At 69.7% G+C, this 56,447-nt stretch carries 37 protein-coding genes, 1 tRNA gene, 4 pseudogenes and 1 riboswitch; of the genes and pseudogenes, 13 read left to right on the top strand and 29 right to left on the bottom strand.

Annotated elements, in window-relative coordinates:
* The 4 genes from ABZ914_RS04765 to ABZ914_RS04750 form a co-directional block, all read right to left on the bottom strand.
* On the bottom strand, nucleotides 1–1,643 hold a 1,643-nt coding region (locus tag ABZ914_RS04765), incomplete at its 3' end, for a glycosyltransferase family 2 protein (protein WP_500191670.1).
* 195 nt (nucleotides 1,644–1,838) lie between these two features.
* Nucleotides 1,839–2,636 (bottom strand): CHAP domain-containing protein, encoded by a 798-nt coding sequence (locus ABZ914_RS04760; RefSeq protein WP_500191669.1) that lies wholly within the window; start codon nucleotides 2,634–2,636, stop codon nucleotides 1,839–1,841.
* 12 nt (nucleotides 2,637–2,648) lie between these two features.
* A riboswitch (cyclic di-AMP (ydaO/yuaA leader) is annotated at nucleotides 2,649–2,804 on the bottom strand.
* Nucleotides 2,805–3,284: 480 nt separating this feature from the next.
* Complete coding sequence (locus tag ABZ914_RS04755; RefSeq protein WP_500191668.1) at nucleotides 3,285–5,177, bottom strand: PP2C family protein-serine/threonine phosphatase; 1,893 nt, start codon at nucleotides 5,175–5,177, stop codon at nucleotides 3,285–3,287.
* Nucleotides 5,178–5,313: 136 nt separating this feature from the next.
* The gene (locus tag ABZ914_RS04750) at nucleotides 5,314–6,060 is read right to left on the bottom strand and encodes a serine hydrolase (protein WP_500191667.1); all 747 of its coding nucleotides are present in this window, start codon (nucleotides 6,058–6,060) and stop codon (nucleotides 5,314–5,316) included.
* 47 nt (nucleotides 6,061–6,107) lie between these two features.
* Here ABZ914_RS04750 and ABZ914_RS04745 point away from each other — a divergent pair.
* Nucleotides 6,108–6,181: transfer RNA gene (locus ABZ914_RS04745), tRNA-Pro, on the top strand.
* Nucleotides 6,182–6,719: 538 nt separating this feature from the next.
* Nucleotides 6,720–7,229: a DinB family protein gene (locus ABZ914_RS04740; RefSeq protein WP_500191665.1), complete on the top strand. Its 510-nt coding sequence runs from the start codon at nucleotides 6,720–6,722 to the stop codon at nucleotides 7,227–7,229.
* A 31-nt stretch (nucleotides 7,230–7,260) separates the two neighbouring features.
* Here the strand turns inward: ABZ914_RS04740 and ABZ914_RS04735 are convergent.
* From ABZ914_RS04735 to ABZ914_RS04725, 3 genes and pseudogenes are all read right to left on the bottom strand, one after another.
* Nucleotides 7,261–7,972 (bottom strand): annotated as a pseudogene (locus tag ABZ914_RS04735) (helix-turn-helix domain-containing protein).
* Between the two features lie 152 nt (nucleotides 7,973–8,124).
* Nucleotides 8,125–8,298 carry a DUF397 domain-containing protein gene (locus tag ABZ914_RS04730; protein ID WP_500191663.1) on the bottom strand — a complete coding sequence of 58 codons (174 nt, stop codon included), beginning with the start codon at nucleotides 8,296–8,298 and terminating at the stop codon, nucleotides 8,125–8,127.
* A complete protein-coding gene (locus ABZ914_RS04725; protein WP_500191662.1) occupies nucleotides 8,289–9,071 on the bottom strand; it encodes a helix-turn-helix domain-containing protein in 783 nt (260 codons plus the stop codon). Before ABZ914_RS04725 ends, ABZ914_RS04730 begins: the two co-directional genes overlap by 10 nt.
* Nucleotides 9,072–9,225: 154 nt before the next feature.
* Between ABZ914_RS04725 and ABZ914_RS04720 the strand changes: the two genes are divergently transcribed.
* Nucleotides 9,226–9,618, top strand: a complete 393-nt coding sequence (locus ABZ914_RS04720) for an ATP-binding protein (protein WP_500191661.1) — start codon at nucleotides 9,226–9,228, stop codon at nucleotides 9,616–9,618.
* A gap of 311 nt (nucleotides 9,619–9,929) precedes the next feature.
* On the opposite strand, the gene ABZ914_RS04715 is transcribed toward ABZ914_RS04720, so the two are convergent.
* From ABZ914_RS04715 to ABZ914_RS04675, 9 genes and pseudogenes are all read right to left on the bottom strand, one after another.
* Nucleotides 9,930–11,192, bottom strand: coding sequence for a hypothetical protein (locus tag ABZ914_RS04715; protein WP_500191674.1), 1,263 nt, complete (start codon nucleotides 11,190–11,192; stop codon nucleotides 9,930–9,932).
* 114 nt (nucleotides 11,193–11,306) lie between these two features.
* Nucleotides 11,307–11,474, bottom strand: a pseudogene (locus ABZ914_RS04710) (hypothetical protein); the annotation flags it as partial.
* Nucleotides 11,440–11,949, bottom strand: coding sequence for a hypothetical protein (locus ABZ914_RS04705; protein ID WP_500191673.1), 510 nt, complete (start codon nucleotides 11,947–11,949; stop codon nucleotides 11,440–11,442). The gene ABZ914_RS04705 and the pseudogene ABZ914_RS04710, both read right to left, overlap by 35 nt.
* Nucleotides 11,950–12,323: 374 nt before the next feature.
* On the bottom strand, nucleotides 12,324–12,650 hold the full coding sequence (locus ABZ914_RS04700) for a hypothetical protein (RefSeq protein ID WP_500191660.1): 327 nt from the start codon (nucleotides 12,648–12,650) through the stop codon (nucleotides 12,324–12,326).
* A 325-nt stretch (nucleotides 12,651–12,975) separates the two neighbouring features.
* Nucleotides 12,976–14,220 carry a TIGR02679 family protein gene (locus ABZ914_RS04695; RefSeq protein WP_500191658.1) on the bottom strand — a complete coding sequence of 415 codons (1,245 nt, stop codon included), beginning with the start codon at nucleotides 14,218–14,220 and terminating at the stop codon, nucleotides 12,976–12,978.
* Nucleotides 14,207–18,325: a TIGR02680 family protein gene (locus ABZ914_RS04690; RefSeq protein ID WP_500191656.1), complete on the bottom strand. Its 4,119-nt coding sequence runs from the start codon at nucleotides 18,323–18,325 to the stop codon at nucleotides 14,207–14,209. Before ABZ914_RS04690 ends, ABZ914_RS04695 begins: the two co-directional genes overlap by 14 nt.
* Nucleotides 18,322–19,551, bottom strand: a complete 1,230-nt coding sequence (locus ABZ914_RS04685) for a TIGR02678 family protein (RefSeq protein WP_500191654.1) — start codon at nucleotides 19,549–19,551, stop codon at nucleotides 18,322–18,324. The genes ABZ914_RS04690 and ABZ914_RS04685 overlap by 4 nt, the downstream gene beginning before the upstream one ends.
* Nucleotides 19,548–21,110 (bottom strand): TIGR02677 family protein, encoded by a 1,563-nt coding sequence (locus tag ABZ914_RS04680; protein WP_500191652.1) that lies wholly within the window; start codon nucleotides 21,108–21,110, stop codon nucleotides 19,548–19,550. Before ABZ914_RS04680 ends, ABZ914_RS04685 begins: the two co-directional genes overlap by 4 nt.
* 101 nt (nucleotides 21,111–21,211) lie before the next feature.
* Nucleotides 21,212–23,875, bottom strand: a complete 2,664-nt coding sequence (locus tag ABZ914_RS04675; RefSeq protein ID WP_500191651.1) for a DEAD/DEAH box helicase — start codon at nucleotides 23,873–23,875, stop codon at nucleotides 21,212–21,214.
* A gap of 120 nt (nucleotides 23,876–23,995) precedes the next feature.
* Between ABZ914_RS04675 and ABZ914_RS04670 the strand changes: the two genes are divergently transcribed.
* The gene (locus ABZ914_RS04670; protein ID WP_500191649.1) at nucleotides 23,996–26,983 is read left to right on the top strand and encodes a DEAD/DEAH box helicase; all 2,988 of its coding nucleotides are present in this window, start codon (nucleotides 23,996–23,998) and stop codon (nucleotides 26,981–26,983) included.
* A 27-nt stretch (nucleotides 26,984–27,010) separates the two neighbouring features.
* Here the strand turns inward: ABZ914_RS04670 and ABZ914_RS04665 are convergent, their stop codons facing one another.
* The 6 genes and pseudogenes from ABZ914_RS04665 to ABZ914_RS04640 form a co-directional block, all read right to left on the bottom strand.
* On the bottom strand, nucleotides 27,011–28,306 hold the full coding sequence (locus tag ABZ914_RS04665) for an McrC family protein (RefSeq protein ID WP_500191647.1): 1,296 nt from the start codon (nucleotides 28,304–28,306) through the stop codon (nucleotides 27,011–27,013).
* The gene (locus tag ABZ914_RS04660; RefSeq protein ID WP_500191672.1) at nucleotides 28,303–30,759 is read right to left on the bottom strand and encodes a DUF8426 domain-containing protein; all 2,457 of its coding nucleotides are present in this window, start codon (nucleotides 30,757–30,759) and stop codon (nucleotides 28,303–28,305) included. The genes ABZ914_RS04665 and ABZ914_RS04660 overlap by 4 nt, the downstream gene beginning before the upstream one ends.
* A gap of 498 nt (nucleotides 30,760–31,257) precedes the next feature.
* Nucleotides 31,258–31,446: a tyrosine-type recombinase/integrase gene (locus ABZ914_RS04655; protein WP_360581817.1), complete on the bottom strand. Its 189-nt coding sequence runs from the start codon at nucleotides 31,444–31,446 to the stop codon at nucleotides 31,258–31,260.
* A gap of 407 nt (nucleotides 31,447–31,853) precedes the next feature.
* Nucleotides 31,854–31,901 (bottom strand): annotated as a pseudogene (locus ABZ914_RS04650) (hypothetical protein); the annotation flags it as partial.
* A gap of 1,081 nt (nucleotides 31,902–32,982) precedes the next feature.
* Entirely contained in the window at nucleotides 32,983–33,138 is a 156-nt protein-coding gene (locus ABZ914_RS04645) for a hypothetical protein (RefSeq protein ID WP_500191646.1), read from the bottom strand.
* 94 nt (nucleotides 33,139–33,232) lie between these two features.
* Complete coding sequence (locus tag ABZ914_RS04640; protein WP_500191645.1) at nucleotides 33,233–33,823, bottom strand: TetR/AcrR family transcriptional regulator; 591 nt, start codon at nucleotides 33,821–33,823, stop codon at nucleotides 33,233–33,235.
* Nucleotides 33,824–33,913: 90 nt separating this feature from the next.
* Here ABZ914_RS04640 and ABZ914_RS04635 point away from each other — a divergent pair, with 90 nt between their 5' ends.
* A complete protein-coding gene (locus ABZ914_RS04635) occupies nucleotides 33,914–34,591 on the top strand; it encodes an SDR family oxidoreductase (protein WP_500191643.1) in 678 nt (225 codons plus the stop codon).
* A gap of 288 nt (nucleotides 34,592–34,879) precedes the next feature.
* Entirely contained in the window at nucleotides 34,880–35,701 is an 822-nt protein-coding gene (locus ABZ914_RS04630; RefSeq protein ID WP_500191641.1) for an enoyl-CoA hydratase/isomerase family protein, read from the top strand.
* 229 nt (nucleotides 35,702–35,930) lie between these two features.
* Here ABZ914_RS04630 and ABZ914_RS04625 read toward each other — a convergent pair whose 3' ends face one another.
* From ABZ914_RS04625 to ABZ914_RS04615, 3 genes are all read right to left on the bottom strand, one after another.
* On the bottom strand, nucleotides 35,931–38,720 hold the full coding sequence (locus ABZ914_RS04625) for an ATP-binding protein (protein ID WP_500191640.1): 2,790 nt from the start codon (nucleotides 38,718–38,720) through the stop codon (nucleotides 35,931–35,933).
* Nucleotides 38,721–39,078: 358 nt separating this feature from the next.
* Nucleotides 39,079–41,856: a helix-turn-helix transcriptional regulator gene (locus ABZ914_RS04620; RefSeq protein ID WP_500191639.1), complete on the bottom strand. Its 2,778-nt coding sequence runs from the start codon at nucleotides 41,854–41,856 to the stop codon at nucleotides 39,079–39,081.
* A gap of 53 nt (nucleotides 41,857–41,909) precedes the next feature.
* Nucleotides 41,910–44,723: an AAA family ATPase gene (locus tag ABZ914_RS04615; RefSeq protein WP_500191637.1), complete on the bottom strand. Its 2,814-nt coding sequence runs from the start codon at nucleotides 44,721–44,723 to the stop codon at nucleotides 41,910–41,912.
* A gap of 349 nt (nucleotides 44,724–45,072) precedes the next feature.
* Between ABZ914_RS04615 and ABZ914_RS04610 the strand changes: the two genes are divergently transcribed.
* A complete protein-coding gene (locus ABZ914_RS04610; protein WP_500191636.1) occupies nucleotides 45,073–47,019 on the top strand; it encodes an AfsR/SARP family transcriptional regulator in 1,947 nt (648 codons plus the stop codon).
* A gap of 441 nt (nucleotides 47,020–47,460) precedes the next feature.
* Here the strand turns inward: ABZ914_RS04610 and ABZ914_RS04605 are convergent, their stop codons facing one another.
* Nucleotides 47,461–48,303, bottom strand: coding sequence for an alpha/beta fold hydrolase (locus ABZ914_RS04605; protein WP_500191635.1), 843 nt, complete (start codon nucleotides 48,301–48,303; stop codon nucleotides 47,461–47,463).
* A 543-nt stretch (nucleotides 48,304–48,846) separates the two neighbouring features.
* On the opposite strand from ABZ914_RS04605, the gene ABZ914_RS04600 reads away from it, so the two are divergent.
* The 3 genes from ABZ914_RS04600 (at nucleotide 48,847) to ABZ914_RS04590 (ending at nucleotide 51,901) form a co-directional block, all read left to right on the top strand.
* Complete coding sequence (locus ABZ914_RS04600) at nucleotides 48,847–49,821, top strand: SLAC1 family transporter (RefSeq protein ID WP_500191633.1); 975 nt, start codon at nucleotides 48,847–48,849, stop codon at nucleotides 49,819–49,821.
* A 110-nt stretch (nucleotides 49,822–49,931) separates the two neighbouring features.
* A complete protein-coding gene (locus ABZ914_RS04595; RefSeq protein ID WP_500191632.1) occupies nucleotides 49,932–50,753 on the top strand; it encodes an alpha/beta fold hydrolase in 822 nt (273 codons plus the stop codon).
* A 116-nt stretch (nucleotides 50,754–50,869) separates the two neighbouring features.
* Nucleotides 50,870–51,901, top strand: coding sequence for a zinc-binding alcohol dehydrogenase family protein (locus ABZ914_RS04590; RefSeq protein WP_500191630.1), 1,032 nt, complete (start codon nucleotides 50,870–50,872; stop codon nucleotides 51,899–51,901).
* Between the two features lie 166 nt (nucleotides 51,902–52,067).
* Here ABZ914_RS04590 and ABZ914_RS04585 read toward each other — a convergent pair.
* Nucleotides 52,068–52,241, bottom strand: a pseudogene (locus tag ABZ914_RS04585) (IS481 family transposase); the annotation flags it as partial.
* A 31-nt stretch (nucleotides 52,242–52,272) separates the two neighbouring features.
* Nucleotides 52,273–52,935 carry an NADPH-dependent F420 reductase gene (locus tag ABZ914_RS04580; RefSeq protein WP_500191628.1) on the bottom strand — a complete coding sequence of 221 codons (663 nt, stop codon included), beginning with the start codon at nucleotides 52,933–52,935 and terminating at the stop codon, nucleotides 52,273–52,275.
* 89 nt (nucleotides 52,936–53,024) lie between these two features.
* Here ABZ914_RS04580 and ABZ914_RS04575 point away from each other — a divergent pair, with 89 nt between their 5' ends.
* Nucleotides 53,025–53,372 carry a winged helix-turn-helix transcriptional regulator gene (locus tag ABZ914_RS04575; protein WP_500191627.1) on the top strand — a complete coding sequence of 116 codons (348 nt, stop codon included), beginning with the start codon at nucleotides 53,025–53,027 and terminating at the stop codon, nucleotides 53,370–53,372.
* A gap of 256 nt (nucleotides 53,373–53,628) precedes the next feature.
* Here the strand turns inward: ABZ914_RS04575 and ABZ914_RS04570 are convergent, their stop codons facing one another.
* Entirely contained in the window at nucleotides 53,629–54,072 is a 444-nt protein-coding gene (locus ABZ914_RS04570) for an STAS domain-containing protein (RefSeq protein WP_500191671.1), read from the bottom strand.
* Nucleotides 54,073–54,750: 678 nt separating this feature from the next.
* Between ABZ914_RS04570 and ABZ914_RS04565 the strand changes: the two genes are divergently transcribed.
* Both ABZ914_RS04565 and ABZ914_RS04560 read left to right on the top strand, forming a co-directional pair.
* Nucleotides 54,751–55,593 (top strand): alpha/beta fold hydrolase, encoded by an 843-nt coding sequence (locus ABZ914_RS04565; RefSeq protein ID WP_500191626.1) that lies wholly within the window; start codon nucleotides 54,751–54,753, stop codon nucleotides 55,591–55,593.
* 26 nt (nucleotides 55,594–55,619) lie between these two features.
* Nucleotides 55,620–56,339: a hypothetical protein gene (locus tag ABZ914_RS04560; protein WP_500191624.1), complete on the top strand. Its 720-nt coding sequence runs from the start codon at nucleotides 55,620–55,622 to the stop codon at nucleotides 56,337–56,339.
* Nucleotides 56,340–56,447 lie beyond the last annotated feature (108 nt).

Here is a 56,447-nt window from a genome sequence, read left to right as displayed (position 1 = left end):
GTCCGCGGGTGGCCGGCCTCCAGCCTGCCGGTCTCCAGCCTGAACGCCAGGTGCCCGTCCTCGGTGACGAACGACCGGAGCACGTCGCCCGCCAGGCGCGTCAGGCGCGGCCGCACGGGCAGCTCGACGCCGCGCAGGACCGGCGCCTTCCCGGCGGCGGTTCCCGCGGACCCGCCCGGCCGGGTGACCATCACCTCGCCGTCGACCTCCACGCGGAGCCGGACGTCCCAGACCGGGTCGACGAACCCGATCGGCCGGATCCGGGCGGCCGGGTCGAACTCGGCGCGCCAGGCCAGCCGGTCGCCCTCGTGGACGATCTCGGCGGGCACCCGCGCCCCGCGCGCGTCACGCCGGTCGCGGAACTCCAGCGAGGCCGACAGCGCCGCGCCGCGCGGGATCCGGTCCAGCGGGTTCAGCACGTGCCCGTCCAGGCGGGCGCGGCCGCCGCGCGTCTCCAGCCGGGTCACGACGGCGGCGGGCCGCAGTTCCCCGAGCGGGTACAGGTGGAAGCCGAGGTCGGTGACGTCGAGGACGCGGCGGCCGAGGTCCCCGCGCGGCGGGCTCCCGCCCCAGAAGACCCGGCCGTCCCGCTCCACCAGCCGGGCGTGCAGGTCGGACCGCCGGCCGGGCAGGTACTCGGCCGCCGCCAGCGCCCCCGCCCGGTCGCCCTCCCTGATCAGGAACGCGGCGATCGCGGCGAGCGGGTTGGCCGTCTCGAACACCACCGGGTCCAGCCCGGCCAGGTAGCCGGCCGCGAGGTCCAGGAACCTGGCCCGGTACACCGGGTCGCGGTCCCGCAGCTCGCGCAGGTAGAGCAGCAGGTCGTGGTTGACGAACTTGGCGTCCTTGGCGCGCTTCAGCCCGTCCGCGCCGCGCAGCTCGAACAGCATGTCGATGCGCCGGTGGATCTCCAGCCGGTCGGCGAAGTTGGCCAGCTCGTCCCGGCGGTTGGAGATCGACGGCTTCGCCCGCCGGTCCTGGACCAGCCAGTTGTAGACCCGGTGCGGGATCAGGGCCATGCGCGCGGCGGCCGTGTACGCCTCCGCGCTGAACAGCAGGTCCTCGTAGTGGAGCCGTTCGACGAAGCGCAGCGCGCCGTCCTCCAGGAAGCCCCGGCGGTAGAGCTTGTTCGTCGACAGGGTGTCGTAGAGCAGGTCGGGGTTCTCCTCCAGCGACCCGTACACGGCGCTGCGCTCGTAGAGCCACGGGTACCAGGGCCGGACCCGGTCCTTCGAGCCCTTCGGCACGTCCAGGAAGACCCGGTCGCAGAGCCCGGAGACCAGGTCGGCGCCGGTCTCCTGCGCGGCGGAGAGCAGGTTGAGGCAGGCGTGCCGGTCCAGCAGGTCGTCGCTGTCGAGGAACATCACGTACCGGCCGTCCGACCGCTCGACGCCGACGTTGCGCGGGCGGCCGCAGCCTCCGGAGTTGACGGGCAGGTGCACCGCCCCGACCCGGCCGGGGTGCGCCGCGGCGAGCCGGTCCGCGGCCTCGCCGGTGCCGTCGGTGCTCGCGTCGTCGACGATCACCGTCTCGACGCCGCCCAGCGACTGCCCGAGCGACGAGGCGACCGCCCGCGGGAGCCGGGCGGCGTCGTTGTAGGCGATCACCACCACGCTCACATCCGGGCGCACCCGCATGGGCATCCCCCTCCGCTCCTCCGGCGTGTCAGGGGTTCCTTTCCAGCAAGGAGGCGTCAAGGGCCAACTCAGATCAAAAGCTGTCAATGCTTAGCATTACCCGACAGGTCGCGGCAGACCACCTGGGAACGCCAAAGGCGCCCGGTCGAGGACCGGGCGCCTTCCTTCCGCACGAATCAGATCATTCGCCTGCGGGACGGATCATCGGGACTTGGCGTAGTCGGGGTATCCGTAGCCGACGACTTCGGACTTGTCGCGGATCTTTTCCTTGACGGCGTTGTCGGTGTTGCCCTCGATCGTGGTGATCGTTCCGTTGCCGTTGTCCTTGACGACGAGGCCGACGTGGTCGATGTCGTCGATCCCGCCGCGGGACCCGTTCTGCCAGTCGAAGAACACGACCGCGCCGGGCCTGGCGGTGTCGCCCCAGCGGTGGGCCTTCTCGAACCAGGAGGCGTGCTGGACGGTGTAGGCGTCCCAGCCCATGTTCTTCACGCCCGTCTGCGCGCTGAGCCACGACACGAACATGTCGCACCACTCGGCGCCCCGGTAGTCGCCGACGCTGCCGCCGTCGCGCCGGGCGGTCACCGCGGCGTGCGGGGTGGAGGCGTACCAGTCCGCGTACTTGGTCGAGCCGTTGCGGCTTTCGCTCTCGCCGACCTGCGACTTCGCCAGCTTGATCACGGTGGACGCGGCGACCGTGCGGGACGCGGACCGGGTCGCCTTGCGGGGCGCGTGCTCGGTCCCGGAGCGCTCGGACACCACGCTCTCGCGGTGCTGAGCGGCGGCCTGGGCGGGCGTCTCGGCGGACGCCGTGCCCCCGGCCAGGGGGTTGAAGATCGCCAGTCCGACCGCGCCGGCCATCACACCCGCCACGGCGACGCCCACGGCCCGGTCCTCGGGGCTCATGCGGGCGAGCGCGGCGCGGGAGGCGGCGCCGGTGAGGCGCCCGCTCAGCCGGGGGGCGAAGTTCTTGGTAAAACGATCGAAACGACCGGTCATGCAGGGAATCTCCTTGTCTCCCATGACGCCTACCGGGTTAGCTGACGGATTCGGGCATGGAAGAGCCCTACGGCGCGGCCTGACGGACGCGCCGATTCACCCCTGGAACCTTGGGTCCCCGGCTCCGTCCGGTCGGGTGGACCTGGACGGACTCGGCCTCGCACCGCGGGACGCGGTGCCGGATATTCGGATGTATCTCAGCGACTGATCTCGAGGGGGCGCGCATATGCGGCGCGCGTCGCGTGCGGATTCCGCTCAGCGACCCTCGGCCGCGCATGGAAGCGGCCGGCGTGCAACGCATGGAACGCGCTGCTTGATTCGTGCAAGAAGGTACCAACACTCACAAGAAAAGCAAACCGGCCGCAAAAGGATCTTTTGCCTGCTCAACGCCGTTGCGCCCCCGCTTCAACGACCGCCCCCGGCCGGACCTTGCCGATCTTTCTCCGGACGGCCCGGAACCCTTACGGCATAGGGGATTCCCGCCACCGCCCCCCGGCCCGGGAAAGGTAAAATGATCAAAAGGCGCGGGACGCTTCCGCCCTTCACGGCCCGCCCGCGAGCCGCGGCGCAGATCACACGGACCGCGCCGCTCCCCCGCCGATGTGGCCTACGTCACCCCGGTTCGCGGTGGGCCTGACCTGCCGAAGATCACTCCACGTACAGGGCGAATATCGTGGTGTCGTCGGCCGCCCGGTCGTGCTCCATCCGCGCGAGCACCTCGTCCAGCGCCAGTTCCGGCCCCGACGAGGAATCCCGCAGAATGCCGGTGAGCCGATCGATCCGCTCATCGAGATCGGTGTCCCGGCGCTCCACGAGGCCGTCGGTGTAAAGGAACAGCAGATCCCCCGGCCGCAGTTCCGTGGAGATCGTCGTGTATTCCCAATCCGGCAGCGCGCCGAGCATCGGGTCGCGATAGACCTCCAGCGGCTCGGCGTGCCCGTCCCGCACCAGGATCGGCGGCAGATGCCCCGCGCACGTCCACTCCATGACGCGCCGGTCCGGCCGGTAATGGCCCACGATCGCCGTGCCGGTCGCCGGCGGGTGCATGCTGCCGACCAGCTCGTTGAGCCAGCCCACGAGCTGCCCCGCCGACTCCCCGGTGCACGACAGCCCGAGCAGCCCGTTGCGGCTGCGCGCCATCGACGCCGCCGCCGGGAGGCCGTGCCCCGCCGCGTCCCCGATCGCGAACAGCGCCCGCCCGTCCGGCATCGCGCGGGTGGCGAACCAGTCCCCGCCGATCCGCGCCGTGCTCTCCGCCGCCAGCGCCCGGATCGCCACCCGCAGCCCCGGCAGCCGCTCGACCTCGCCCTCGTCCGGCAGGATCGCCCGGCGCAGCGTCACCGCCACCTTGCGCTCCTGGGCCGTCCGCGCCTGCTGCTTGAGCATCTGCCGGCGCGTCTCCGCCAGCGCCCGCTCCACCCCGCGGCGCCGCGTGATGTCCTGCGAGACGATGTTGATCGACACCGGCAGCCCGGAGTCGTCCAGCACCGGCTCGGCGAACACCCACAGATGCCGCGGCGTACCGTCCTTGCCGATCACCCGGTGCTCGGCCTCCACCGGCTCCCGGCGGGAGAACATCGTCTGGACGGCCTCCTCGACCAGCGGCAGGTCGTCGTCGGCGACCACCTTCGGCAGGTCGTGCGGCGCCGGCGGCACCTCGTCCGGACCCAGCCCGTAGTTCGCCAGCATCTGCGGCGTCCAGTCCGCCTGCCCGGTGACCAGGTCCCACTCGCCGAACCCGATCAGCGCCAGCCGCTCCACCCGCTCCAGCCGCCGCGCGCTGCGGTCCTCCCCGGTGTGGTACCGCCAGGTGAGGCACACGCCCGTCGTCGTCCGGACGCACCGCGCGCTCATCCGCGACGACCGCGACAGCCCGCCCTGGACGGTCGAGTACATGATCGAGTCGCGGTCCAGGGGCGGCCCGCCCTCCAGCACCGCGACGTAGTCCTCGAACAGGCCGCTGAGCGCCGCTCCCGGATCCGTCCGCAGCAGCCGCTCCCCCGCCAGATCCTCGGGGCCCCGCCCGAACAGGTCCCGCGCGGCCTTGTTCAGCTCGGCGTACAGGAAGTCCTGCACCTCGCCGTCCGCGTCCCGCACCGGCACCAGGTGGGCCGCCGAGTCCAGCGCCCCGTCGAGCAGCCCCCGCGCCACCGGATCCTCGGGCAGCCCCTCGATGATCGCGGCGTCGCCCCCGGTGTCCTCGGCCGCCAGGCGGTGCAGGAGGTCCTCGGCCTCGGAGACCACGCCCCGCCGGTCGGTGTCCTCAGCGCGCGGCGGCCGGCGTCCCGCCACCACCGCGCCCTCGGCTCCCGCGCCGCCGCCCTGGACGACCATGGCCGCCGCCTCCGGCAGCTCCATCTCCAGGTCACGCGCCAGCCAGATGAGGTGCTGCAGCGCCTCGCCGGGCGGCACCCCGAGCCGCCGGGCCAGCATCACCCGCGCCTCGGCCAGCACCGCACGGTCGTGCGCCGCCCCCCGCAGGCCCTCGAGGTCCGCCGCGTGCACTCCAGGCGTCCCCCACGTGCCGTCCGCTTCCGACACCCCAGTCCCCCGTTCGGCGTTTTCATGCCCTGGGAGAAAAAAGCTACATACGTCGGCGAAGGTCCGTTCGCCACCATCTTCGTTACCAGTCCGGATCTTTACCCGGCTTTTTCGTTTCGCCCTAATACGACCGCTTTCACTGACCGTCCGGAGACGATCCCCTACCCACGCCTGTGACCTGCATCACAGCATTCGCGAGCGCCGTCACGCACCCCGCCGCGGCCTCCGCGGACGTCCCCTCCGGATGCAGCGTCAGCACCACGACGATCTTGCCGTCCACCACCCCGGTCGTGTGCAGCGCGGGCCGCCCGAGCCCCAGCTCCGCCGGCGCGGGCCGCCGGTCCGGCACGTCCTCGAACCCCGACCACCCCTGCTTCACCGCCGACGGCCCCGCCTCCGCGATACCGAAGACCTGGTCGAACCCGTCCGCACCCCTTTTCGCCATCCGCCCCAACTGCTCCAGCACGAACCGCCCCTCCGGCACCGCCACCGCATGCCGATAGACCCGCACCACGTCCCCGGCGCTCATCCCCGTGTACCCCCACCACCCGGGCATGCCGGCGGGCGGCGGCACCGTCTCCCGCAACCCGGCCCGCCGCACCATCCGCTCGACGATCTCGGCCCGCCCGCCCCGCTCCCACACCTCGTCCGCCGCCGCGTCATCACTCGTCCGCAGCATCGCCCCGACCATCTCCCGGTCCCGGGCCCCGACCACCCGTCCCCGCAGGAAGTCGAGCGCCATCAGCACCTTGACCACCGAGGCCGACCGGAACACCTCCGCCGGCCGCCGCTCCGCGACCGCACACCCCGCCGCCAGATCGAAGACGGCCCATGAGGCCCGCACCCCCGCGGGCACCTCCACCGCCGAGAACCCGGTACGCACGACCCTCCAGACTGCGCTAGAGTAATCACGCCCGCTCAGACGGGCACCGGGACGTAGCGCAGTTTGGCAGCGCACTTGACTGGGGGTCAAGGGGTCGTGGGTTCAAATCCCGCCGTCCCGACAGAGAAGTACCAGCTCAGAGGCCGTTTCCTCCACACGGAGGGACCGGCCTCTTGATCGTTTGTTAGCCGTTCGTTAGTGAACCCGGCGGCCCCTCATGGCACTCACCCGGTTCACACAGAACCAGAAGAACCGGCCCCAGCCCGCTCCACCCCACCGGATGTTCACACGTCCGGTCCCCACCCGCTCCCCCGTGATCCTCATCCGATCCAGAGCACCATCGACCACCAACGCAGGCGGCCGGGCCGCAGCACCGTCAGCCACAAGCGACGAGCCAACGCCCCGCCGCGATGGTCGGTTCGTCCGCCACCAGCCTCAGCGGCGTATCTAGTGCCGTGACCGGGAAGGTTTGCCGGGTGGGCGGGGCCGGACGACGTGGCGCCGATCGGCCAGGTGTTGTCGTACCCCGGTGTAGCGTCCAGGCCAGAGTCAGATCATGTTCTGTGGTTGACGGAGGCGCGCGGATGACAAGTACAACAGGCGAGGTCGTAGTGGGCGGCGTCCCGGCTCAACAAGATCCCGGCGCAGGGCGCCTTTCGGTGAACGCTGAACTCGACGCGCTCAAGGGCGCCCTGGACAGCCAGCGCGCGCACGTCCTTGGGATCCTCGAAGGGCTCTCGGAGGAGGATCTGCGGCGGCCGGTGTTGCCCAGCGGCTGGAGCTGCCTGGCGTTGCTGCGCCACCTCACTGTGGATGTCGAACGCTTCTGGTTCCCCGGGGTGATCGCGGGCGAACCGGATGTGGCCAGCCAGCTTGCGGCAGGCGCGGAGGCGCACTGGTACGTCCCCGAAGGAATGAGCACCAAGGAGGTCTTCGCCGACTACCGGGCGGCCATCGCACGCGCAGACGTCGTGCTAGCCGCCGCCAACCTGGAGCAGGAGCCCGCTGCGTGGCCCGTGGACATCTGGCCGACCTGGCGGTTGCCCGACGTGCGCCGCGTCCTCATCCATGTGCTCACCGAGATCGCCTGCCACAGCGGTCACTTGGACGCGGCACGCGAACTGATCGACGGGACTACCTGGCTCGGCGGCAACCCCTACGCCGGATAGTCCTCTGGCCCGGTGAGGAGCGTCGAGACCTTCAGGCCTCGGCGGAGAGAGGCCGGCCGCCCCAGCGGATTCCCTTCTCGCTGCGAACGCGGGCCCGTTCACGACGCTGAGCGGCCAGGATATCGGGGTGCCGGGCGTTCTTGTTGCGCCAGCGCAGGTATCGCTGCAATTCCCGTGTCTGAACCGTGTGGTTGGAGTGATGCGAGTTGGCGAGGGTGAACTGCCGCATACTCGATCCGGTCCAGCTTGGCGTCGAATGCCGGGTCCCTGGATTCCTTCCAGGTCTTGGTCCCCTGGAACGTCACGCCGCGACGGTGGAGCAGGCAGCGCAGGGCCTCACGGCCAATCCGAATCGGACGGGCGACGTTGCGCCGCAGATGATCGGTGAGCTTGCGGATGGACCAGCGGGTGAAGGGCTGGCCGAGCTTGGTGGGGCGGGTGGTGGCCGTCTCGATGACGAACTCCTCATCGTCAACGCTCAGTAGGCGGGGACGGCCTCCCGCCCACCGAGGGTCCAGACAGGCCAACCCGATCTCGTTGAACCGAGGGATCACATCGCGGACGGTGTCCTCGTCCGCCTGCACCAGTTTCGCGATCACCGGCACGGTGTTCCCGCCCGCCGAGGCCAGCAGCATCATCGCCCCGCGCAACCGCGCCATGCCAGCGCTGCCCCGCCGCACGATCCGCTGCAGATTCTGCCCCTCCTGCTCAGTCAGCCTGCGAACCCTGACCGGCGCTGCCATCCCGCCTCCCCGCACCGATCGGACATGTCGCCACATCCAACCGGCGCAAGGTCAGCCAGCACCAGCCCGGTGATCGTTTCCGGTCACAGCATTAGCCAAGGAAGCCCCGGCCCTCTCCGGGCCTGGGCTTCCTCGAGACGGTGTCTGGGGTGTCAGCGCTTCAGGATCGCTACAAGGCTCGCGAACTCGTCGCGGCGCAGGGTGAGCTTGGCGCCGGCCGGGTTCTTGCTGTCACGAATCCCCACGGCCTCGCCGAGGCTGGCCAGTTCGACGCAGTTGTCTCCGGCCTCACTGCTACGCGATGACTTGCGCCAGGTCACGTCCATCGCTCCCTCACAACCTTCCGCATCAGTTCGACCGACGCCATCGGTGAAAGCGCCGCCGCCTGGAGCCTACTGAAAGCCTCGCTGACGAGCGCCAGGTCTCTCGGCTCGGCGCTCGTCTCGCCCCCGATGTTGCTCTCCAGGTACACGATCTCGCTGCGATCCGGCTGGGTCGCGATCACGAACGGCGCTCGGGCGTCGCGGTAGTAGCCGATCGGGGCGATCTGGATCGTGATGTTGTCGCGCTCCGACATAGCGATCAGGTGCTCCAACTGTTCGCGCATGATCTCCGGAGAGCCGACCTCTCGGAGAAGGACGGACTCGTCCAGCACCACGAACACGGTCGGAGCATTCGGCTTGATGAGCACCTTCTGACGTTGCATCCGTTCGCGGACGGCCTCGTCGCTGTTCATGAGCACGCTCGCGTACGCCTCGGTCTGGAGAAGTCCATAGACCAGCCTGGTCTCGAACGCGCGCAACGCATCGGCGGACGCCTCGGCGCGGGGGAAGTCGGCGAAGAACTTCGGATAGCTGCTGCAGCGGAGGAGTTCATCCCAGGCATCGACCAGGGCAGTACCGGAGTCCAGCGCCTTGTCCAGCCGTTCGGCGAAGTCCCTGCGGCACTTGGTGCGCCCGGACTCGACCTGCGAGATGTAGCTGCGCGTGACTGCAGTCCGTGCGGCGAGCTCCGTCCGGTTGAGGCCTGCTTCCTCTCGCAGGCGCGTGACCTCTGCGCCGAAGGCGACGGTCTTCGATGTCGGTTTGCGTACGGCCACTGCTTCGCCTCCGTGTGAGCGAGGGGAACCCACCTACCAGCGATCGGCAGCGCCACGTGTGTGTTGCTGCACTTCGCTGGTAACGCTACGCGGTGGAGTTCAGAGTGTGCAGTGAGTTACCAGAAGCAGTCAGTGGCCAGCGAAGGTCGTGCCGATGTCCGCAGCACCGCAAACCCCTGAAGTCCCGACGCTCATCCTTGAACCCAACGATCAGGCACCGCGCCTCGCGCGCCGGTTCCTCGCCGAGCAGTTCGCCAGCTGGGGCATCACCGACGACTACATGGGCCGCCTCGTGATCTGTGAGCTGACCACGAACGCCTACAAGCATGGCGAAGGCCCGATCGTCGTCCGGCTGTTCCTCGACCCGCACGACGGACAACCGGTCATCGAGGTATCGGACACCGGTACGGGACAGCCCGTAGTCCGGCCCCAGAACTACGCCGCCACCTCCGGCCGTGGCCTACAGCTCATGGCCGAACTCGTGCACGGATGGGGAGTCAGGCACCTCACCGGAGGCGGCAAGGTCGTCTGGGCCAAGCTGCTCTGAACTCGACAGGTGCCCAACACAACGGCCCCGGTCCCCCGGAAGGACAAGGGGCCCCGCGCGAGGAGACGATGAACGTCACGTCACTACTACTGCGGCACCTCTTTCCGGACTGGTCGATCACCCTGGACCGAGAAGGCATCTGGAGAGCGACCGGACGGATCCTGATCTCCGCGTCCGACCTGGACGGCCTGGTGAGCATGCTCCACGTCGCCGACCCTGAAGCCTTCGAACGCGCAATCCTCCTGCTCCAAGAACCTCGAGGAACAGCCAGCTTCCGAGAGGACGGACGACAACCACGAAGGATCTATTGATCAACGGCCTCGTCGGGGCGACCGGACAGGGCGAGTGGGATCAGACGGCGCCGAACTCCTTGAAGGATCCTGCTGTAGCGGAGCCCACGGACTCGGGAAACCTGCCATGGCCAGGCGCGCTTGTGCGCTGGGGTCAGCCGGCTGCGGCACAGGACGCTCGGCCGCGGGTCTCGCTTCTCTGGCATACGCGGCGGCCCTTCGGGCGGCGTCGGCCTGGGCTTGGCGCTGCTGGAGATGGCGGAGTTCGGCGATGGTGTCGAGCAGGGTGACGAGGTTGGCGATGAGCAGCACCGTAGACACCACCGTCCGGTTCTTGATGACGCCGGTGCGCGCAAGCAGGCGCGCTGCAGTGCGCAAAGCGTCCCCGGCCGGAGTCGGAGTAGGGATGCGCCCATAGGGTGCGCGGGCCGCACGGTCGTAGGCGTTGGCGGCGCGATGCAGATGACGGTTGCCGGTGACCTTGGCCGCGACGCGAAGGGCGTCGGACGCCGCCCAGCAGGCATCCTGCACCGCGTGCGGGCTGACGGCCAGGTACCGGCGGATCTGAGCGGTGGCGTAAGCAGCGGCCCGTGCCGCATCGTCGTAGAACGCCTGGCGCTCCTCCGGCGTCAGTTCGTCATGCTCGCCCGCCTGTGCATGCGACGGCCCCGGCGAGGCCCAACGCTGGAGAAGGCGGGACAGTGAAAGGTCGTCGGCAAGGCGGCTGCCGGGACACCAAGTCGGTTCCACGCCACCGCGATCGACGGGAAACGCGACCGCGTATCCGGTCACTTGCCCGGGGCTGGTCTGGCTGTAGCGAGCCTTGACCAGGAGCCCGTCCTCGCGCAGCCGGTCGAAGAATTCGGTGGTCGTCCCGGACTCGTCCGCCGCGCGGCGGACGGCGGTCCGCAGCAGGACTCGCCTCGTCCGCGCGGACATGTACCGTCCGTCCAGCGGACGGACGCCGGACCGCGCCGGACCAAAGTCGTCCGCACCCGTCCACCGCCGGCGAAGCTTGGGCAACGTGAGGTCATCGGCGAGCCTGCCACCGCCGAACCACACCGGCCAGCCATCCCCGTTCACATCGCCGCGGACCGCCACCGCGTAACCCGTGACCTCACCGGCCGTCCGCTGACTGAAACGCCGACGGACCAGGACACCATCGTCTTGCAGACGCTGGAAGAACTCCGCCTCATTGCACGCCCCGGCCGCAGCCGTCTGGACTGCACGCTGCAGAAACGTACGGGACGGGACCTCCCGGCCACGGCGGACGGCCTTCTCCATCTCGCCCCGGCTCGGCCGCCGCGCCGCCGTCCGGTCCGCCGGCGCCGTCCCCCGCAACCCGTACCGCCGCTCAACCGCCCGACAAGCGTCCCGGACCCGGTAACCGTCATTCCACACATCAGGCCGCCCGCCGTCCTGGCGGGCCAAGGTCGCCACGATGTGGACATGGTCGGCGGCATGCCGGACCGCCACCCACCGAACCGCCCTCAAGTCCCCCTCCCGAGCAAGCCCGACCCGGGCCATCACCTCACAAGCGATCCGAGCCCACTCCCCATCGGACATCACCGGGTCCTCGGGCGCCGCCCGCAACGGCAGATGCCACACCGGCTGCCGATAGCTCTGATCCCCCAACAGCGCCAACGGCTGAGTGAGCAACGCCTCCAAACGCCGAAAGTCCCGGCTCCCGTCCGCCCGCACACCAGGCTCCAACTCGTCGATGCTGCAACTCCTGAGCCAGCCCATCGAGCCGCTCAATAGCGCGCGCCGCCGCCTGGGCATACCAGCGAAGCTGCTCGACCAACTCGCCAGAGTTCAAGGCCGCAACAGCCTGGTTGAGATTCACCCCGACCCGCTGCACCTGTCCGGCCGCCAGCAACACCGCCGCCAGCGCCTCCCGCAGCACGGCGTACTCCGACACCACTCGTCCCTGCGCCGCCGCCAAACTCGCCTGCGCAGCGAACGCACCCAACGCCAACCCCTCGTTCGCCGCCGCGGCCGCCATCACCGCATGCTCCTGCTCCGATAAGGCGATCCTCACCGACCGGTTCCGCTGCGGCGACCGAAGCGACCGACGCCTCCGCACCCCCGAATCCGACACCGACTTGCCTACCTCAGGCGTATGCCTCACCCCCTCGGGGGATCGCGCCCGATCCCCCCTACCCGTGGCTGGACCGTGCCCGGTCCAACCACCACAAATGAACGATCTCTATTACTTGCTCCGCCACGGCGAGGCCCGGCGAGCCCGCAACGGCTTCACGCCGCCCGCCGCCTGACCGCCACCCCATCGGCGCTCCAAACCGGGGCGTTCAGAGACGAGCGCTGCCCACAGCGGCGCACCACCTCGCCCAGCTTTCGCATGCGAGCAATCACAAGCAACCTTCGTAGTAGACAGCGTCTAAAGTTGCTCGCGCTTCATACTGCCCGCCCCGGAGGCCGGGCACCAACTTCACGACCGGCGCGCCGCGACATCGCCACCCCGCGATCACCTATTGGGAGATGGTGAGCGGTGTTGGGCGGGTGCTGCGGCCAGTAGCCGCCGGACATGCCGACGCCGACGTAGATGTAACCGGTATGGCGACCAACGCCGCGCTCGAGTCTTTTCTTCTCGTCGAACAGCTCGCGATCCGCGGTGTTGCCGCTGGGGAACGTGAACCACATCTCGATCGAGCCGGGCGAAGTCTGGACCTGGTCGTCGAAAGGCAGTCGCACAAACCACGAGGAGTCTGCGAACGCGGCCAACGTCGCGTCGGGGAACGGCCCGGCCGTCCTGGGGGGTGATGTTGGAGTACCAAGAATTCTCCGCGTTGAACCCATCGAGCGCCTGGGGGTGCACAGGCGACCTCCCCAACCCGCAGTAGGTGACCAATAACGACTCGGTACACCTGCAAGAAGCCGGTCGCCTTCGGCGCCGCCAGGCTCCAAGACCCGCCGTTGTCATCGCGACATGCATGACCGTGAAGATCACTGGATAGCAGGTGCCACGGCAAGCGAGTTGGAGGGGCCGGGACCGTCACATCGGCAGACACGGAAGCTGCTCCGTATTGCCGCCTCTGTGGGGCGCGGCTCAGCGATCAATGACCCCAACGGTGCCCGCTGCTCTCTCCAGATCGCCCAGGAGCGACTCGGCCAAGGCCTCCTCCGCGACCGCGACGTCGTGAGTGGTGAGAGACCGGGCGAGTTCGGTGTCCCAGGGACTGTCCGAGACACGGCCCGCGGAAGAGAAAGGCCCCGAGGCGTCGGCCAAGGCGCCCAGGTAGTCCGCTACGGACATCCGCCAGGGCAGCGCCCCCGTCCTGGCCATGACATAGGCGGCGATGCGCAGGCCCTCACCGTCGAAATCCCCGTGGTACCGGAGCACGCGGCCGGAGGCGGCAAGGCCTCGGAGGAGACGGACGGCAGCACTGTTGGGCCAGCCCGACGAACAGACCATCGGTGGGCATCGCTTCCCCAGGCGTTGGACGGCAAGAGCGACGATCGTGGGATTCTCGGTCACCCATACGGGGGATCCGACACCTTCCAGGTCGGAGGCCTCGACGAGTTGCGCGAGCGTGACAACGCAGGCCTGTGCGGCATCCGCCCAGAGGTTCAGTGAGCGCGCAAGAGGGTCTGAGCCGCTCGGGCGCAATCCTGCGACGAGCACCGTGGTGGACAAGGAGTCACAGGCGATCCCGGCCCTTTCCCAAAGCGCTCGGCGTTCGGACGCGTCGTTGGGAGGGTCGATGCCGTACAGGCAGGCGAGCGCTTTCAAGACGGCACCGGACACGCGACGGCCAACGTCCAGCGCGTGCGGATCGCCGAGTGTGTCGTTCGCGAAGGCGGCGAGCGGGCGACCGTCGGCGGGCAGCGCGACGAGCACCGAGAGGACCTGCTCCAGCATGCTACGGGTGTCTTCGAGGGAGCCCGCGACGAGGCCGCGGCGCCGGACGTCGGCGACCCAGTCGAGGAGCGCCGGCTCGGCGGCGACGACCGGATGCCCGGCCAGCCAACTCCAGAGTGCGGCGCGTTCCCGTTCCCGGTCACGGCGCTCGGCCGCCCGGTCTCCGATCGGTCCAATGACCGCCTCGGTGGCGGTCCGGGTGTCGCAGTCGGCGATCTCGCCCAGCACGGCGTCCAGCCGGACGACCGCGATGGTCAAGGTGGACGGCGGGTACCTGTCCATGCCGAGCAGGTCCGCAAGCGCGGCACGGTGATGCTCGCCAAGACCGCTCACCGTGACTCTGCTCACCGCGGCGCCTGAGGAGAACCGTCGGTGCAGTTCCTTCCACAGTGGGAGGAGGTCGGAGGAGTGCAGCCGATCAGGAATCGCCATCGAGGTCCTCGATCGGGAACAGTCCGTCGTCGGCGGGCAGGGTGCGGTGCCCGTCCCAGATGAAACGGGCGGTGGTGACCGCATTGTCACCATCGCCGTCGGCGCCGGTGATGAGCTGGTGGATCGCGATGCCGTCGAGCTCCTGGTAGTCGCACCACTCGTGGTCCGAGGTCAGGACCAGGTCGAGGCCCAGGCTGACCAGGAGGTCGAAGACTTGACCGCGGTTGGTGGTGTCCACGCCGACGAACACCTCGTCGAGGAGGATGAACCGCGGACAGTGGGGGTCGGTCTGGTAGTGGGCGGCCACGGCGGCGAAGAGCGGCAGGTGAAGCGCGATCGCCTTCTCTCCGCCGGAGAGCGCTCCGTGGAGTTTGCGGGTCAGATCCTGCCAGCCTTTCCCGTCGGCGCGTTCGAGACGCACGGTGAAACGGTGCCAGGCGGTGTAGTCGAGCACCTCCATCAGCTGCTCTTCCCAGCTCGCGGCGGTGTTCGCTGCTCTCGCCTCTTCAACCCGGTCTCGGAAGAAGCGGTACAGGGCCTCCTTGTCCTCGTTTCCCAGCCCGGCCGGGTCGCGGAGAAGGAGTTGACGGGCCGTGCGTATACCGGCCGACTGCTGTGGGTCGACCTCCCAGACGAGTCGCACGGCGACCTGGGACGCGGTCCGGACGCGCGCGAGGCGGCGGTTCATGCCGTCCACGAGGTCACCGGCCTGCCGGATCCGGTCGGCGAGATGGCGGCGGGTGTCGCCTGCGAGGGTGCGGTCGAACAGGTCACGTTCCTTGTCCGTGATGTCGGTGCGTCGCCGATCCCGCTCCTCGGCCAGGGCGGTGCTCAGCTCGGCCGCTCCGACGCGGACCCCGCTCATCGTCGCCGTGAGGATCTGAACATCCTCATCCGGTACGAGTTCCAGGTCGGCCTGGTCCGCCAGGACGTCCCGGGCGTGGTGCATGGCCTCGGACAGGCGAGCTCCGGCATCTCTTACATGCTGGGGTTCGTGCGGCGTCCGCTCAAGCGTCGCCGCGACCGCGCGGGCGTTCTCCAAGGTCGCTTTGACACCGTCGTCGGGCGACGGTTTCGCGCCGAGGCCGGCATCGGCGGCCAGGTGCCCTGCGGCGAGATGGCGGTAACGCGCGGCCGCCCGGTCCCTGGCGACCACGGCGTCGTCGCGTGCCTGCTCCGCAGCGGTGACCGACTCCTTCAACACGCCGATGCGCTCGCGCAGGTCGGAGAGCTCGGTCCGGATGTTCTGGCAGGTGCGGCGGCATTCGCCGTGCTCCTGCCTGGTCATCGTGAGCCGCTCGAGGACCTGACGATGCTCGACCCCTATCGATGCGTCGATCGTGTCGACCCGCTCGGCGAGCGCCTCGGCTCGTTCCGCTGTTTCCGCAGCCCTCTCGGCGGACTCGGCGGCTGTATGCGCGTAGTCGTCCGACGCTTGGGACGTGGACCGTGCTCTGGCGTCGGCGGTCAGCAGAGCCGTGCAGTGCTCGATCCAGACGGTGCCGCCCTCACGCGCGTCGCGCACCGCGTCGGCGAGACCGTCGAGGACGCCGGCCTGGACGGGCAGATCGTGCTCAGCCCCCAGAAGGGCGAGTGCGTTCAGCGCCGACTTCAAGCGCGCCTCCCGATCGCCGAGCCGTTCCTCATCTCGCTTCAGCTGGTCGCTATGGTCGGCGACCTTGCGTTCTTTCTCGGCCAACGCCTGGGCTGCTGTGTTGAGCGGCCGGTGGGAGGGCCTGTCGCCGAGCTCGGCGTCGAGCGCTGCCTTGGCCTCCCGCAGGCGCCCGAGAAGCCCGTCGATCTCGCTGATCCGCGCGGTCAGCTCCTCGATCTCGGCGTCGAGTTCCTGGATGCGGCGGCGCCGCGTCCGTTCCCGGGCGGTCGCCCCGATGAACGCGGGCTCGGGTTTGTTCCACCGGCCCGACGCGGGTCCGAGCCGCCAGGACCCGTCCGCCCCCACAACGGCCGGGTGATCGATGTCCGGCGCACTGGTCTCCAGGGCGACGGCGGAGAGTACAGTCCGCAACACCCCGGGTGCGACGGCGGTGTCCGGTTCGGCGACGAGTACGTCGGCGAGGCTCATGCCAGGAGCGGGGGCGGCTGGACGATCGGACAGGAACGTGTCCGGTTCGTCGGCCAGGACGGCACCGTCCGGCATCACCCATGCGTCCAGCAACCCCGAGGCCTCCAGCGCGGCCTCGATTCCGGCCTGGGCTGGCAGTGGAACCCCGTCGGCGAAGGCCACGAGCTGCCAGAGCGGTCCGCCCTGCCTGGGCCTTCGGTCGGCGGTGTGCGTGTACCAGCGCTCCGGTGCGACCGCCGTCTGCCCCGCGAGAACGGTGCGGCGGTGAACGCGGACGTCCAAGGCCTTGGCTTCCTCGCCCCGTCGGGTTCGGAGCGCGTTCTCCTCTGCGGCCCTCCTTTCGATCGCGGTCGCGCGGGCCGCGAAGATGATCTCGTCGCAGTCGCGTTCGTTCTCGACGGCGGACGCGAGCGCCTCGGAGTCGAGCGGGGCGAGGTGCCGGCAGGCGCCCGCCCACCGGGCCAGTTCGGCCGCCAGGTCCTTCCGGATCGCCGTGTACTCGCGTCGCGCCGTCTCGCGCGCCTCCACCGATCTCTCCAGCCGGGTCCTGCTCCGGTCGCGCTCGGCCTCGGCCTCGTCGCGGCGTTCGCGGGCCCGTTCGTGGGCCTCGATCGCCTTCCGCACTTCGGCGATCTGCTTCTCGCGGCTGGTCGTCGCCGCGCGCAGGAGTTCGCGTGCCCGGCTCGTCGCGCCTGCGGCATCGTCCGGATCAACGGTGGACGATGAGCGTACGAGCGGAGCCAGACAGTCCGCCGCCTCCTGGTGAGCGGCGGCGAAGCCGGCGCGCTCCGCGGCGCGGGCGGCTTCTTCGCGGGCCCTCTCGGTCAGTGCCCGTCGGTGGGACGCATCGGATGCCGCCTGCTCGGCCTCTTCCCGCCTGCGTCGCGCGTCGGCGGCATGACGCTCAGCGATCTTGCGCGCCTCCTCGGCGGCGTCCTCGGCCTTGCGCGCGTTCTCCCGCAGCTCATCGAGCTCGTGGCCGGCCTGGTAGGCCGGGCTCGCGAGGAGCCCCTCGATCCGGGCTCCGAGGGTCTGTTCCCGATGCTCCTCCGCTTCCAGGCGTGCGCTCGAAGCGGCGTGCTCGGCGACGGCACGGGCCTGCTTTTCCTTGTCCACGCGGGCCCTGCCGGTGAGCCGGTCCATGGTCGTCGTCGCCGAGATGAGGGATGCGGCCGCGGCGCGCAGCACTCGCTGGGCGTAGGTTCGCTGCCGCGCCGCGAGCCGTCCGGCCTCCGCGACGTGCTCGTCGAGCCGGCGCAGCTCCTCCCGCTGGCGGTCAAGCCGCTCGAAACCCTCCGCGATCTCGTGGATCTCGCCCTCGCCGAGCGGTGGCAGGGCACTGGACAGCAGCTGGGAGAGCAGGCCGGGATCGAGCCGTTCCGAGAGTTTGGGCGTGCGGAGCTGCCGCAGTGCCGTCAGCAATGCGTCGTAGCGCTGTTCGGTCAGCCCCCGGTAGAGGGTCCGGCGCACCGTCGTCCGGTATTCGTCGGCCGACTCGTGAACCTTTCCCAGGGTGCCGAGCGCGTCATCGAGCGCGGCTCGCGTGAGAGGCTGACCGTTCTCACCGGTGAGGCTCAGGCCGCCGTGGCCTCCGACCCGTTGCCCGCTGGTGAAATAGGCGGCGGTGACGCTCTTGGTGTTGACCGTCGCCTGCAGGCGGGCACCGCAGGTGAACCAGCGCGGCTCCTCCCCGTCGCCTCCTGGATGCGCGAACTCCAGCCAGACGTACCCGACTCTCGTACTGCCGGTATGGCCGTCGCCCATGAGGTTCCAGTGCATGGTCCGCTCGCTGCCGCCGAACGTGGACAGCCGGTTGGGCTTGAGGCTGGCGTCCAGCAGGTAGGGCAGTAGCAGCTCCAGGACTTTGGACTTCCCGCTCCCGTTCGGGCCGCGCAGAAGCAGACGCCCGCGGTGGAACTCGAAGACCTCGTCGTAGTAGCGCCAGACATTGAGGATGCCGGCCCGCGTGGGCTGCCATCGGGCGGGGCCCGCCTCGTCCTCCCCGGTAACGGTAACGATCATGTCTCCTTGCGGTCGACGGTATAGCGGAGGGCCGCGGGCAGCAGCTGGACGGATCCGTTCGCCCCGTCCGAGTGGCGCGCCAGCCCGAAATCGCAGAGCACGGCGACCGCGTCGTCGGTGAGACGTCCGGCTCCTCCGTCCGACTGGTACGCCCTGGCCCACCTCGGGAAGCGCTCGAGGAGCCGGCCGGACTCCTCGACCAGGCCGTTGAATGCACGGGTCCCGGACGACGCCGCTAGCACGTCGAGCAGGAGCAGCGCGGCCACCTTGGCGTGGGCGCCCTCGTCAGGGAACTTGCCATCGGAGGCGAGTGCGTCGGGGTCGATCAGGAGGTAGCCCTCGGCCCGTTCTTCGAGTTCGAAACCCGCCTCCTCGGCCGCGCGGCGGAGGATCTGCCGGCCGGTCAGTGAACCTGCGTAAGCGAGCTGCGCGGCGGTCATGTCGGCCCGGTACACCACCGGGTCGTCGAGCAGCCTGCGCAGCAGTGAGTGCCTGGCCCAGAGGTTGCGCTGGGTTTCCGAAGCTCCGTCGGCAAGACCGAGGGCCGCAGTGCTCCCGTACCTGCGTTCGACGGTCAGGTCCCGCAGGTCGGGCCAGGCGACGGGGTCGTCTGAGGATTCCGCCACCGCCGATGGCGCCACCGGGGCCGCGAGCAGGCGGAGCAGGCGAGTGGTGTCCACCCTGTACAGCACCTTGGCCTCGGCACTGTCGACGTAGGAGTCGGTGGCGCCGTCGATGGCCGTCACCGCTCCGTAGTGCTCGAGCAGCCGCAGAGCGTCCGCGAACGCCGCGCGTTCGTCACCCCGCACCGGATCGAACCTGGGGATGTGCTCGTCGGCGGCCGCGGCCTGAACGACGCGTTGCGCGAGCATCCCGATCGTGGTCACGGGTGTGGCGAGGGCCTCGCCCGCGATCAGGCAGAGCAGGGTGTAGCGGCGCCGGTCGAACGGGGCTCGGGTCGAGCGCCGTCGTCTGGCCGGACGGCTCGGGTCCGCCGTCTCCCTCACCTTGACCAGCCGCGCGTAGCCGAGGCGGGGTTCCACGAGCAGCCGCCATCCGCAGTAGTAGTCGAACCAGCGGGCGAGAGCCTGGTGGCGCCTGCGGATCAGGTCGAAGTCCTCGGGGTCGGTGTGCAGGGAGATCAGTGGCCGCCCGAGCAGAACCCGGATCGCCCTGGCGAGCTCCTCTTTCTCGGCCTTGACGAGCTGGTTCGCCAGAGTGCTCATGCGCGGGACGCCTCCCGTGCCGCTGCAGGGCCGCCACCGACGAAGCGGATCTCCACTGGGTAGTCCGGGGTGGTGAACCGTCCCCGTGTGGTGTGCAGTTCGACACCGGGACCGTCGGGAGCGGGCCAGAGCATGACCTCGATCCGTCCGTCGGTGGTGACGGCGCGACGAAGGCCGCTCGCGTCGGGGCGTGCCGCCAAGGCCCGGCCGAGGAGATCGAGGAGCCGCCGGAACGTGTCGTGCTCGAGCGTGCCGAATGCGGACAGCTTCACCCGCCCGCCGGTGGAGAGCCGCCGCCACGCCGTCTCGAGTTCCGCCCGTTCGCGGCGGGCGCGTTCCCGCCGCGCGGCGCGGACCGCCGCCACGTCGCGCACCTTCGCGGTACGGCCGATGTGCTCGGTCCGGCCGCTCGTGCGCAGATGTGCGGAGACATGGACGGGTGCCGCCTCCGCCCACGGGGCGCCGGTGGGTATCAGTTCGGCGTCCTCGTGGGCGAGGTGGGCGTGCCGGGCCGGTGCCAGCCCAAAGGCCGTTCCCCACAGCCGGTGGGCGTCCTGCTCCGACGGGGCGTTGGCGAACCAGCGGGCGAGCGCCCGGAAGTCCGCGGCCGCGCTGGACGAGCGCCGTCGCGACTCGGTGATGCGGTCGAGCACCTGGAGCAGCGAGACGATCGCCCGGCGTGCCACGTCGTGCAGTTGGCGGATGCGCGGGATGCCGTCGCCCTCGGGAAGGAACCAGAGCCGCAGGCCGTCCCACTTGGCTCGGCGGGCGGTCAGCCACGGCGCCGCCGGATCGGCGCCCGGACTCGGCGGCAGCTCGGCTCCGAGGAGTGCCCTCTGGTGCAGGACGCTGACGCCCCTCAGCTCGACCTGCGCGAGAACGGTCCTGACCGCTTCGGCGCGCGAGTCCAGGTTGATGACGAACTCCTGGAGGTAGACGATGGTCGCGCTCTTGACCTCGTGGAAGGTGGCGAGGTCGGCTCCCTCGGCCCGCATCAGCCGTTGCAGTTCGCCGTTGAACTGCTTGGTGTTGTTGCGCAGCGCGTCCAGGTGACCCTCGAGTTCTTGGAGCGTCGTGAAGATCCGGCGGTTCACCGCGGCGTCGCCTGTACCGAGCAGCGTGTCGAGCTCGCCGAGCCGGTCGGCGATCGCGTCCAGGACGGCCGTCTGCAGGGCGCCGGAGGACTCGAGGATGGTGAGGGCGTGCTGGACTCCCGCGAAGGCCGCCTCTCCGCGGCGGGTCAGCGAGTACTGCAGGTTCTTACGTTCGTACTCCTCGGCGGTGGCGTAGGCGCCGGCGTGGTTCTGCACCACGTCGAGGAGCTTCCATTGGACGAGCTGCCCGAGCATCCGGTTCAGGCTGGCATCGTCCAACGGGGCGTACCAACCGATCGCCCGCAGCCGTTCGCGGACCTGGTCGAAGGTTAAGAAGGTCTCCAGCCGCTCGTTGGCGTCTCCGAACGCGTACATGACCGCGGTGTGCAGATCACCGCGTTCGGTGGTGGTGAACTGGAACATCTCCGCTGGAATGCGCGGCGGCGCCATCACTGCCCCTTCCACCGATACGACTTTCCTCAGCCCTCACACGAACGACTGAATGGCCCCCTTGGCCCTGGCCAGCCGAACGCGCTACACCCAGGCGCTCCACTGGGCGAACACGATCAGACGGCCTCCTCGCCCTCGGGCGGGTTCGCGGAGTCCCGGGAGAACAGGCGCTCCCGCTCGGCGGCGATCACCTCACGGGTGAGTTCGGCCTCGGAGACGTCGAACGCCTCGGGCGCGCTGTCCGCGGTCTCGCTGACGCGGGCGAAGTCCTCGAACAGCTCTCGCTTGCGGGCCAGGATTTCCGTGACCCGCAGGTCGACCCCCTCCTCGGAGAGGAGCCGGTGGACCTGTACGGATTCGAGCTGTCCCATTCGGTGGGCGCGCGCGATGGCCTGCCATTCGGTGGTCGGCTTGAGTTGGGGCTCGCAGATGACGACCACCGACGCCGCCTGGATGTTCAGACCGACGCCGCCGGCCACGATCTGGGCGACCAGCACGGCACCGTCCCCGGCTGCGGAGAACTGGTCGACGATGGCCTGCCTCGCCGCGGCGGGCACCGAGCCGGTAAGGGGCCCGAACACGTGACGAGGCAACGCCCGGACCACGTGATCGAGCACGTCACGGAAGTGCGAGAAGACGATCACCCGGCGCCCGTTGTCCTCGGCCTCCTCGACGATCTCGACGAGTCGCCGGACCTTCTCGGAGTTCGCGCCCTGAAGCATCGCGGCCTGTCGCATCGCCATGAACTTTCCGGCTGCCACGGCGGTCCGATAGGCAAGGAAGTCCTCGCGGGACAGCGGAAGCCACTCGTCGACCTCGACGAGTTCCGGCAGCTCTGTCAGCACGTCCTCCTGATTTCGCCGCAGGTACGCGGGCGCCACCTGTTTACGGAAGCGTCCAGGCGCGAGCTCGTCGGCGTCCACGATCAGGTCCGGGCGAAGATAGCTCACGAGGTTGCGGAACTCATCGATGCGGTTCTCCAACGGGGTTCCGGTGAGCAGGATCGTCCGGTCTGCGGCGTCTAGGACCCGCCTCGTCCGACGGGTTCGGAGCGCGGTCGGATTCTTGATGTAGTGGGCCTCGTCCACGACGGCGCAGCCCAGATCCTTCACCGCACGTATCTGATCCTCGAACCAGCCCAGCGTCTCGAAAGTGGTGACGGCGACTCCGCCGTTGCGGGCCCAGTTGCGTGCCGCGGCCTCGCGTCCCGGACCGTGTACGCGGTGAGGACGGAGGGACGACTTGGAGGAGATTTCGCGGACCCAGTTGGTCACCACGGCCGCCGGGCAGACCACTATCGAATGGTGATCACCGTTGGCGCGCAGATGAGCGAGGACGGCCAGGGCCTCGACGGTCTTACCCAACCCCATCTCGTCGCCGATGATCACCTTGCGCTGCACGAGCGCGAAGCGCGCGCCGAAGCTCTGGTAACCGCGCAGCGATGCCGACAGATACTCGGTGTCGAGCTGGAGCCGCCGTACCGCTTCAACGATTTCGTCGGGGAGGTCGCCGTGGGTCTTCTGCTCGTCTTCGGTCAGGAAACCCAGCTCGGAGAGCATGGCGAAGTAGTCGGCGGGCCGGCTGAGGAAGTCGTCCCAGGGGTCGCCGGAGGCAGCCGCCCCGCTAGCGCCGTCGATGGCCCGGGCACGGCGGCGGACCGCCTCGACCGCTTCCCTGAACTCCGAGACATGCGCGCCTACGGCGAACACGACGAGGTGGCTCACGTCCCGGTGGAGGACATGCGCGAGCGGTGCCAGCGCTTGGGCGAGCGCCAAGTCGGTTGTGGCGCCTTTCGTCTTGCGCATCGCGTCCCATGCCCCAAGGCATCGGAGCAGTTCGGTGGTCTCGGCGGTGCGCTTCTTGATATCGATGCGGACCGGCATCTCGTCGTAGGTCATCTGCCACAGCGTCTGGGCGGCGCCGCGCATCCGTGTGGCCGTCGTCGCGCCGATCCCCGGCAGGTATTCGAGCCGGGCCCCATAGTCGAGAACGGCCTGAACCGTGGTGATGCCCGCATCGGTCAAGGGACCGATGCGGAGCCGGTCCCGGGTGGCGTCTTTGAGCCGCTCCACCGGCATTTCGACGAGCATCCGCCGGACCTCGCGGTTCCGCACGGCCTGACCGGCGGACAGGGCGGCGGCACGGTAACGGACCTCGTCCTGGAGCGCCTTCTCTATCGTCCTGATCGAGATCGAGAGGTCGGCGACGACCGCGCTGGGGATGGCCTCCGCCGCTCGTCCCAGATCGGCGACCCGCGCACTGAAGCCGACCCAGTCGCTGAGGACATCGGCGACACCGACCTCGAACATCCTGTCGTCGTGGCTGTTCAGGCGGTGCAGAAGCTGTGGTAGTCCAGATGAAACTCCCCACTCGCGAAAATCGGCGACGAACCGCGCGGCGGCCTGACCGGCGTCGCGCTTTGCGCGGCCGGCGAAGAAGCGCCGAGCCCCGATCGCCGACCTGGCGTCGTGCAGGGACCTGGCGACCTGCGTGGTCAGATGCCTCAGCGTGCGGTCCTCGGCGGGGGCGATGGACGGTAGGTGCGCATGCCTCGCGACCCGCCCCAGGAGCCGGCCGTCTCCGGGGCTCAGCGGCAGCGCGCCCCAGTCGACCGTGCCGTCTCGCCGGAGAGCGACGACGGCACGACGCAGTGAATCGACGGCCTCGTCGGCCGCCCTCGCGACCTCGTCACGGTGCGCCAGCGCAGAATGGGCCTGATGGACCCAGCCGGTGACATCGGCGGTGATGCTGCGTAACTGTTGTTGTTCGTATCGTTCCATGGGCCTGACGGTCGGTCGGGGTTGCTGCAAAGATTAACCCGGAGCACCGACACGGGGGTCAGGAACCGCCACGTCGGTTCCGAAAAGAAGATAGGTGCGCTGCGGATCAGGAGGTCGTCAGTGCTGCTCGAGGGACTCAAGCCCGGCCTGCGCATCGAGGGACTCATCCCCGCAGAGGTGCTCACGGTCATTGCCGTGCAGTGGCATGGGGCCCACGCGCTTGAATTGACCTACAAGACGACGGCGGGCTCTCTCGGGCAGCAAGTGGTCTTCCGTAAGGACGAAGGCAAGCTTCGCATCGCGCAGTCCGGCAGCCGGGCTTTCGACGCCCCGGCCTCAGAGTTCAAACTGGCGGCAGAGGCCCAGCGCATCACGTTGGCGGGCCTCTTCGACCCGATGATCGCGGTCGCCACCAGTGACGTGAGGCCGCTGCCGCACCAGATCCAGGCGGTATACGGCGAACTGCTGCCGCGCACACCGCTGCGGTTTCTTCTCGCCGACGACCCCGGCGCCGGAAAGACGATCATGGCCGGGCTCTACGTCAAGGAACTGATCTTGCGCGACGACGTGGAACGATGCCTGATCGTCGCCCCGGGCGGGCTGGTCGAGCAGTGGCAGGACGAGCTGTTCTTCAAGTTCGGCCTCCGGTTCGACCTGCTGACCAACCAGCTCATCGACGCCAACGCCAACTTCAACGTCTTCGAGACCTATCCGCTGCTGATCGCGCGGATGGACCAACTCTCCCGCAACGAGCGCCTCCAGACCCAACTCCGAGAAACTGAGTGGGACCTGGTGATCGTGGACGAGGCACACCGCATGGGCGCCCACTATTTCGGAGGCAAGCTGGAGAAGACCAAGCGGTTCCAACTCGGCGAGTCTCTCGGTGAGGTCACCCGCCACCTGCTGCTGATGACCGCGACCCCGCACTCGGGCAAGGAGGAGGACTTCCAGCTCTTCCTCACCTTGCTGGACAGGGACAGGTTCGAAGGCAGGAGCAAGGTCACCGCGGACACCAGCGGGATCATGCGCCGAATGATCAAGGAGGACCTGCTCACCTTAGAAGGAAGAAGGCTCTTCCCCGAGCGGATCGCCGAGACCGTCCCCTACAAGCTGACCAGGCTGGAATACGAACTCTACGAGCAGGTCACCAACTACGTCCGCGAGGGCATGAACCGAGCCGAGCGGATCGGCGGCAAGCGAAGGAACACCGTCGGGTTCGCACTCACGGTCCTCCAGCGACGCCTTGCATCCAGTCCCGAGTCCATCTACAAGAGCCTCGTACGCAGAACGAGACGGCTGGAACGCAAGAAGCAAGAAATCCTCAATGGCACCTACAGGGACACCGAGCCGGCGCTCGATCTGGAAGGCTTGGATGCCGACGACTTCAGTGCCGAGGAGATCGAACAGGTCGAGGACGAACTTCTCGACGCCGCCACCGTCGCGCAGACGGTCGATGAACTCAACACCGAGCTACTCGAACTCGCCGAGCTGACCAGGGTCGCCGGGCAGGTCCGCGATCTCGGCACCGATCGCAAATGGAGCGAACTGTCCGCGATCCTTCGGGATAACGCGCTGACCACGGACGCGAACGGCAGGCCCCGAAAGTTCATCGTCTTCACCGAGCACCGCGACACCCTCGACTACCTGAGGGTGCGAATCGGTTCGCTGATCGGCCGCCCCGATGCCGTCAAGACCATCCACGGCGGCGTACGCCGGAGCGAGCGCCGCCAGATCACCGAGGATTTCACGAACAACCCCGACTGCCAGGTCCTCGTCGCCACCGATGCCGCCGGCGAAGGGCTGAACCTCCAGGCCGCCCACCTGATGGTCAATTACGATCTGCCTTGGAATCCCAACCGCATCGAGCAGCGTTTCGGACGCATCCACCGCATCGGCCAGCAAGAGGTCTGCCGCCTGTGGAACCTCGTCGCCTCCAACACGCGCGAAGGCGAGGTCTTCACCCGGCTCCTGCTCAAGATCGAGGAGCAGCGCAAGGCGTACGGCGGCAAGGTCTTCGACGTCCTCGGCGAAGCCTTCACCGGCACCCCGCTTCGCACCCTCCTCATGGACGCCATCCAGTACGGCGAGCGCCCCGATGTGAAGGCCAGGATGCACAGGGTCATCGATCAATCGGTCGGCGACGGGCTCAAGGAGTTGCTCGATGAACGGGCACTGGAATCCCAGCGCTTCACCGAGGCCGATTTCGCCGCGCTGCACGCCGCCATGAACGACGCCCATGCCCGCGGGCTCCGGCCTCACGACATCGAAACGGTCTTCAAGACGGCGTTCACCCGGCTCGGAGGTCGTATCGTCCAACGCGAACGGGGGCACTACGAGATCACCATCGTGCCTGCGCACGTCCGGGCCGGGAGGCATGGCCCGATCGCCGCCCGCTATGGCAGGGTCACCTTCGACCTTTCCCTTGTCCCGTCCGACGATCCGGGGCACGCGGAACTACTCGCCCCCGGGCACCCGCTCCACGACGCGGTCATGGACGAAACCCTCAGGCGGTTCGGCGGCGCCCTCAACGCCGGCACCATCCTGGTCTCCCCGACACTGACACAACCGCACCTTCTCGTCGGCGTGGTCGAGGAGGTGGCCGACGCCACCGGCGCTTCCATCGCCCGGCGGTTCGGCTATGCCTACGTCGACAGCCTCGGCACTGTCACACCCGCCGAGCCGGCACCGCACCTCACCCATGCCGCAGCCCCCGATTCTCCGGAGGTGAACGCGGCGAAGGCACTGCCGTGGCTGGCGGACGCCGAAGACAAAGCCACGAGCTGGATCATCTCGCACCGGTTGCCCGGCTACCTCGCCGAGGTCCGGTCTCGACGGTCGACGGAACTCGCCAGGACCCGCGAACTCGTCATCAACCGACTCGCAGGCGAACGCGACCGGCTCATGTTCGATGCCACCGCCGCGAGCAAGAAGGAACTTCTCGGCGAAAAGCCCAAGGAATCATCCGAGAGCCTTCGCCGTAAGGCTGTTGAACTCGACCATCGGCTCCGTAAACGCCTGGAGTTGATCGACCAGCAGGCACTGATGTCCGCCAAGCCACCGCTGATCTCGACCGCGGCCCTCGTTCTGCCCGCGGCACGCGGGTGGTGAATAAGGCTCCAGGGCATCAAGCAGGAATCAGCAGCTTCCGAAGTCCGCTCCGTTCAAAATCAGACGACGTAGTTCGGCAAGCAATGCCGGAGGCTCACTGGCGGCGATGGAGTTGATGCAGGACGGTATGTTGACCGCAATGGCGGTGATATGCGCGGTCGGCGCGTCCTGACGGTGGAGCGTGATGGTTTCGTGTGGGCGGTCACGGTCGCTGGCGTACAGGATGTAGGCAGTCGGCGAAACCCCGTCGCCTGACCTGCTAAGCGCGTGGGCGTAGGCGAAGTTCTGGAACAAATCTGCGGTCCCGATTCGCTTGTCCGCGTAGAGCTTGTACTTGGCGTCAATGGAGCAGCGCCACGCAGCAGGACCGTGGCCGCGGATGAGTTGGATGTCGGGAGTGATCGGGGTGTAGCGATGGCCGCTGCTCGTGCGGATGGCTCTGGGCAAGGATTCTTGGGGGCGCACACGGACGTCGGTGCCCGCGAGGGCCTCGTGGAGCAGACGGGTGACGAAATCCTCGAATAGGACATTCATGTTGATCATGAACGAGGGGGTGGCAGTATCGGAGCCGGTGTAGAAATCGGAGAACGCGGTCCCTCCCATCAGCATGCGAGCCCAACGGTGCGCCTGGCCGTAGTGCTCGTTGGCGCGGTGGTAGGTGAGACGCTCGGTGGCCGCTCGGGCGTCGAAGCCGGCGGTAGTGCACTGGGTGGTGAAGTCCGCGGCCAGGCGACGAGCTTCATCCCGGATGTGATGTGCTTGGGCGGTGCGAGCGGCGAGTTGGAGTGCGGCGGCGCAAAGACGGTTGTCATCGATGTCGCCGCTGCGTTCGTCGTAGCGGCACTCCAGCCGGTCGAGGAGTCCGAAGCGGCGTGTGACCTGCCGATCCACCAGTAGGCGCCCGCGGACAACCGGGAGAGCCTCCTCGTGTCGCAAGTAGTCGAGGCGCAGGCCATGGCGGAGGAGCCTGCCGCATTCCCTGTTCAGGAGCAGGCAGACCAGGTCACGCAGGTTCAGGCCGGTCCCGAGTTCTTGGAGGCGTCCGATGTCGTGCAGGGAATCGATCCCGGCGGCGTAATCGAGCATCTGCAGGACGCCGAGTTCCGAACCGACGAGCTTTGGCACGATACGGATGGAGGCGCAGTCGAGGTTGACGACGCCGATGTGAGGCCCTGCCTCGATGGAGAGGGTGCCGTCACGGAGCCAGTGCAGTGTGATCCGCTTGGCCAGGATCTCCGAGTCGGCCGCCTTGAGGTCCGCGGCGCTCGGATCCAGGCCAGGGATCCGCCGCTTGGCGTATTCGTCGACGTCGACGGGTGTCACGCGGTGGCGTCCAGTTCGGCGGCGAGTGCTTTCACGAGCGCGTCGTCGCCGAGCCCAGCTGCGGTGTGCTCGTGGACGTCGACGATCGTGGAGCCGAGAAAGCGGGTGAGCTTGGAGTAGTCGTCATAGGCGTACTCCTGCAGCAGCGGCAGCACCTCATTGCGGACCACGGCCGCGAGGTCGGCCGCATTGTCGATGCGGTCGCCGCCGGGCATGAAGAAGGAGTGCCCGATCTGCCGTTCCCGTCCGAGTTCGGCGACGACGCGGCGGTTGAGCTCGCGCAGCAGCAGGCCGAGGTCCAGGTCGTCGACCTTGTAGCCGTCCAGGAGGTTGGCGTCGGGTAGAAGCTCATGGAAAGCGAACCGGCGACGCAGCGCGGAATCCAGGAGCCGGATGCTGCGGTCCGCGGTGTTCATCGTCCCGAGAATGCTGACATTGAGCGGGACTGCGAAGCGCCGTCCCGACGGGAGCGTGACGTGGATCCCGCGCTTGTCCGGCTCGAGCAGCGTGATCAGCTCACCCAGGATCTTGGGGACATCACCGCGGTTGATCTCGTCAATCAGCAGGAGGTAAGGGCGGTCGGGGTTGGCGGCGGCCGTTTCACAGACCCTCGTGAACACCCCGTCCCGCAGCACGAGTTTCAGACCGCCCTCTGGGGCTTCTGCGGGCCGGAACCCCTCGATGAAGTCCTCGTACCCATACGCGGGATGGAAGGTCACCTGGGTGAGATGCCCCGCCTCCGAAAGGGCGTCCAGCGCGCGCTGGAAGGCGACTGATCCGTAAGGGGCCACCGGATCGAGCTTCAGGTCGGGCAGGCGCGTGGCGAGCCACCACAGGGCGAAACGCAGGCTGTGGTAAGTCTTCCCAGTCCCCGGAGGACCGTAGAGAACGACTTGGCCTTTACGGACGAGGAGGTCAGCGATCTGCTCTAGCGGCGGCTCGACCGAGATGACAACTGGTGCGGGGTTCGTTGTGTCCTGTGACCGGCCTTCCTTCAGGGTCCGCCAAAGGTCCGGTGGGACGGTGGCGACGGTGACGGTCCCCCAGGAGGTCTTGGGTTCGGCAAGCGTCTGAGCGTAGCCTGTATCCCATTCGACCGAGACGGTGTGTCGGAACTCCGAACGGTCAGGACGCCACTTGTAGCCCTCCTGAGTGACCGTGCCGACACCGAGGACCTCCTTGACACCCTTGTTGGCCACCACGAGATCCCCTGGCTGGAGGTCCATCAGTCGCCACAATTCGTTGGCCTTGGCAGAGATCTTGCTCTTGTTGCCCTTGTACTCGTCGCTGTAGGCGTCTTCGAACGTCGTGCGGTAGTCATCCGGGGAGACGAAGTCGGTCAGGTCCCCGACGTCGTCCCAGCCGACGCAGATGTATCCGCCCGTCCGACAGTCGTCCCAAAACCGAGCTTGCTCCCCGGGAGCGATCTTGAGAATCGTTCTGGTGACCGGACGCGGGTCGGCCCACCCGTACAGGAACATCGCGACCTCGTACGGGTGCCATCCGGCGAAGCGCTCGTCCGCGTCGATGAGTTCCTTCAGCCGCTCGTGCGCGGCGAACGCCTCCAAAGACGTGGCGGCGTTTCCGGAGAGGTGAAAGATGAACGCCCGCACATGATCGCGGCTGCTGACCGGGAGGATCGTGTCCGGGAAGTAGACCGAGATGGCCTTGGCGGTGAGTGCCGGACCCGAGCGGAGCGCGGTGATGGTGTCGATGTCGGTGAGCCGGCCCTCCGCGGCGTGACCGAACGCCTCCGCGAACCCTGCCCGGACACCATTCCAGGCGTCCTGCTCGTTGTCATAACTCGGGCCAAAGTACCAGGAGTCATCGCCCCTGCGCCAATAGATGAGGTGCTTGCCAGCATGCCCGCCCTTCATGCTGCACAAGTCCGGGGTGCCGAACTCCATCCGGTAGCAGAAAGAGTCCTTCGAGCTGGAAGTGCCGAGGGCGTATCGCTCAAGCGGCATCAACGGCCACGAATCCAACGGAAAGTCATGGACGACCTGGGCGATCTGCTCTTCTACCGCCGCGATCCGTTCAGCGCAGGCCCCACGATCGAACTCGGCAAGTGCCGTAGACAGCGGCTTAGGTGGCACGCGGACTCCGTGCGCCGTGGAGAGAGGGATGAGCGTACAGGTTCGGCAGACCTGCGAGACCAGGCCACCCTTGCCGTTGCGCAGCCCTACCTTGGCAGCGAAGGCACGACGCCCTTCAGTGTCGTCTCTGGGCGCGGACTGGATGATGCGGCGCCAAAGGTCACCCTCCGGATCAGGATGAATCCTTCGTGCCTCCTCGTCCTCGGCCAGGTGCCCACAGTCCTTACGGTGGTGTATCGCCGTGCCAGTGCCACCAGGACAGGTCACCTCACCCGGTGAAGGAGTCAACTCGAACGCCTGTCCGTCGTAATGGACGATTTGCCGTCCGTCGGTTACCTCCTCAACGGTCACTGTCATGGTCACGCGATCCCTCCCAACGCTCGCGGACACTCGCCGAACAGTCTCTCCCCGTGCCGGCGCTGTGCGCTACCGAATCAGGCCAACAGAGCGCGTTTGTGAAGCTGGCCTTAAGCAAGGGCAACTAGGCGATCTTTGCGCGGGCCCAGGCGACTGACCAGCGAAAACCGCAGCGACGTCACCCAGTTGATCTCATTGCCGGAGGCAGTCCCACCGGTCCGAAGCCGAGTTTGACGACCTCGGCGAACATCTGGATGGCTGCTGGCCAGCCGCGGCGTCGACAAGTTCGGGCGGTCGGCGCGGGTCAAGGGCATCAAGCCGGTCATCGCCCGCCGCGACGGCACCCCGCACGGGTCCGGCTTGGGTGTCCACGGCTACGTCGTCGAACGCACCATGGGCCTGCTGCACTGGTTCCGCCGCTTATGCACCCGCTGGGAGATCCGCGATGACATCCACGGGGCCTCCATGACCCTTGCCGCAGCCATCGTCTGCTGGCCGTCAGTCGGTGCGGCGGCGGCTGCGGATCTTGTCGAAGGCGGCGAGGGCGGTGTCGTCGGCGTCGTCGAGGGTGTGGAGGTAGCGCTCGGTGGTGGAGATGGATCCGTGGCCGAGGCGTTCTTTGACGACCTGGAGGTCGGCGCCGCCGGCCAGGAGCCAGGATGCGTGGGCGTGGCGGAGGTCGTGGATGCGGACCTTGGGGTCCAGGTCTGCCTTCTTGAGGGCGGGCTTCCAGATCTTGTTGCGGAACCAGTTGGCGGGGACGTGGCCATCGGTTTCGCGCCGGCGAGGTTCGCGGGGGCTGTCCTTGCCGTCGGCGCGGCCAGGAGTTTGGAGTCGGCGTCCGGGAGGGCATGGTAGAGGTCGTCGAACTGCTCGGGGCTGATGATTTCCAGCGGCTTTTCGGGGACGGTGGGGGTGCGGACTCCTTTGCAGGGGTGGATGTAGGTGACCTGGTCGTTCAGGGCGGTGGTGAAGATGGCGCTGAGGACGACCTTGTTGTAGCGGATGGTCGCGGCGGAGATTCCGTTCTTCTTCATGCCGCTGATCCAGGCGCGGACGTGCTCGGGGAGGATGTCCATCATCCGCATCGCGCCGAACTCGGGCATGACGTGCTTGTAGATCGAGTAGTGGTAGCTCTGCATGGTGGACGGCTCGACCTCGTGGTTGGGCAGCCAGGTCTCCTCGACGTACTTCTTGAAGGTCTGCCGTCCTCGCTTGAGGTTGAGGTCCCTGCCCTTGCCGACCTCGGCCTCGGCGCGCTGCCAGGCCCTGTCGGCCTCCTTCTTGGAGGAGAAGGTTCCCGCCGAGGTGATCTTGCCTTTGAGGTCTTCGTAGCAGGCGGTGTAGCGCGGCTTGCCGTGGCGGTCGATGCGCTTGAACGCGTACCCCAACGTCACTCCCCCGAATGATCGTTTGTTAGTGGCTCGTTAGTGGACTCTGCCCCACGGGGCGGCATCCACGATGACTGCACGTCACGCACTTTAGGCCTCTGACCTGCATGTTCTCACGGATTCGACTGATCGCGTAGGAGGCAGGATGAATGCTTTCAGGGCACTGGGGGTCAAGGGGTCGTGGGTTCAAATCCCGCCGTCCCGACAGAGTTTATGCAGGTCAGAGGGCTAAACTAGAGTCGCCTTGTGGCTCCTCGAGCGGTGCTCGGGAGCCACAAGGGGAGCCAGCAGCCGCGGACTCACGGCCAGAAAGCGCCGTTCGTCCCGGTGGATAGATCACGTTCGCCGGAAACGCCGTGCCGGGCCCATGACGCTCTGTCAAAGAGTCCTCCCCGGTCACGTCCAGGGAACGGTGCATCAGTCAACCTTCCGCGTGACCCACGGCTGGGCGGAAGGGGAGCGCGGGTGAGCAGGGCACGCGGATAGAGGCGGCACAGCTGTCGGCCCGCCCCGGGCAGCCTCGATCCGATCGCCTCGGCTAAAAGTTGTCCCGCAATGGTGGAGAAGCGCGACCGGCGTGCTGCCGGTGATCTGCTGCTTCAGGGGTGGCTCAGCCGGCCATCGCCAAGTTGCGCATGAGGGCGATCCTGTTGCGGGTGTCGTGGTGGACGCCGTCGCGTTTGCGGCGGCAGTTGGGCAGGATGTTCCACCACTTCGTGTGAGTGAAGGCCTGCTCGACGCGGGTGTCCAACCATTTGTGGACGGCGTTGAGTGCACGCTACCGGTCGGCGGTTCGAAGCCATCGGCCGGGCCGCCAGACGGGCATGATGGCCTACCGGTTTCCCTGGTAGCCATCGTCCGCTGTCACGCGCGCACCCCGCATGCCCTGTTCCGCGCCCGCATTGCGGCAGGCGGTGCAGCCGTTGTATTTGCCCGGCACCGGGCGTCCGGCCATGACCACCAGCTGGCTGTCAGCGTCGATGGCCACCTGCGCGTTCCCCGAGTAGCGGTAGTGCTCGCCGCAGCGTGAGGGGCCTCGCCGAGAACAACGATCTTGATCGTCCGCCGCCACGGGACGGCTTTCAGGACCCGGGCGTTGGGTCGCCTTCTTGGTCGCGGGGGCCGTTGAGGGAATTGCGTGCCGCGGCGAGGATCTGGTCGGACAGCGCAGTGTTCTTGGTGGCGCGGGCGAGAGTGAGCGCGCCGATCATGGTGCAGAGGCGGGTGAGGCCGTCTTCGTCGTCCGTGCCGAGGAAGGCGGCGAACGCGGCCGCGCCTTCGGCGTAGATGCGGTGGGCCTCGGCGTTGCCGGGTTCGCGGGCCATGTCGGTGGCGAGGGCGGCGACCGGGCAGCCGGTGGCCGGGGCGTCGCGATGGGCGGCCGAGAGGTAGGCGTCGACGACGGCCTCACGGAGTTCGGCGGGGTCTGCTTCATGCCGGGCACGCGTCTCGGCGTGCTGCCGGGCGAGGTCTTCGAAGGCGTGGGCGGTGGCCTCGCCGACCAGGGCCTCCTTGGAGGCGAACTGCTTGTAGAACCCGCCGTGGGTCAGCCCGGCGGCCTTCATGAGGTCGGCGACGCTGACCGCCGTGCCCTGTTCCCGCAGCAGCCGCGAGGCCGTCTCGACGACCCGCCGCCGGTTCTCCTGTGCCTGCGTGCGCGATACGCGCCCCATCGGCCCCCCTCGATTTGGATGTCGGTCGACTTCTATCGTACTCTTCCGTTTAGATTACGAACATAATCCAAACGAGCCGTGGGAGCGAGCATGGAACTGAAGGGTGCGGTCGCCCTGGTCACCGGCGCCAACCGGGGACTGGGCAGGCAATTGGCCGCCCAGCTGGTCGAGCGCGGAGCGAAGGTGTACGCCGCAGCGCGCCGTCCCGAGAGCGTGGACCTGCCGGGCGTCGTCCCGCTGCGCTTGGACGTGACCGACGCCGAGTCGGTCGCGGCGGCGGCCGCCGAGGCCGCGGACGTAACGCTGCTGGTGAACAACGCGGGGATCTCCACCGGGACGCCTCTGGTCTCCGGAGACCTGGCGACGGTGCGGCTGGAGCTGGAGACGAACTTCTTCGGCCCTCTCGCGGTGACCCGGGCCTTCGCCCCGGTCATCGAGGGGAACGGCGGTGGCACAGTGGTCAACGTCCTGTCCGTCCTGTCGTGGTGGCACCCGGCCGGGTTCGGGGCCTACGCGGCGGCCAAAGCGGCGGCGTGGGCGCAGACCAATGCGGTCCGTGAGGAGTTGGCGCCCCGCGGCATCGGGGTGACGGCCCTGCATGTCGGCCTCATGGACACCGACATGGCCGCCGGCATCCCCATGGACAAGGCCGACCCGGTCGACGTGGCCGCCCAGATCCTGCGCGGCATCGAGAGCGGCCAGCCGGAGATCCTCGCCGACGACACCACGCGGGCCGTCAAGCGGGACCTGTCGGCCGCCTCGGCCTGACGCGCCGTCCAAGAGAGAAGGGCGATGCGGACCGCGACATCCATCCCCTCGGAGCGGATCGGGAGCGCCGAAGGCGCCCACGGCCCGGCCCGGCGGGGATGTCATCGTTGGGCGATCGACCGAACGATCTTTATCCGCTGAGGGCTCACCCGCACTCAACGCCCGGAAATACCCCGCAAGGAAACCAGAGGACAATCCGCCTCTTGGATCGCTCCTGGCCGGTGGCCGGCATCAGCCATGCCACCAGGTCAGACGTGTCCGTGCGCTTCCCCGACCGAAGGACCTGCCATGACGCCGTCCGGCCCCATCACTCTGGAGCGGACCACTCCCGAGATCGCCACGATCACCTACTCCAACCCACCGGCCAACCTCGTCGACCCGCCTACCGTGACCGCCTTGCATGCTGCCGTCACCGAACTGGAAACAGACCCCGACGTCAAGGTCGCCATCCTCGCCAGCAGCGAGCCGGGCTTCTTCGTCAACCATTTCAACCTCGGCATCGCCGAGGACTTCCCCGTCCTGCCCGCCGACCCGATCACGCCCATGTGGACCGACCTGGTCCTGCGGCTCGCCAAGGCCCCCTTCATCAGCATCGCGGCGATTCGCGGCCGGACCAGAGGCGGGGGGAACGAGCTGGCGCTGGCCTGCGACCTGCGCTACGCCAGCCGGGAGCACGCCCTGTTCGGCCAGCCCGAGGTCGGCGCCGGGATCGTGCCCGGCGGCGGCGGAACCGAGCGGCTGCCCCGGCTCATCGGCCGCGACCGCGCCCTGGAAGCGGTGCTGACCAGCTACGACTACGACGCCGACACCGCCGAGCGATACGGCTGGGTCACCCGGACCATGCCCGACGCCGACCTCGACGCGTTCGTCGACCGCATCGCCGCACGGCTGGCCTCCTTCGACCGCCGAGCATTGTCCACCGCCAAAACCCAGATCAACCGGGCTTCGCTGCCACCGGACTCCGACATCCGCGCCGCCTACGGCGAGTACTGGACCGCCCTCACCTGGCCGGATTACCTCTCCCGCAAACCGGTCCTGGCCAGAGCGGCCGCCGAAGTCGGCATCGCCGGGATCGAGCGGCAGCTCGACGCCACGAACCGGCAGCCGTAAGACGACCGCCGCCAACGACGCCCAGGCCGCCGGAACCGCCACGTTCAGCACCGCCGCAGGCTTCGAGGGTCGTGTCCCGGCCCACGGTCCTGCCGACCGGCAAACGGCCGGACGTATGGAAGGGCAAGAAGAACGATCTCGTCTCGTAGTGGGTGGTGGGCCTCGGTCACGCGCGCGGGTTGTGGTGGCCGGAGGTCCCCCATGGGCTCGATCACGGACACTGCGGGGATCAGGAGATGTGCTCGCCGAGGTCATGGCTGAGCGCGATCCGGGTGAGCTCGACTCGGGAGCTGACGTCGAGCTTGGCGTAGACGTGCCGCAGGTGGTTGTTGACCGTGTGCGGGGACAGCACCAGTTGCTGCGCGACCTGCCGGTTGGTGGCTCCTTCGGCGACCAGGCGGACGACTCTCAGTTCGGATTCGGACAAGGCGGCCCAGCCTCCGCCCGGGCGCGGCGCCCCGGTGCGCTGCCCGCCGGCGCCGAGGCTCCGGAGCCGGTCACGGACTCTTGACGCGTCCAGTTCGGCCCCGGCCTCGGCGTACAGTTCGAGGGCGTCGGTGAGCAGCGCCACGCCTCGCCGGCGGTCCACGCCGGCCAGTGCCGCGCCGGCGTCCTCCGCTCCGGCGGCGCGAACGAGGGGCCGCTCGCAGGCGGCCAGCAGGTCGGCCGAGCGCGCCATTCCGTAGGGGTCGCCGTCGACGAGCGCGCGGCCGTGGGCCGCGATCGCCGTCAGCAGCGGGAACTGAGGGTTGGCGCGGGCCCGCCGCTCGGTCACCGCAACGGCCGCGGCCGCCGCGTCCCGGTCGCCGGCGCGCAGTGCGATCCGCGCATAGGCCAGCTCGTCCGCGGGGTCGGCCGGGTTGGCGAGGGAGACGGGCAGGGCGCCGAAGTCCGCTCTGCCCGCCGCGGTCAGCTCCAGAGCCCTCACCGGGTCGCCGGCGGCGTCCGCGGCCTGGGCCGCCAGCCAGGCGCCGATGCGCTGCATGGCGGGCGCCTCGTAAGCCATCATCCGCTCGGCGTCGGCGATGCACCGGTGGATGCCCTCCTCGTCCCCGGTGCGCACGGCGACGACCCCCAGGGAATAGCGAACCAGGGCGTCGACGGCGCCGATGCCGAGGTCCTCCGACATGGCGAGCGCTCCCTCGCCCTCGGCCCGCGCGTCGGCGAGCCGGCCGGCGTCCAGCAGTATGCGGCACCGATGCATCGCCCACAGGCAGAGCGCGCCGGCATGGCCGTGCTCGCTGGCGTCGCCGATACCGGCGGTGCTGACGCGCAGGGCACCTTCCACATCGCCCACCGCGCTCATGAGCAGAGCGGTCCAGCACGATTCCTGGACCCATACCGACCGCGAGACGCCGGAGCGGTCGGCGGTGGCCTCCGCCTCCTTCTGCAGGGCCGCCGCACGCCCCCAGTCGTCCTTGAAGAAGTGCACGACGGACTGGTCGAAGAGCGCGGAGGACTCCGCGACGCCGTCGCCGGCGCTCCTGGCCGTGCGCAGGGCCTCGTCGGCGACACGGACGGTCCCCGGGACGTCGCCATATGCCGCCAGGCTCAGAGCCTGCATCGCCAGCATGCGTGCCCTTGTCGAGGCGCTGATACCCGGCAGGGCGGCGCCGATCCTGCTCTGGCGGACCGCCTCGGCCCACGAGTACTGGCCGCAGAGGCGGGCGACGGTCAGCCGCAACCGGGCCTCCTCCTCGGGCGGGAGCAGGCCGCCGAGTGCGGTGTCGGCCAAGGACTTGGCCTCGGTGGCCCGCCCTGCCTGCAGGAGCAGCAGGACGGTCTCCCCGACCAGCACCGGCCGGTCGGGACCGGCGGGGCCCGCCAGGTCGAGGGCTCTGCGGCTCAGCGTCGCCGCGGTGACCGGGGCGGTCGCCGCGAGTTCCGCGGCCGCTTCCCGCAACAGCGCGATCGCGCGCCGATCGCCGGACACGGCGGTCTGCGACAGCGCGGTGGCGACCGCGGTCGGGCTGCCGCCGTGGTTCAGGCGGATGTCGATGGCCTGCCGGCGCAGCGCGTCTCGCACCGTGGCCGGGAGGGTGGCGCCGATCGCCTCGCGGATCAGATCGTGGCGGAAGGCCAGCGCGCGGCCGGCGTCGAGCAGGAAGTCCGCGGCGATGGCCTCGTCCAGCGGCTCGATCAGCTCGGCGGGCGTCACGTCGAGGAGTTCGGCGAGTTCGGCGACGGTGAAGGACCGGCCCAGCACCACAGCGACCTGCAGGCTGCGCTTGGCCGGCGCGGAGAGCCGGTCCAGCCGGTGCTTGACCGATGCCTGGAACCTGCGGGGGATGGTGTGCTCGTCGACCAGCCGGGCGGTGCCGTCCCGGACGACGACGGTCCCCTCCTCCGCCATGCCGCGCAGCAGCTCGACCAGCAGCAGCGGACGCCCTTCGGTGCGCCGGGCCAGCTCCAGCACGGCCGGGGCGGCCGGGGCGGCCAGCACGTCGGCGGCGAGTTGGGCCACCGCCTCCTCGTCGAGGGGGGCCAGCCGGACGACCGGGCGGCCGGCGATCGCCGCCGTCCGCTGGATCGGGCGGGTGGCCAGGATCCAGAGCACGGCCTGGTCGGCCAGCCGGTCGGGCAGGATCTCCAGCGCGTTCAGCGTGGCCGGGTCGCACCACTGGACGTCGTCGATGAGCACCACGAGCGGGGTCGCGCGGGACGCCAGCTCCAGCCGCTCCTGGAGCTCGAGAAGCAACCAGAACCGCTGGTCGGGGGCGGTCATGGGCCGCAGGGCGGCCGGGTCGAGAATCGGGTCCGGACCGGTCAGCAGCGCCTCGAGGAGCGGCTTGTACGCCACGGCGTGTCCGTCGGGGTCGCCGGAACCGCGGAAGCAGCGGGCGCCGGCCCGCTCGGCGTGAGTTCTGATCTCCTCGAGCAGCCGGGACTTGCCGGAGCCCGGTTCGCCCTCGACGACGGCGACACCGCCGCTGCCGTGCAGGAGATCGGTCACCCGGTCCAGGAGCGCGGCCAACTCGGCTTCCCGTCCGCGCAGCGGTGTCGCGGGGAAGCCCGTCACAGCACCGGACGAGCGCCTGGACGGGGCGCCGGCAACGGGGCTCGGGGAACTGCCCAGGCGGGCCCACCCGGCCCGGCGACCACCCGTTGTGCCATCTGTTCCTCCGCGACGTGCTGATGACGGTCGTCCCGTTCGCAGCACTCCCTTCGGTCGGCGAGAGGCCGCGAGGGCACGCGGTCCCGCCGGCGGGCGCGCGTCCCCACCGGCCGGCCTCACGGGCGAGAAGCGGCTGTCCGGTGACGTCCGAGAACCGCGGATGCCGCAGAACGCGCCGCAAGTTCCCAGGTCAGGGCATTCTACCGGGCCAGGGCGAGCGTACCGGCACGCCCGCCTGCCGAAGGGGCCGTTGTGTCCGCGGTCACCCGATCAGCTGCATCTCCGCCGTGCCGAGCGCGGCGCGCAGTTGCGATCGGTTGCTGATCCCCAGTTTCGCGTAGGCGTTGTAAAGGTGGGTCCCGACGGTCCGGGGCGAGAGCAGCAGGCGAGCGGCGATCTCCTTGTTGCCCAGGCCCTGGGCCGCCAGGACGGCGACCTGCCGCTGCTGCGGCGTCAGGCCGGACAGCCGCACCGCGCGATCGACCGGGTGCGCGGCGCCGGCGGGTTCGTCGCCCGCCGCCTGCAGTTCCGCCCGGGCCTTGACGGCGAAGCCGGCCGCGCCGAGGGACTCCAGCACCGCCACTGCGGGCTTGAGCTGGGCGCGGGCGTCGCGGTACCGGCGCTGTCTGCGGAGCCAGACCCCGAAGTGGTAGCGGGCGAGCGCTTGGCTCCACGGCCCGAAGGCGACCGGAGGATCTTGCACGGCCTGGCGGTAGTTGCGCTCGGTGGCCTCGTCCTCGTGGAGAAGAGCGGTCGCGTGGTGGACGGCGGAGTGTAGCGGCTCGTTCCCACCCACCGGCGGGCGGTAGCCGGCGAGGACGGCGACGGCGTTGTCCTGCTCGCCCGCCCGTACGGCCGTCATCGCCAGATCCACCAGGGCCCGGCCGATGTGGTCGGGGGTCCGTGCCCTCCCGTCGCGGTCGAAGCGCCGGCGGAAGTACCGGTAGGCGGTGTCGAACTCGCCCCGTTCGAGCGCGGCGAGGCCGAGGGCCCGTGCGAGGGGGTCGTGCAGCCGGGCGTTCTGCTGCAGGTCGAGGATCGGCCATACCGACTCGGCGAGCGAGCGGGCCTGATCGGCGTTTCCTTGCAGTCCGGCCAGAACTGCCCGGACTGCGGTGAGCTCCAGGTGCAGTAGAGGCAGGTCGGCTCGTGCCCGGACCGTGTCCGCCTCGTCCAGGAGCGCTGCGGCCTGTGACCACCGTCCCAGATCCAGGAGATCGGTCAGCAGCGGGAGCCACATCTCGGGTGCGGCGGCCGTGGTGCCTGCCGCGCGGGTCCCGTCGAGCGCGGACAGGCGCAGGCGCACGGCCAGGTCCAGGTCACCGGCCCGGTCGGCTGCGTGGGCGTTCAGCAGGGCGGACGTGACCGGACCGCGGGCCGTAGCGGTCGGCGGTGTCACTCCGCTCGGCGAGACGTCCGCTCCGTCGCCGCTCGCCACGGCGGCATACAACGCCGATTCGTCGAAGGAGGCGAGCGGATGGTCATCACCGGCGGGGGTCGGGGGCAGCCGCCTCGCCCTGCGCACCAGGTCCGGCAGTCTGCGCCGATGATCCTCCAGACCTGAGGCGTTCGCGATGACGCCCGCCGCCGTGGCCAGCAGAAGCGCGTCCGCGCGGTTCCGCGGCGGACGGTTCGGGACGTCGTTCAGAAGCAGGTCCATCGCTTCCCGCTGGTGGCCCGAGCGCGAGACCGCCAGCGCCAGATCGTAGTTGAACGGCGCTGCCTGCTCGCTCGTCATCGTGGCCTGGGCGAGGCTCGCGGCGAGGCCGCGCGCCCAGGCGGTCTGACCGAGCGCCGCGGCGCCGCGCAGCGCCTTGAGCCTGCGCTGGACTGCCGAAACGGTGTCGGTGGACAGTTCCGCCGCCCACTGCAGGGCCACGGTGGACAGGAACGGATGCTCCTGCCGGGCCGGTCGCGCGCTGTTCTCCAGGGCCGCTGCGGCGGCCTCGTCGGGGCCGGTGGCCGCCGCTGCCTGGTGCAGTGCGTGCACAAGTGAGCCATGAGGCACCACCGCGCAGAAATCCCGGTGGATCCGCGCCCGCTCCGCCGCGACCAGGCCGGTGCGCACCGCTACTTCCGCGAGAGGATCGCAGAAGACGACGTGGCCGCCGCGGACGTCGAGGAGCCCCGCCCTCACGGCTGCGTCCAAGACGTCGTGGCCCCAGCCCGGTCCGGCCAGCTCCGTGGCCTTGAGCAGGGCGGCCGGATCCTCGCCGCCGATCTGAAGGCTGGCGTAGGTCACCAGCCGCAGCACCTGCGGTGACAACGAGCCGAGCGCGGCGGCGTAACGCTGGCGAAGGTCGGCGATCTGCCGAAGCGGCAGCCGCCTGAGGTTGTCGGTTCCCGCCGTCGCAGCGATCCGGCTCAGCTCGATGATCGCCGCCGGGTTGCCGCCGGCGGTCCTGAGCACCTCGAGCCGTCCGCGGCCGACGGGCCGGGCCGGTTGGCGGGCCAGCAGCGCCGCCGCGTCGGCTTCCGACAGCTCCTCCAACTCCACCCGAACCGCGCTCCCGGGGAGCACGTCCTGCGCGGCGTGGCGACGCGCCGCCAGGACGAAGACGACCGGCAGGCTCTCCAGCCGCTTCATGAGGTCGTCCATCACCTGCAGCGACAGGCCGTCGAACAGATGAAGGTCGTCGATGACCACCAGTACCGGCGCGTGGCGCGCCGCCTGTGCGAAGAGGATCGCCATCTCCTCGGCCGGCGCCGTCTGCGGCCTCGTCGCCGACTCGACTCCCAGGCGGCGGGCCGAGGACCGCCGGGCGGGCTGGAGGTCGGGGAGGCCGTCGAGCAGCCGCTTCAGGATCTGGTGCGCCCCCGCTCCCTCGTGCGCCTGCTCATCGTGGTGACCGGCCGCGCGGAGGACGCGGTATCCCGCGCGCCCGCCGATGACCGCGGCGCGGGCGAGCAGCGCTGAGGCGCCCATGCCGGGGTCTGCGGCCACCGCGACCGCCGCCCCGATCCGGCGGCCGGGTGCGAGCACCTCGGCCAGGACCTTTTCCTGCGCCGCGCGTCCGAGCAGGTCTGCGGTGGTGTGCACCGGCGCCTGTCGGGCGCTGGGCCTTCCGGCCGGACGGGGCGCCGAGGCGGCCGTCATCGCGGAATCACCTCGTGCAGCTGGTCCCGGCGGACGACGCCCAGTAGCGGGTAGATCTTGTACAGGTGCGAGCCGATGGTGCGGGGGGACAGGCCGTGAAGCTCGCCGATCGCGCGGTTGGTCAGTCCTCGGGCCGCCTGCCGCGCGATCTGCTGTTGCTGTGCGGTCAACCGGTCGAAGGCGGCGGTGCTGAAGCCGGGGTTCTGCGAGCGGACCCCGGAGGCTCGCAGCGTGCTCTGCACGTCGGCGGCGTCCCTGGAGGCACCGAGCCTGGTGAAGGTGTTGAGCGCGGAGGTGAGGACCGTGCGCGCCTCGACGAACCGGCGCTGCGCACGCAGCGCCCGAGCATAATCCACTTCGGCGACGGCGTAGTGGTAGGGCCAGCGCCTCGCTGCCGGTTCGTCCAGCAGCGAGCGCAGTTCCCGCTCGGCATCGGCGTCCGAGCCGAGCAGGGCGCGCGCATGCCTCAGCAGCCAGGGGCCGCGGACCGGGCCGTTGACCTCGGCCGAGCGAGCCACCGCCGCCAGCGGGCCGGACGCCGCCTGCGGTCGTCCGGCCGCCATGGTGGCGTGCACCAGTTCGGTCACCGACCGGGGGGCGAAGTGGTGGTGAACCGGCCGGCCGTCAGGCTCGAACAGCGCCAGGAAGTGGTCGGCGGCGCCCGCGGCATCGCCTTCCGCCGCCGCGAGTTGCCCGGCGGCCCGGTGGCCCAGGCACCGGACCAGCCGACTGTCGTGCACGGCGAAGTCCGAGATGCCGGCCAGCGCCCTCCGCGCCTGCGAGAGCCGTCCGCGCCTTGTCAGCAGCGTCGCTCGCTGCGCCGTCGACGCGGCGTGCAGGAGGGTGAAGCCGCCGCTTGCCAGCACATGGCCGGCCTGGTCGAGGACCGCGCTCGCCTCCTCCCACAGCCCCATTTCGATCAGGTTCTCGGCGAACATGACGAAGGTGCCGGGTGCAGTGGCGATGGAGTCCTGCGAACGCAGGAGCGCGAGGGCGCGGCGCGAGTAGTCGGCCGCGATGTGCGGGTCGTCCACCAACCACGCGATGGCACCGCCGTTCAGCAGCCGGAACAGTTCTCGTTCGCCGCTGGCCGGCCGGACGAGCGGCGACGCGCGCAGGGGCCCGGGCGCGCGGACCCACCCGGCCGGGTCGGCCACCGCCTGCGCGTAGGCGAGCATGTACTCGGACCCGTCCTGCGGTACCGCGCCGCCGGTTCCGTTGCGTCCGTCGTGGAGCGTGGCGTCCTCGATCCGCTCGACGAGGCGGCGCAGCGCGGGCAGCGCGTCCGGAGCGCCGTGCATCAAGACGGTGGACGACGCCATCGACAGCAGATACACGGCCACGCCGCGGTCCTGGACGCCGGCGTCGAGCAGCCTGTCGACCATCCCGATCGTCGTCTCGTACGGATGGGTCATCACCTGGTAAGCGATCCCGATCGCGGCCTTGGCGAGCACCTCCGGGTCGTCGGTCAGCGCCAGGACGCCGTCGAACAGCTCACGGCACCATTCCATGTCGCAGCCCCTGGCCGCTTCCGCCGCGGCCCGGGCATAGCGGTCGCCGGCATCGCGGGCGGCCGGGCTCGCCTTTTCGGCGCGATGCAGCGCATCGGCCGCATGGAGGTAGCGGCGTTCGCGGACGGCCGCGTCGGCGGCCCGCTCGAACAGTGCGGCGATGTCGAGGCCCGGCGTGGACGGCGCCGCGTTCGCCAGGTGCCAGGCGTGCCGTCCCGATCCGGCCGGCAGCACGGCCGCCAGCCGGGCGTGGGCCCGGCGGCGCTCCCGCTCAGGGGCGCCGAAATAGAGCACGGTGGACAGCATCGGATGGCGAAACGTCAACTCGCCGCCGATCACGGCGATCAGCTCGGCCTCCTCGGCGGGACGGCAGTCCTCCAGACCCGCACCGGCGGCGGTCAGGACCGTGCTCAAGTCCTCTTCCTCACCCGCCGCGGCGTACCGCCGGAGCCGCCGGGTGTCCGCCGGCAGGCCGGCGGCCGGACCGGCGAATGCCGCGGCGGCCCGCTCGGTGATCCCCAGGCTCCACGGCGTGCCGGCGCCGGTGCGCGCTGCCGCGCTGAGCTCGATGAGGGCGAGCGGGTTGCCGGCGGAACGCCGCAGGATCTCGCCCCTGAGCCTGCCGGTGGGAGCGGACGGCCCCCGGTCCAGCAGCGCGGCGGCGTCCGCGTCCCCGAGCGGCGCCAGCCGGCACAGCGACACCTCCTCCACGGCCGACCGCGGAAAGGGCGCGAGGCCGCCGGACGCGAGAAGCAGTACCAGGCTGCGGCTGGGCAGCCGCCGGGCGATGAACATCAGCACGGCCAGCGACTCCGAGTCCGCCGGACGGACGTCGTCCACGGCGATCATCACCGGACGGCGGCGGCAGACCGCCTCCAGGAAGGCGAACGCGGCCAGCCGCCTGCGGACCGCGGGCGGCTCCCCGGGCTCCGCCGACCCGTCCGGGTCCTCGTGGAGGATCTGCCAGATCGCGCGGCCCGGCGGTTCGATGCCCGACTCCGCCAGCTGACGAAGGACGGCGAGCAGGACGTCCAACTCGCCCGGCGCGCCACCGGCCGTGGCGACGGCCAACCGGCCCTCGGCCTCGGCCGCCTGCGTTCCGTACCGCAGCAGAGCCGACTTGCCGCTGCCGGTCTCGCCCAGGAGCAGCAGGATCGACGGTCCGCTCCCGCGCAGACTCGCCTCGATCCGCGCCTGCTCGGCACCGCGGCCGATCAGCGGGCCGTCCCCGGCCTGCCGGGCCCCGGCGGCCGGGGGCCGTTCGGGTCGGCCGGGCAGCGCCCCACCGGAGGTGATCATTGCCTTCCCCCATTTGCGTCGCTCGCGCCCTCACGGGCGTTTCCGCCGGTCAGCCCGTGGCCGTCCGACGGGTCCGCGGACTTGGCGTCACACGGACGGGTACTACCGAGCATCGCCGCAGGGTGCCGGCGAGTGCATGACTCAGGCACGTCATCTTCGTCCCGCGCGGGCTCGTGCCGCCATGACCGGACCGGGTCATGGCCCGACGGCCAGTCATCTGCCGTATGGCCGCGGCCGCATCGCCTCACACGATGTCAGCGGGCCCGGGACAGGCCGGGTATCAGCGGGAGTGGAGGCGATTCAGGTGACGGATCCGCTCGCATCGCGAGGCTCCGCCGTACGGTTCTCCGTGCTGGGACCGGTACGCGCCTGGCGCGCCGGCACGGAACTGGCGCTCGGACCGCGGCAGCAGCGTCTGGTCCTGGCCGCCATGCTGGCGCGGCCGGGCCGTCCCGTCGGCCTCGGTGAGTTCACCGGCCTGCTGTGGGACGGCGAACCTCCCGCGAGTGCGGCCAACGCCGTGCACCGCTACGTCGGCGCGCTGCGGCGGCTCCTCGAACCGGACCTGCCGCCCCGGGCGCCTGGGCGGTGGCTGGTCCGGCGGGCCGACGGCTATCTGCTGCGGGTCGATGCGAGCTGTTCGGATCTCCTCGAATTCCGCGATCTGGTGGGACGGGCCAGGAACGCGGCCGGGAAGGACCACGCGTCGGACGCGGTGGACCTGTTCACGACGGCGCTGGACCTCCGGCGGGGACAGTGCGCCGCCGGCCTCGATCCCGCCGCGGGTGCCCACCCGGCCTTCGAGATGATCGAGCACGAGTACACCTCCGTGGTGTGCGAGGCGGCCGGCGCCGCCCTGCGATGTGCCCGTCCCGGTGCCGTGCTGCTGGTACTGCGGCAAGCCGCCGAGCGCCATCCGCTGGACGAGTCGCTGCTGGCGAACCTGTCGCTGGTCCTGGCGGCCGACGGCAAGCAGGCCGAGGCGATGGCCCTGTTCCAGGAGACCCGGCTGCGCCTGGCGGAGGAGCTCGGTGTCGATCCCGGCGCGGAGCTGCGCGCCGCGTACGACAGGATCCTCCGCCAGGAGGCGGTCGTCGTCCAGCGGACGGGAGACTCCGGTGATCCTGGGTCACCGGAGTCTGCTCCGGCCGTGCCCCGGCCGGTCCCGCTGGCCGTGCCGGCGCAGCTCCCGCCGGACCTGCCGTGTTTCACCGGACGCCGGCAGGCCCTCGCGCATGCTGCGGACCTGGTCGGGCGACGCGACAGAGCCCCCCGCGTGCTGGCGGTCGACGGCATGCCCGGAATCGGCAAGACCGCGCTGGCCGTCCACTTGGCCCACAGGGTCGCCGTGGCCTTCCCCGACGGGCAGTTGTACGCGGACCTGTGCGGGTTCAGCCCCATGGGCGTCTCCGCGGACCCGTCCGAGGTACTCCATGGCTTCTTGAGCGCGTTGGGCGTGCCCCGGCAGCACATTCCCGTCGCCCTGGACATGCGGGCGGCGCTGTACCGCAGCGTCCTCGCCGGACGGCGGGTGCTCGTCGTCCTCGACAACGCGCGCGATGTCGCGCAGGTGCGACCGCTGCTGGCCGGTATGGGCGAGTGCGCGGTCGTGGTCACCAGCCGCAGCCGCTTGACCGGCCTGGCCGCGGCGAACGGCGCGCACCTGCTCACCCTGGACGTGCCATCCCTCCAGGAGGCCGCCTCGTGCTTCACACGGCGGATCGACGATCGCCGTCCCGCTCCGGACCTCGCAGCGGTCGAAGAGATCGTCGAGCGGTGCGGCCGCCTGCCGCTGGCCCTGGCGGCTGTGGCCGCGCGCATGGCGGGCACCCCCGGGCGTCCGCTGTCGCGCATGGCGGCGGAGCTGCGTGAGACCGGGCAGAGCCTGGACGGGTTCGGCGACGACGATCTCACGAACGGTGTGCGGGGCGCCTTCTCCTGGTCCTACGGCGCGCTGAGCCCGCAGGCGGCCCGTGTGTTCCGGCTGCTTCCACTGCACGTAGGCCCGGAGATCTCCACCGAGGCGGTGGCCGACCTCGCGAGGATGACACCGCGCGCGGCCCGCGCCGCGCTGGCGGAGCTGGTACGCACCCGGCTGGTCACCGTTCTGGAGCGCGACCTATACGGAATCCACGACCTCATCCGGGTGTACGCCGCCGAACTGGGCCGGGACGAGGCTCCGGACCGAGCGCCCGCGCGGCGGGTCGGTGGCCACCGCCACGCGGCCGCCGCGCGCACCTCGCCTTGTGGCCGCCGGCGGGACCGGACGCTCCCGGTGCCCCATGGCGGGGAGTGACGCCCCAGGCCCCGCCCCCGTCGGCATCGACGACGTAGAGCATCTCCTCGGTGCTGAGGGTGCCGACGCTCGCGAGGAAGACCACGTGCAGGCGGCGGAACCTCTCGCCGTCCTCGGTCCACGGGTCGGCTTCCTCGGTCCGCACCCCCGGAAAGGTCAGGGAGATCGGCTCGGCGAGGTAGGTCCACATGGCGCTGCCGGAGAAACAGGCCAGTTGCAGGCGGGTCCACGGCGTCGCCAGCTCGTGGCCCGCGAAGGACTCCCGAAAGTTGCGGAGCTCCTTCCCGTGGGCCATCTCCACGCGATCCGATCGGGGGTGAAGACGGTGTGGTGGGTCGTCGTTCAGGGCCCCGGGATGGCCCTTGATCTCCCACGGCGCCCCGCCGAAGGGCGCGGGCCGGAACCGCGGGTCTACGGCCGGCTCGCAACGGCGGGCCGCCGTCAGCCGAGGAACTCGTTGACGTCCTCGGCCACTTCGGCCGGGTACTGGAAGAGGAAGGCGTGAGCGGAGTCGGGGTAGATGCGGATCCGCGCGTCCGGAATGAGGCCGGTCATCAGGTGGCTGACCTTGGTGGGGATCATCAGGTCACCGTCGCCCTGGATGATCAGCGTCGGGCACTGGATCCCGGTGAGGCGCTGGAGGGCCGCGTGGTCCGGGACGCCCCACTCCAGGACGGCGTCGTACTGCCCGTCGCGGGACCGCAGGCTGCTCGGCACGTCGCGGTCGTCGGTGCGCCGCATGAGGCGGCCGAGGAACTCCAGGCCCTTGACCTGGCTGGTCTCGGTGTGGGCGAAGAAGATGTAGAGCAGGTCCTCACCGGTGGGCGCCTCGGCGCGGGCGTGCTCTTCGATGTCCTGGCGCCAGCCGTGCATGCCCGGCGCGCCTTTGGGGCCGGTGCCGGCCAGGACCAGTCGGCGGATCAGCCGCGGCCGCACCAGAGCCATGTCCTGGGCCACGAACCCGCCGATGGAGAAGCCGAGCAGGTCGATGCGGTCGAGGCCGAGCGCCACCGTGAAGGCGATCACCTGGCGGGCCATCTCGGCCACCGTGGTGGCCGGAGTGCCGGTGGAGGAGGCGACGCCGGGATAGTCCACCAGGACGACCTCCCGGCGCGCGGCCAGTGCGTCGACCAGGGCCGGATCCCAGTTGTCGAGGTTCCCTGTGAAGTGCTGCAGCAGCACCAGCGGGGCCTCCCCTCCCCGGCCCAGCCGACGGAAGGCGTAGCGGACGCCGTCGGCCTCGACGAACTGCGTGGGAGCGGTCTGGTGCGTAACGATCGTCATGGGTTCTCCAAGAGAGCCGTGACCGCCCCTCAGTGGAGGGATGGCCGGAGCGGTGGGAGCATCCGCGCCGAGGGGAGCCGTCCGGACGGGGCGGCTTGCAGAGTGCTTTCGGTGGCTCGGCGGTACCGCGGGTAACGCGCGTTCCTCTCAACCGAGCATGGCCGTTGCGAGTGGAGCGTTTGTGGCACCGGTCTTGACCGCCCCCTGCGGCCGCTCAACACCGCTCCCACACCGGGCGTCAACGACGACGAGGACTTCCTCTACCTGTTCTTCCTGGAAACCGTCCGCTTCCTCGCCTGAGCCGGGGCCGCACGACGGACGACGGGGCAGCAGAGATCACGCGCGGACTCGCCTGCCTGCCACAGCCTGGACCGGCGAGATGTCCGCCACCGGGGACCTGGACGCACGTTCCCGCATTGGCCGAATCGCCGACCATCACCTCCCGCCAGGGTCGCAAGTCATTCGACTTAAGGCTTCGGTAAAGCGCTGCGGCACATTGGGCTGGACGCTGACCTGCACCTATCTGTGTGACAAGGAGCCACGATGCCTCCCGACGTGGACGACACGACCACTGCGATCCGCAGGGTGCCGTTGAACTTCTTCGGCATGCCCTTCGGCGTCGCCGGGCTGGCGGGCACCTGGCTGGTCGCGGCGCACGACGGGCAGACCCCGTTGTGGATCGGGCGGATGCTGCTGGCGGTCGCCGCGGTGCTGTGGGCGGTCTTCGTCGTCCGGTACGCACGGTACGCCCTGTCGGCGCCCGGCAGGTTCGCCGCCGATCTCACCGATCCCACCGCCGGGCCCTTCGCCTCGCTCGCGATGATCACGCCGATGCTGCTCGCGGCGCAGGGCCTCCATCCGTACGCCCACCGCACCGGAACCGTGGTCTTCGACGTGTTCCTGGTCGCGACGGTGCTGCTCGGCGGCTGGTTCACCGGCCAGTGGATCTACGGGCCGCTCGCCTTCGAGCGGCTGCACCCCGGATACTTCCTGCCGACGGTGGCGGGCGGCCTGGTCGCGGCGGCCGGCGCGGCCGCGGTCGGGCAGCCGCGACTCGGCTACGCGATGCTCGGCCTCGGCCTGATCTGCTGGCTCATCCTCGGCTCGATGATCCTGGCGCGGCTGCTGTTCGGCCCGCCCCTCCCACCGCCCCTGTACCCGACGCTGGCGATCGAGGTGGCGCCAGCGGCCGTGGCGACCATGGCCTACCTGGCGCTCAACGGCCGGCACCTGGACGCCTTCGCCGCGATCCTGGCCGGCTACGGCGTCCTGATGGTCACCGCGCAACTCCGGCTGCTGCCGGCATTCGCACGGCTGCCGTTCGCGCCGAGCTTCTGGGCGTTCACCTTCTCCTGGGCCGCCGTGGCCACCAGCGCCCTGCACTGGCTCCACATCCTCCACCCGCCCGGCCACCTGGTGTACGGCTACCTCACCCTGACCGCGATCACCCTGCTGATCGGCGGCATCGCCCTCCGCACCGTCCTGGCCGCCCTGCCGTGGAGCCGCGCCCGCACATGACCCTTCCCAGGCGAGCGGCCGAAGACGCCACCGCGGCGTTCGCGCCACTCGGCCCGGCCGAGCCCTGTCCACTCATTTCTCGTACCGCACAACCTCCGAAAGGTCTCACCATGTCCACGATTACCACCGCCGACGGCACTCGGATCTTCTACAAGGACTGGGGAAGCGGGCGGCCCGTGGTGTTCAGTCATGGCTGGCCCCTGAACGCGGATGCCTGGGACGAGCAGCTCCGCCTGCTCGCCGAGAACGGCTACCGCGCCATCGCCCATGACCGGCGCGGCCACGGCCGCTCGGACCAGTCCTGGCACGGCAACGACATGGACACCTACGCCGACGACCTGGCCGAGTTGATCGAGCACCTCGATCTGCGCGACGCCGTGCTGGTCGGCCACTCCACCGGCGGCGGCGAGGTCACCCGCTACCTCGGCCGCCACGGCAGCTCCCGCGTCGGCAAGGCCGTCCTGCTGGGGGCCGTCCCGCCCGTCATGCTCAAGAGCGAGACCAACCCCGAAGGCACACCCCTCGATGCGTTCGACGGGATCCGCGCCGGCGTGGACGGAGACCGCTCGCAGTTCTACTGGGACCTCAGCGAGTCGTTCTACGGCTTCAACCGCCCCGGTGCCGCGGTCTCCGAGGGCGCCCGCCGCTCCTTCTGGCGCTGGAGCATGCAGGTCGGCGCCAAGGCCGCCTACGACTGCGTCAAGCAGTTCTCGGAGACCGACTTCACCGAGGACCTCAGGCGCATCGACGTCCCCGTCCTGGTCGCGCACGGCGACGACGACCAGATCGTGCCCTTTCAGGCCGCTGCTCTCAAGACCGCGGAACTGGTCGAGGACGCCACCCTCAAGGTTTACCCGGGTGCCCCGCACGGCTTGTTCGGCGCCTACCGCGCCGCCTTCGAAAAGGACCTGCTCGAGTTCATCAGCAGCTGATCCGAGCCATGGCCGGCCGCGCGGCCCGGGAGGGGAAGGCGCTCTTCACCCTCCCGAGCCGCGTTGCCGTCTCGCCCTTCTGACATCTTCCGAACCCGCGAACCATGGAGAAGAGCATGAGCATGAGCCCGACCACGATGCCCGCCGTCGCCTACCGCCGGAACCTGCCGGTGGACGACGACGAGAGCCTTGTGGACGTCGAGATGCCCGTCCCGCGGCCGAAGCCGCACGACCTGCTCGTGCAGGTCGAGGCGATCGCCGTCAACCCGGTCGACTACAAGGTGCGTCAGAACACCGATCCCCGCGGTGAGCCCAAAGTGCTCGGATGGGACGCGGCGGGCACCGTCATCGCGGTCGGCGACGAAGTGGACCTGTTCGAGGTCGGTGACGAGGTCTACTACGCGGGGGCGATCGACCGCTCCGGCGCCAACGCCCGCTTCCACGCCGTTGACGAGCGCATCGCCGCCCGGAAACCGACCACGCTCTCTTTCACCGAGGCGGCCGCACTGCCACTGACCTCGCTGACCGCATGGGAGGGGCTCTTCGAGCGGACGGGCCTCCGCCACGACGCCTTCGACCGGACCGGAACGCTCCTGGTGACAGGGGCGGCGGGGGGCGTCGGCGCGATGGTCACGCAACTGGCCGGGGCCCTCACCGGCCTGACCGTGATCGGCACCGCGTCCCGCCCGGAGACCGCCGAGTTCGCCCGGCGAATGGGCGCCGACCATGTCGTCGACCACCACAGGCCGCTCAAGGAGCAGTTGGCCGAGGTAGCCCCGAACGGCCTGGACTACGTCTTCAGCACGGCCGGCACGGACCGCCAACTGCGGGCCTACGCCGACCTGATGAATCCCCTCGGACACATCGTCGCCATCGACGACCACGACATGCTGCCGGTCGGTGCGCTGAAGGCCAAGAGCATCTCCTTCCACTCCGAATTCATGTTCACCCGCGCGCTCTTCCACACGCCCGACATGGCCGCTCAACACCGCATTCTCACGCGGATAGCGCGGCTGGTGGACCGGCGCGTTCTCGTCACGACCGCCACTCGGGACCTGGGCATCGTCAGCGCCGCCCACCTCCGCGAGGCCCATCGGATCATGGAGTCCGGTACCGCCATCGGCAAGATCACGCTCACCGGCTTCTGAACCGGGGGCACGAGGACGCGTGGCCGGGCACAGGGGCTCCGGCCACGCACCCGTCCGAGCGTCGCATGCGAAAGAACCGTGCGCAGTCTCGGCAACGGGCGGACCTGACGAGGATCAATGAGCGACGGCGATCGGAGTGAGGATGCGCCCTCATTCGGCCCTGCTGGTTGTACGAGGCCATGAGGTTGGTGACACCGCCAGGTAGCCGGGCAACCGGGGGCTGACCTCCGGCAGCGCCGTGGGGCCGGTGGTAGTTGTCATGGACATTCCAGACCGCGAGGGCTTCGCGGCGCGGGCCTTCGGACAGCCAGGTGCGGGCGTAGAGGAACTCCTCGGCGAGATCCGGTGAATCACCGGTTTCGGTGGCAGGGTCACTGGTCTGCGGCCCCTGCGCTGAGAAGGGCCGGGTCCACATCCGGGACCGCAAAGCGCGGGTTCGCACCCGCCGCGACCACCCGCATCACGAAACCGGCGGCTTCCTCGGCTTGCCGAGCAGCAGCGAGCCCACCCAGCACCGCGCTTCGCGCTCCGAGGTCACCGATCAGCGCGGCGGCCCGGCCGAGCGCGCCGGCGTCGTCGCCACAGATCGCGACGACAGGCGAGCTACCCACCTCGCCGGCGAACGGCCACGATGCGCCCGCGAACAGATGCAGTGCCTTGACCACATGGGCACCGACCGTGACCTCGGCGACCAACTCGGCGGCCGAGCCCGTCTCCGGCAGCAAGCACCCGGTCGCGTAGTCGACGGGATTGGTGCAGTCGATGACAGTCTTTCCAGACAGCATCCCATCGGGACCGCCGATCAGCCGCAGGGCTTGCTCCAGCCCGTCCCATGCGATCGCGACCACGACGACGTCGACCTGTTCTGCGAGTTGGCCGGGGGCGACGGGCGTCGCAGCGGCACCGATCCGCTCCGCGGCGGCCTTCGCGCGGTCGGGGTTACGGCCGGTGACCACGATCGAGTGCCCGGCGGTCGCCCACGCCTCCCCCAGCGTCACCGCAAGGTTTCCGGTCCCCAACAGTCCGATCTTCACGTGGATCTCCTTCGTCTCGTGAGGTGTCACAACGACGCTAGGAGACCGTTTCCTACCAATCGGTAGGGGCGAGATGGGAAAATGGGCCGGTGAAGGGAGCGAGCTGCGAGACCTTCGTCTCGGACTGCCACGTACGAGCTGCGGTCGAACTCATCAACCACACGTGGGACCCGGTCGTCGTCTCGGCTCTGCGCATGGGACCGACCCGACGCAGCGTTCTCCTGGACCGTATCGCCGGGGCGAGCGACAAGGTGCTGACCGAGTCGCTCCGACGCCTGTCCTCGCGCGGCCTGGTCGCGAGGACGCCACGCGAATCGGGGCGTGACGCAGCCGTCTACGAACTCACGGCATTGGGGGCGTCCTTCGCCAGCGGTCCGTTGGCTCACCTCGCTGAGTGGGCAGCAGAGAACCAGGTCGAACTGCCAACAACGTCATGACCCGCAACAGCTAGTTCGCGGTCGGCCATGCTCCGGCGGAGTGGCGGATCGAACCGGACGAGTAATCGCGGCCGTTTCGTCGCCGCTCCGGCTCCCCCGCCTCCCTGCGCACCCCTCACCAACGCCGTGTCCCGCGTACTCCCTGACGGCCGCTCCTCCGGGCGGCAGTCAGGGAAGGGACATCAAGGCTGTGGTTCTTGCTCTACGGTCCAGTTGGGCCTGCCAGACTCGATGACGAACCTGCATACTCCTCTGCTCAGCAATGCAGGACCAGGCCGGGCGCCGCATCCCAGCCGGTGATGCGCAGCATTTTGTGCGTGTGCAGCGGAGTGCGATGCAGGACCACCCTCCGCTGCCAGTGATCGGCCGTTCTCCCCGTGCGCACGATCTCCCGCAAGCCGCAGACGGCCATGAAGGCGACACCGGCCAAATTCAGGTGAAAGTCCCCGGTGCCGTATCGGAGCCCTCTGGCAAGAGCGCGGCCGAACATTTCGGCGTTGGCCAGATCGACTTCTCCCTCGACGCGCATCACCGCCGCGGAATAGGCGATGCGCAGCATCCCGGTGTCGATATCGGCCACTTCGTTCCGGTGTTGGTCGACCGCCCCGGCCGTCCACGCCGAACCCGTCACCGCCACCACCCGAGAGGCCGAAGAAGCGGACACCGTGTTCTCGGAGTTCATCTGTAGCCGCACTGGCATGAACACCCCTCTCATCATCGCCGGCCGTATCACCGGTCTCCCTACGACAGCTTGCGGGCAGGAGGCGGCAGAGGAATCGGTCAACCGACTGAGCCGGTCCCCGGATATGAGAGGCCAGTCGGCTGACGCAGCCATGTCGGACCGAGACGTCGGCCCCGTGCCTGGTCGCTCCGGTGGAGCGCGCCATCACCGAAACCGGCGGCGTCGACCAGACCGCCGTCCTCAACCCCTGGAGCAAGCGCATGCAGTGGACGGTCCCTGGCACCGACCTGGGCCACCGGGCTGGCCGAACGTCGCGCAGGGCCACGCGGTGTATCCGCAGCATCGCGGCGAACTGGTGGTGACCTGCCTCAGGCCCCGGCGACGTGAACGCCGGGGCCTACCGGCTCACCGCATAGCCCGCTGGAACGAGATCACGCCGGTGGAACACCGCCCTGGCCGCCGAGGAAGTCGCGCCACCGCACCTCGTCCAGGCCATCCTCGCCCTGCACCATCACGCCGACTGAGATTGGAAAGACGTCATTGAGACGGTTCCTCGTCATGTCTGGCGGGGCGACGGTGGCTGCACTTCCGAACATCGTCCACGCCGACTCCGCCGCAGACAGGATCCACGCGGCTGTAATGAAGGCGTACTGAGCAACGCGCCGTGCATTCGCTCTTGATCACAGGGGGATCATCATGTCCGCCATCACTCACCGCACAGCCCCGACGCGATTCGTGGAGGCCGACGGCATTTCGTACGCCTATCGCCGGTTCGGCTCCGGCGGCGCCGTGCCGCTGGTGCTGCTCCAGCACTTCCGCGGGAATCTCGACAACTGGGACCCGCAATTGACCGACGGCCTCGCCGCATCGCGGGAGGTCATTCTCGTCGACTACGCCGGGGTCGGCTCGTCCAGCGGCGCCCCGTCGGGCTCCGTCACCCAGATCGCACGCCAGATCATCGCCTTCACCGAGGCGCTCGGCCTCGGGCAGATCGACCTGCTCGGCTTCTCCCTCGGCGGATTCGTCGCTCAGGAGATCGCCCTGGTGCGGCCCCGGCTGATCCGCCGACTGGTGCTGGCCGGTACCGGTCCGAAGGGCGCACCTGGCATGCACACGTGGCGCGCCGACATCGAATCGCACGCCCGGGCGCAGGTCAACGACGCAGACGACCTGCTCTACATCTTCTTCGCCCACACCGAGACCAGCCAGGCACTGGGCAAGCAGTTCCTTGGCCGGATCTTCGAGCGCACCGTGGACCGCGACGCGCCGACCACCATCGCGGTCCGGGACGCCCAGTACGACGCGATCGTCGAGTGGGGCATCCCGGACCACGCCGCGCTGCAACGACTGACCGGTATCCGGCAGCCCACCCTGATCGTTCAGGGCGATGACGACCTGATGATCCCTACGAAGGCCAGCCACACGATGGCCGGGCTCATCCCGGACGCACAGATCCGCATCTATCCCGACGCCGCGCACGCGTCGCTGTTCCAGTACCCGGCCGAAGCGGCCAGCGACGTCAATGACTTCCTGGCTTGAACCGACCGCAGTAAAGGAGAAATACAATGTCCGACCTGCTCGATGAGATTCTGGCCGCGTACGGCGGCCGCGAGGCATGGGACGAGGCGCGGCGGATCAGCGCCCGGCAGTTCTTCGGTGGCGTGCTGTGGCCCATGAAGGGCCACCCGGGCGCGCTGAACGACGTCCAGGTCACCGTCGACTTGCACCGCCAGCACACCCGCCAGGAACCGTTCTTCGCGGACGGCCACCACACGAATTTCACCCCGGAGCGGGTCGCGGTGGAGACGAGCGACGGCGAGGTGGTGGAAGAGTTGCTCGATCCGCGTGCCTCGTTCGCCGGGCACGAGCTGACGACGCCGTGGTCGCGGCTACAGCTGGCCTACTTCTCCGGGTACGCCATGTGGACGTACACCACCGAACCGATCTCGCTCACCTTCCCGGGCGTGACCACCGAGGAGATCGGTGGATGGACCGAGGACGGCGTCAAGTACCGGCGGCTGGCCGTCACCTACCCGAACAGCATCGCCACCCACAGCCCGCAGCAGATCCTTTACGTCGATCCCGACGGGCTCATCCGCCGTCGCGACTACACCGTCGACATCGCGGGAAGGACGCCCGGGGCCCAGTACGCCGACACCTTCGCCACGGTCGACGGCCTGGTGGTCGCGACCAGCCGCGCCATCTACGGCCGGGATGAGGACAACCGCAAGGTGCCTGACCCCATCATCGTCTCTATCAACCTGAAAGACGTCACGGTCAGCTGATTCCCGCCGCGGCGGCCGTTCTCGGCCGCCGCGGCGGAGACGACCGGCCACCGCACACAGCGGAGACCAAGCCGTTTCCAACCATGGATTCCCGGCACGAAGTGAAAC

The organism is Spirillospora sp. NPDC046719, assembly GCF_040645715.1.
Lineage (GTDB): Bacteria > Actinomycetota > Actinomycetes > Streptosporangiales > Streptosporangiaceae > Spirillospora.
The sequence above is the reverse complement of the archived record's forward strand: the minus strand, read 5'-3'. Positions and strand labels throughout refer to the sequence as shown.

What these genes read in the sequence shown, in the direction of transcription:
- ABZ914_RS04635 (WP_500191643.1), top strand. Translation starts at nt 33,914, where the DNA reads ATGGAACTGAAGGGTGCGGTCGCCCTGGTCACCGGCGCCAACCGGGGA.
- ABZ914_RS04695 (WP_500191658.1), bottom strand. Translation starts at nt 14,220, where the DNA reads ATGGCGATTCCTGATCGGCTGCACTCCTCCGACCTCCTCCCACTGTGG.
- ABZ914_RS04570 (WP_500191671.1), bottom strand. Translation starts at nt 54,072, where the DNA reads ATGCCAGTGCGGCTACAGATGAACTCCGAGAACACGGTGTCCGCTTCT.
- ABZ914_RS04640 (WP_500191645.1), bottom strand. Translation starts at nt 33,823, where the DNA reads ATGGGGCGCGTATCGCGCACGCAGGCACAGGAGAACCGGCGGCGGGTC.
- ABZ914_RS04560 (WP_500191624.1), top strand. Translation starts at nt 55,620, where the DNA reads ATGTCCGACCTGCTCGATGAGATTCTGGCCGCGTACGGCGGCCGCGAG.
- ABZ914_RS04605 (WP_500191635.1), bottom strand. Translation starts at nt 48,303, where the DNA reads ATGACGATCGTTACGCACCAGACCGCTCCCACGCAGTTCGTCGAGGCC.
- ABZ914_RS04715 (WP_500191674.1), bottom strand. Translation starts at nt 11,192, where the DNA reads ATGGAGAAGGCCGTCCGCCGTGGCCGGGAGGTCCCGTCCCGTACGTTT.
- ABZ914_RS04690 (WP_500191656.1), bottom strand. Translation starts at nt 18,325, where the DNA reads ATGATCGTTACCGTTACCGGGGAGGACGAGGCGGGCCCCGCCCGATGG.
- ABZ914_RS04565 (WP_500191626.1), top strand. Translation starts at nt 54,751, where the DNA reads ATGTCCGCCATCACTCACCGCACAGCCCCGACGCGATTCGTGGAGGCC.
- ABZ914_RS04685 (WP_500191654.1), bottom strand. Translation starts at nt 19,551, where the DNA reads ATGAGCACTCTGGCGAACCAGCTCGTCAAGGCCGAGAAAGAGGAGCTC.
- ABZ914_RS04595 (WP_500191632.1), top strand. Translation starts at nt 49,932, where the DNA reads ATGTCCACGATTACCACCGCCGACGGCACTCGGATCTTCTACAAGGAC.
- ABZ914_RS04720 (WP_500191661.1), top strand. Translation starts at nt 9,226, where the DNA reads ATGTCCGCAGCACCGCAAACCCCTGAAGTCCCGACGCTCATCCTTGAA.
- ABZ914_RS04730 (WP_500191663.1), bottom strand. Translation starts at nt 8,298, where the DNA reads ATGGACGTGACCTGGCGCAAGTCATCGCGTAGCAGTGAGGCCGGAGAC.
- ABZ914_RS04760 (WP_500191669.1), bottom strand. Translation starts at nt 2,636, where the DNA reads ATGACCGGTCGTTTCGATCGTTTTACCAAGAACTTCGCCCCCCGGCTG.
- ABZ914_RS04675 (WP_500191651.1), bottom strand. Translation starts at nt 23,875, where the DNA reads ATGGAACGATACGAACAACAACAGTTACGCAGCATCACCGCCGATGTC.
- ABZ914_RS04590 (WP_500191630.1), top strand. Translation starts at nt 50,870, where the DNA reads ATGAGCATGAGCCCGACCACGATGCCCGCCGTCGCCTACCGCCGGAAC.
- ABZ914_RS04660 (WP_500191672.1), bottom strand. Translation starts at nt 30,759, where the DNA reads ATGACAGTGACCGTTGAGGAGGTAACCGACGGACGGCAAATCGTCCAT.
- ABZ914_RS04600 (WP_500191633.1), top strand. Translation starts at nt 48,847, where the DNA reads ATGCCTCCCGACGTGGACGACACGACCACTGCGATCCGCAGGGTGCCG.
- ABZ914_RS04615 (WP_500191637.1), bottom strand. Translation starts at nt 44,723, where the DNA reads ATGATCACCTCCGGTGGGGCGCTGCCCGGCCGACCCGAACGGCCCCCG.
- ABZ914_RS04630 (WP_500191641.1), top strand. Translation starts at nt 34,880, where the DNA reads ATGACGCCGTCCGGCCCCATCACTCTGGAGCGGACCACTCCCGAGATC.